Origin of the sequence: Streptomyces sp. NPDC048481, assembly GCF_043200075.1 — a bacterium.
Lineage (GTDB): Bacteria > Actinomycetota > Actinomycetes > Streptomycetales > Streptomycetaceae > Streptomyces.
In genome coordinates this window covers 795426-851347 of record NZ_JBICXC010000002.1, presented here as the reverse complement: position 1 = coordinate 851347, position 55922 = coordinate 795426, and the positions used below count along the sequence as shown (strand labels likewise).

Here is a 55922-nt window from a genome sequence, read left to right as displayed (position 1 = left end):
CGCGAAGGTCACCGAGGGCGCGGCCGGCGAGGGCCACGACGGCAGCGGCAAGGGCGGCCGGGGAGCCGAACCCGCTCCCGGGCACGACGGGTTCGACGGGTTCGGCGGGTTCGGCCAGGGCCTCGGCGGTGGAGCCGGTGACGAGGGCATGAAGGTCATCGGTGAGGGCTGGACGTCCGTCGCGGCCTTCGACACGGGCGGCGAGGGCGTGCCCTCGGGCTCCACCGCGGGCGGCGACCTCGGTGGCTTCCTGGGCTCCCTCGGCGACAAGGTGAGCGGCGACTTCGGCTCCGGCACGGTCTTCTCCACCCGCCTGGTCAACGCCCTGATCACGGACGACGGCAAGGTCTACGCCGGCGCGGTCACCAAGGACGCGCTCGTGAAGGCGGCCGACGCCGGGAAGTGACCCGGGCCGGGGCGTCGCCGGGGATCGCAAGGGCCGATGGAGTCGGTGCGGGAGGAGAGGGGCGAGGGTGACGGAGCCGGCGCGGGAGCCGACGGGCGAGGGCGCGCGGGAGCCCGCCGGGGAGCCGGCGGACGACGGCGCCGTCATCCGCACCCGCGCCCTCACCAAGCGCTACCGCGGCGGCCAGCTCGCCGTCGACGGCCTCGACCTGACCGTCCCGGCGGGCAGCGTCTTCGGCTTCCTCGGCCCCAACGGCTCCGGCAAGACCACCACCATCCGCATGCTGATGGGGCTCATCGAGCCCACGGCCGGCTCGGCCCGCGTCCTGGGACACCCCATGCCGCGGGCCGCGCGCGCCGTCCTGCCGCACGTCGGCGCGCTCATCGAGGGTCCCGCCCTGTACGGCTTCCTCTCCGGCCGCGACAACCTGCTCCGTTACGACGCGGCCGACCCGACCGCCGACCCGCGCACCCGACGGGCGAGGGTCACGACCGCGCTGGAGCGGGTGGGCCTGACGGCCGCCGCCGGGAAGAAGGCGAAGGCGTACTCGCTCGGCATGAAACAGCGGCTGGGCCTCGCCGCCGCCCTGCTCCGGCCCCGCCGCCTGCTCGTCCTCGACGAGCCGACCAACGGCCTGGACCCGCAGGGCATGCGGGAGATCCGCTCCCTGGTGAGAGAGCTGGCCGCCGAGGGCACGACCGTCTTCCTCTCCTCGCACCTGCTCGACGAGATCGAGCAGGTGTGCACGCACGCGGCCGTGATGGCCCAGGGCCGGCTGATCGTGCAGGGCCCGGTGGCGGACCTCGCGGCGGGCGCGAGAGGCCGGCTGGTCGTGACGACGCCGGATCCCGCGGACGCGGCCCGTGTGCTGAAGGAACAGGGCGTCGTCGACGTCGTCGCCGCGGAGGACGGCGTCAGCGCCGAGGCGCCGCCCGCCGGCCGCGATCTCGCGGATCTGAACGGTGCGCTGGTGACGGCGGGCGTGCGCGTGCGTGGCTTCGCCGTCGAACGCGCCTCCCTGGAGGACGCGTTCGTGGCGCTCACGGGGGAGGGGTTCGATGTCGCGGGCTGAAGCGGGAACGGCGGACGGCCGGGACCCGGTCCCGCCGCCGCCCGGGGCCACGGGGAGCGGCGCTCCGACCTCGTCGGCTTCCTCGCCTTCCCTGCCGTCCTCGTCCTCCTCGTCCTCCTCGTCCGTCGCGCCGTCCCCGTCCGCCCGGACGGCCCGGAGTCCCTGGGCCTGGGCATGGACCTTCGGGATCGTGCGCAGCGAACTGCTGACGACCTTCCGGCGCTGGCGCACGCTCGCCCTGCTGGGCGTGCTGGCGGCCGTGCCGATCCTGGTCGGGATCGCCGTGAAGATCGAGACGGACGACGGGTCGTCCGCCGGGCGCGGCGGCGGCGCGGGCCCCGCGTTCATCTCGCAGGTCACCAACAACGGCCTGTTCCTGGTCTTCACCGCGCTGGCCGTGACCCTGCCGTTCTTCCTCCCGATGGCCGTCGGCGTCGTCGCGGGCGACGCGATCGCCGGTGAGGCGAACGCCGGCACCCTGCGCTACCTCCTGGTCGCCCCCTCCGGCCGCACCCGCCTGCTGCTGGCCAAGTTCGCGACCGTCATGACCTTCTGCGTGGCGGCCACCCTCGTGGTCGCGCTCTCGGCGCTCACCGTGGGGGCGCTGCTCTTCCCGCTGGGCGACCTGACGACGATCTCCGGCACCCGGATCGGCTTCGCGGACGGTCTGCTGCGGGCACTGCTGATCGCCCTGGTCGTCGCCGCCTCGCTGACCGGCGTCGCCGCGCTCGGACTGTTCGTCTCCACGCTCACCGGCAGCGGCATCGCGGCGATGGCGACGACCGTCGGCCTGCTGATCACGGTCCAGATCCTCGACCAGATCCCCCAGCTCCACGCCCTCCAGCCGTACTTCTTCTCGCACTACTGGCTGTCCTTCGCCGACCTCATGCGCGAGCCCGTCTACTGGGACGACCTGCAGAAGAACCTCGGTCTCCAGGCCCTGTACGCGGCCGTCTTCGGCTCGGCGGCCTGGGCGCGCTTCACGGCGAAGGACGTCACGACGTAGCGGGCGCCGCCTCGTGCGGGAAGCGGGCCGGGAGGGCCTCGCGGGCGAAGAACGTCTTCGCGTTGGCCAGGGCCTCCGTGTCCGACCGGACGTCCCCGGGCTTGCTGCCGTTGCCGAGCAGCACGCCGCCGAAGCGCATCCCCATGTAGGCGGCGGAGTTGCGGAGCGTCCCGACCAGCGGGTCGGCGACCTGGGGCTGGTCGTCGGCGAGCACGGTGACGCCCCACAGGGTGCGCCCGGCCATGGTCGCCTTGAAGTCCAGGCCGGGGGTGCGCAGCCAGCCCGCCCAGTGGTCGAGGTAGCGCTTGGTCTGGGTGGACACCGAGTACCAGTACAGCGGGGACGCGATCACGAGGTCGGTCGCGGCCAGGGTGGCGTCGAGCAGGAGCGCCGTGTTGCCCTCCGTGGGGCGGACCCGGTCACTGTCGTGCCGCGAATCCACGAAGTCGGGCACGGGGTGCTCCGCCAGGCTGATCCACCGCTGTCCGACGTCGGAGGGCAGCTGCTCGGCGGCCTCCCGGGCCAGTGCCTCGGTGTTGCCGTCCGAACGGCTGCTGCCCAGGACGAACAGGAAACTGCGACGCGTCATCTTCGATCCCCCAAGTGGTGAGCGTACGAAGTTACTATGCACCTGCATTATATGTGCACGCAAGCAGTTTCGGGCCCCGGCCCGGAGTGGGCGGCCGGGCAGGCCCGGATCGGGCCGTCTCCGCGGCTCGGGCGACGGCCAGCAGCGACGTCTCCGCGTTCCGGGCGGCGACGATCTGCAGGCCCAGGGGGCAGCCGTCCGTGCCGAATCCCGCAGGGACACTGATCGCCGGATGCCCGCTCAGGTTGAACGCCCAGGTGAGCGCCGTCGAGAACCGGTCGCCCGGTCCCTCGTGGCCGTGCGCCGCGTTCGGGGTCGTGGGCGTCAGCAGCAGATCCGCGCCGGCGAAGAACTCGGCCAGCAGGCGGTCGTTCGCCTCCCGGACCCGGTCGGCCGCACGGAGGTCCGCGCCCGGCGTGCGCAGCGCCAGCCAGGCCGGGGCCGGGTCCTCCAGTCGCAGGGGAGCCCGCGAGGCCGGGAGCAGCCTGACCGCCCCGGCGGCGGCGAGCCGCACGGCGGCGGCACGGGCGAGGGCGAGCGGCTCGGGATCGGGGTCGGTGAAGCCGAGGCCGGGGGAGAAGACGGCGGTGGGCGGCCCCGCGCGACCGCGGTCCGACCGGTCCGACCGGTCCGGAAGGCCCGGCGGATCGCTCGGAGCCACGGCCTGCCAGTACGCCTGGGCGTCCACCGCGTGGCGCACCAGCACACCGGCCGCGGCCAGTCCCGTACGGTCCGCGGACGTCGCCGGGCCGGGGCCCGGCCGATCCCGGGGCGACGGCGGGTCGTTCGGGCGCGGGGGCGCCGGCCGTCCGTTGCCGTCCGGGGACATCGGCCGTCGGTGGTGGTCCAGGGGCGACGGTCGTCCGTTCGTGGTCTTCAGGCCGAGCACGCCGCACCAGGCGGCCGGGATGCGCACGGACCCGGCCCCGTCGGTTCCGGTCGCCATGGGAACCAGGCCGGCGGCCACTGCCGCAGCCGAGCCGGCCGAGGAGCCGCCCGGAGTGCGGTCGGCGCGCCAGGGGTTCACCGTACGGCCGTGCGCGCCGAGTCCCCAGGTCTGCCAGGGGGTGCCGGGTCCCGGCACCGAGGTCGCCCCCACGGGTACACAGCCGGCGGCCGTCAACAGCCGCGCCGCGCGCAGGCCGTGACGCCCTTTCACGCCGATCGGCACACCGGCCAGCGGCATCCGTTCGCCCGCGGCGACCCGCAGGTCGACCTCGCGCGCCCACGTCCGCGCCCGCTCCTGCCACACCTGCGTGAAGGCGCACAGGAAGGGGTCCGTTCGGGTGATCCGCGCGAGTGCCTCGTCGACGACGTCCACCGCCCGCAGGCGCCCGGCACGCACCTCCGCCGCGATCTCCACGGCCGGTGGCCACGCCCGCGGCCCGGTTCCGGCATCGCCCCGCCCGTTCCCGCCCCGGGGTCCGGTCCGGTCCCGGCCCGGGGTTCCGGCCGTCAGCGCGGGCTCCCGCCCGGGGCTCCGGTGAGCCGGGCCAGCGGGGCCGTCTCCCGCGGCGGGTTTCCGCCCAGGTCACCGAGGCGCCACTCGGTCACCCAAGGGACCCGGTACACGTCGATGACGTCCTCGATCGCGCGCACCCGCTGCGCGAGCGGCCTGGGCAGCCGTCCCGGCGCGTCCGCCACGAGCACGACGGAGTCCAGGTCGAGCCCCGCCGGTGCCTCGCCGCGCCGGAAGACCTCAAGGGTCCGCAGGACGGACTCCAGCCCGGCCGCATGGGTGCGGGCGACCAGCAGCACGGACGGCGGATCGCCGGCGCCGGGCCACCCGCGGCCGCTGTCGTGGCCGCCGTAGACGGCGGCGAGCGTGGACGTGCCGGCCCCGCCGTGCGTGGCGACCCAGGAGAAGCGCCGGGGCGTCACCGACGAGCCGGACGGCATCGGCGCCGGTGCCGCCGCCGACGTCGGATCCGGTACGGTGACCGGTCCGCGGATCCAGATCTCCGGTCCGCGCAACCCGTCCGTCGTCCCCATCCCGGTGCCCCTCCCAGTCGTCGCCGTCCCTCCGGGACGCCCCTGATCCCGGCGGTCCACGGAGAGTCCCGGGCGGCGGGACGCGGGTTCCTGGAACGAGGCTGTGACGTCGCGGTGACGTGAGTACCGGGGGCGCTCGGAGAAACTCAACAGTACGTGTACGCGTGCACGAAACTGGACGACCGGATCGTGACGACGCATCCGAGTGAGGAACCGATGTCTCGACTCAGCCGTGAGAAGAAGCGCGAGCAGAAGCACGCCGGCCCCGCGGCCGCCGTGATCGCGCCGCTCGACGTCCATGTCCGCGGGGGCGGGACGGCGACCATAGGCGGTGTACCCGTCGTGGCCGTCGACGGCGAGGAGATCCAGCGCGCCGTTCTGGGCCACCTCCACCGCATCGCCCTCGCCACGGGACATCCGGTCCTCGCCTCCGTCCGCGACGAACGCATCGGCTACGTCGTCCCCCTGCGCGTGGAATGCGACGGATCCAGCCACTTCACCGCGGAACCCCTGCGCACCCCGGCCGCACCCTCACCCGCCCCCTCCGTCGCGGTCCCCGACGAGCACCGGCGGCCGTCCCAGGAGTCGCAGGAGCCTCCGCACAGCCAGCAGGCGCAGCAGCATCAGCCGTCCGGGCCGGCGCAGCCGTCCGGGCCGGCCTCGCCGCCCTTGTCGTCCCAGGCGTCCCCGTCGTCGCCGTCGTCCCCGTTCCGTAGCGACGAGCCGACGCACCTCCTGCGTCAGGTGCCCGAGCCGGTGCGGGACGCGACGCCGACGTTCCCCCTGCGCACGGTGTCCGAGCCGGAGGCGGTCCCCGGGCCGGTCGGCTCGCCCGCGCCGGAACCGGACGTGGAGGACGCCGTCCCGTCGCTCGGCACGGTGGCCGCGCCCACCGGAGTGTTCGGCCCGCCCCCGGCCATGGACGCGCTGCCGCACCCCGACACGACCCCCGAAGCCCCCCTCGCCCCGGCCCCGGCCCCGGTCTCGGCACAGGTCACGCCTCCGGCGCCCCCCGTCTGCGCCCCGACGCCGCTCCCGCTGCCCGTGCCGGACGCCGCGCCCGCGACGCCCTCCGCTTCCGCCGCCGCCCGCGCGGCCGCTCCCACCCCGTTCCTCCCCGACGGACTGGTCTCCGAGCCCGAGCCGGACTTCAAGCCCACGCCCGCGCGCGGTTTCGACGCCGTCGCGGAGGCGGTGCTCGGGGACGACCCCCGCACCCTGCACGGCGTCGGCGCGGCCCCCGCCCTCCTCGGGGAGCCGATGGCGCAGATCAACGAGGCCGTCCGGGCGGGCCGGACGGACGTCGCGGCCGTGCTCGCGGAGCGCACCGTGACGGAGGCGTCCGGGACGCTGGGCCCGGAGCACCCCGAAGTGCTCCGGCTGCGCGAACTCACGGCGTACATCGCCTATCTGGCGGGCGATCCGCTGCGCGCCTTCCACGTCTCCCTCGACCTGGCCCGCATCGGCCGGCGGTCCGGGGACGCGGAGGCGGCGTACGGCAACGTCCAGAGCGCGGCGACGGCCTGGCGGGCGGTCCGCGACCCGCTGCAAGGGCTGAACCTGGGGAACGAACTCCTCGGCCTGTGGACGGAACTCGCCGCCGAGGAGGGCCCCGCGGCCGACGACGCCGAGGAACTGGAGTCGGCCCGCGCGCGCATGCTCCGGCTGACCGAACGCGCCCGCAGGGCGGGCGCGTGACGGCCGACGTGCCGCAGGGCCGGAGCACGGCGCACTGCACGGCGCACTCGGAACGCCGCGCCGGTCAGGAGGACGGCACGGCCCTCCGGACGGCGGCGCCGGTCAGGAGGACAGCGCCCACAGGGCGTAGGCCACGGCGTCCGCGTTGCGGTTCAGGGCGGTGTCGTCGATGTTGGCGGTGGTGTCGCAGGAGGAGTGGTAGCAGCGGTCGAACGCCCGCCCCGCCGTGCCGCCCCACTTGGCCGCCTGCGCCGCCGTCTTGATGTAGTCGGCGCCGCTGAACAGACCGCCCACCGGGACGCCCGCGTTCTTGAACGGGGCGTGGTCGGAACGGCCGTCGCCCTCGGTCTCGATCTCGGTCGGGACGCCGATGCCGGCGAAGTAGTCCTTGAAGGTCTTCTCGATGGCCGGGTCGTCGTCGTAGACGAAGTAGCCGGGGTTCGGCGAGCCGATCATGTCGAAGTTGAGGTAGCCGCTGATGCGGGCGCGGTTCGCGGAGGAGAGGCTGTTGACGTAGTAACGCGATCCGACCATGCCCAGTTCCTCCGCTCCCCACCAGGCGAACCGCAGGTGCTTGGCCGGGTGGTAGCCGGCCCGGGACACGGCGAGGGCCGTCTCCAGGACGGCCGCCGAGCCCGAGCCGTTGTCGTTGATGCCGGCCCCGGCCGTGACGCTGTCGAGGTGGGAGCCGGCCATGACGACATGGGCGGTGTCCCCGCCCGGCCAGTCGGCGACCAGGTTGTAGCCGGTGCGGCCGGACGACGTGAACTGCTGGACGGCGGTGGTGAAGCCGGCGGCGTCGAGCTTGGCCTTCACGTAGTCGAGCGAGGCCTTGTAGCCGGTGCGGCCGTGGGCGCGGTTGCCGCCGTTGGCGGTGGCGATGGACTGCAACTGGGCCAGGTGGGCCTTGACGTTGGCCACGGGGATGTCGGGAGCGGCGGCGAGCGCGGTGGAGCCGGGCGCGGGAGCCGCCCCCGCTATGGATCCGCCAGTCAGGAGCATGACAATCGAGACGCCGCCGGCGACCGCCGTACGCCGGGAAACGGGGAGCTTCATGTGGGGTGCTCCGAATTCCTCGGGAACCACCGGGTCGCGGTGATTCCACGGTGAGTGGGGTCCCAGGATGGTGAACGCGCAACTGACTTCCCGTCAAGAGTGCCGACCGGACATCGGACACAGGACTCCGGATTCCTGACACCCTGGGCACGCACCCGACACCGAGGGCGCGAGAAACCCTGACACCACCCGGGACCGAAGCACCCGCGCCCCAGAGCCCGTCGTTCGGATCACCGCGCAGACGCACGCACCGGCCCCCGCTCACCGGCATCGACAAGCCCCGCCGGCACCCTGCACGCCGATCCGAACGGCAGGTCCTAGTGGACGCAGAACTCGTTCCCCTCCGGGTCCGCCATCACCGTCCATGACCCGGACGGCTCCTTCACCTCCCGCAGCACGCTCGCACCCAGTCCGCGCAGCCGCTCGACCTCGTCGGCCCGCCGTTCCGCACCGGGATGCAGATCGATGTGCAGGCGGTTCTTCACCGTCTTGGCCTCCGGCACCCGCTGGAACAGCAGCCGCCGTCCCAGTCCGGTCCCGCTGTCGGGGTCGTACGGGTCGTCGGGGTGGCGCACGGCGATCAGGTCCCGGAAGGCCGGACGGCCGTGGAACTCCAGCGTCGCCGCGCCGGGCAGCGCGCCGAGCTCCAGCAGCCGCTCGATCAGCGCGCTGTTGTCCTCGGTCTCGTAGTGCAGCGCGGAAGCCCAGAAGTCGGCTTGTGCGTGCGGGTCGGCGGCGTCGACGACGAGCTTCCAGTGCACGGGCGCGGGCGTGTCCCCTGATCCTGCGGTCGAGTCGGTCATGCAGCCACTAGTAGCAGCCCCGCACCGCGCCTGCCTCCCGGATGCCGTGATTCGGCGTCGGTCAGGATTGATCGGTTCAGGGGCGGGCCCGGCCCGGCTGGGTCTCCGGAGCGGCGGCCGAGGCAGCCGAGGCGGTGGTGGCTGCGGTGGGGGAGGAGGGAGCCGAGGGGGCGGCGGAAGAGGCGGCGACGGGCGCCGGTGCCGGCGCCGCCGTTCCGTCCGGCGTCGGTGCGGAGGCCTCGGGGGCCGGGACCTGGGGGGCGCCGGACGCGGCCGAGGCCACCTCTTCGGCGTGGATCCTCGCGCGCTCGGCCGCGAGGGTCCGGGACGTCCGGCGCGAGGTGCGCAGCGCGTCGCCGGTGAGCAGCGCCAGGGCCAGCCACACCAGGGCGAACCCGGCCCACCGCTCGGGCGGCATGGCCTCGCCGAAGTACAGGACGCCGAGCAGGAACTGGAAGACCGGGGCCAGGTACTGCAACAGGCCCAGCGTGGACAGCGGCACGCGGATGGCAGCTGCACCGAAGCAGACCAGGGGCAGCGCGGTCACCACGCCGGTGGAGGCGAGCAGCGCCGCGTGCCCGGGGCCCTCGGCCGTGAACGTGGCGTCGCCGTGGGCGGACAGCCACAGCAGGTAGCCGAGCGCGGGCAGGAACTGCACGGCGGTCTCGGCGGCCAGCGACTCGACCCCGCCCAGGTTGACCTTCTTCTTCACCAGGCCGTACGTGGCGAAGGAGAAGGCGAGGCACAGGGAGATCCACGGCGGCCTGCCGAAGCCGACGGTCAGGACCACCACCGCCAGGGCGCCGACGCCGACCGCCGCCCACTGCACGGGCCGCAGCCGCTCCTTCAGAAGCAGCACCCCCATGGCTATCGTGACCAGCGGGTTGATGAAGTAGCCGAGCGAGGCCTCGACCACGTGCCCGCTGTTCACCGCCCAGATGTAGACGCCCCAGTTCACGGTGATGACGGCGGCGGCGACCACCACGAGGGCCAGTCGGCGCGGCTGGCGCAGCAGCTCGCCGGCCCACGCCCAGCGTCGTACGAAGAGCAGCGCGGCGGCGACGAAGGCGAGCGACCAGACCATGCGGTGGGCGAGGATCTCCGTCGCCCCGGCCGGCTTGAGCAGCGGCCAGAAGAGGGGCACCAGGCCCCACATCCCGTAGGCCGCGAAGCCGTTCAGCAGGCCTGTGCGGCTCTCACTCCTCGACGTCCCGGCCACGGGCACCTCCTTCTCACGTCACGCATGCGAGGACGAAGGTAACGCCGGGCGCCCCGGTCTGTCATGCCCGTATCGCCATACGGTCATGACAGCCGGGGCGTCCGGCGGACTGCCGCCCCGAGGCGCCGGGGCGCCCGGAGGGCGGTGGGGGGCGCGAGCGGCCCGGCGGGCGTGTCAGCCCTTGAGCGCGGCCGTGATCGCCTCCGCCAGCGGCGTGGTGGGGCGGCCGATCAGCCGGGAGAGGTCGCCGCCGGAGACGACCAGCTCGCCCTTCTCGATGGACTCGTCCACGCCGGCCAGGATCGCCGCGAGCGGCGCGGGCAGCCCCGCGCCGGTCAGGATGCCGGTGAGCACCTCGGTGGGCACGGCGTTGTAGACGATCTCCCTGCCGGTCTGCCGGCTCAGCTCGGCCGCGTACTCGGCGAAGCTCCACGCCTCGTCGCCGCCCAGCTCGTACGTCGTGTTCTCGTGGCCCTCTCCGGTCAGCACGGCGACGGCCGCCGCCGCGTAGTCGGCGCGCGCGGCGGAGGAGACGCGGCCCTGGCCGGCGGCCGCGACGACGGCGTCGTGCTCCAGCACCGGGGCGAGGTTCTCGGTGTAGTTCTCGTGGTACCAGCCGTTGCGCAGCAGCGTGTACGGAACGCTGGAGGCGAGCAGCGCCTGCTCGGTGGCGCGGTGGTCGTCCGCGAGCGCCGCGCTCAGCGTGCCCGGCGCGCTGGTGTAGGCGAGGAGCGCGACCCCGGCCGCCTTCGCGGCGTCGATCACGACCTGGTGCTGGGCCGGGCGGCCCTTGTCGAACTCGTTGCCCGAGATGAGCAGGACCTTGTCGCCGGCGGCGAGGAGGCCGTCGAAGGTCTCGGGGGCGTTGTAGTCGGCGACGGCGAGCTTCACGCCGCGCGCCGCGAGGTCGGCGGCTCTGGCCTCGTCCCGTACGACGGCCGTGACGTGGTCCGCGGGGACCTTGTCCAGCAGCTGCTCGATGACGTGGCGGCCGAGGTGTCCGGTGGCTCCGGTGACGACGATGCTCATGGCTGGGGAACTCCTACGGTGGTCGGCTGGTCTGTCTCCGACCCTAGGAGAGACACTAACCAAAAGAAAGTACCCACTTTGAAGTAAGGTACTGGTATGACAGTAAGCAACCAGGTCGGCAACGTGACACCCGCCGAGGCGGAGGGGATATGCCCCTACCGGCTCGTCCTGGAACACCTCACCAGCCGCTGGGGCGTCCTGGTCCTGATCGAGCTGCTCGACCGCTCGCACCGGTTCAGCGAACTGCGCCGGGCCGTGAGCCAGGTGGGCCGGCCGGTCAGCGAGAAGATGCTCACCCAGACCCTCCAGAACCTCGAACGCGACGGCCTGGTGCACCGCGACGCCAAGCCCGTCATCCCGCCCCGCGTCGACTACTCCCTCACCGAGCTGGGCCGTGAGGCCGCCGAACAGGTGCGCGCGCTGGCCGGGTGGACGCACACCCGGATGGCGGAGGTCGAGAAGGCCCGCCGGGCATACGACGAGGCCCGGGAACGACGCTCCCGGGCCTCGTGAACCGCCGCGCGCCTCAGCCGGCGACCGGCCGGGCGTCTCAGCCGACGACCGTCCAGGTGTCCCCGCCCGCGAGCAGCGCGCCCAGGTCGCCCTTCCCGTGCTGCTCGATGGCGGAGTCCAGCTGGTCCGCCAGCTGCGTGTCGTAGACCGGCCGCTCGACCGAGCGCAGCACACCGATCGGCGTGTGGTGCAGGGTGTCCGGATCGGCGAGGCGCGAGAGCGCGAACGCCGTGGTGGGCGACGCGGCGTGCGCGTCGTGCACCAGGACGTCCGCCTCGTTCTGCGGGGTCACCGTGACGACCCGCAGATCGCCGCTCTGCCGGTCGCGCACGACCCCCCGCGCCCCCTCCGCGCCGAACCGGATCGGCCTGCCGTGCTCCAGACGGATCACGGCGTCCTCAGCCGACTGCCGGTCCTTCAGCACCTCGAACGCGCCGTCGTTGAAGATGTTGCAGTTCTGGTAGATCTCCACCAGCGCCGTCCCCGGATGGGCGGCCGCCTGCCGCAGCACCTCCGTGAGGTGCTTGCGGTCCGAGTCCACGGTGCGCGCCACGAACGACGCCTCCGCCCCCAGCGCCAGCGACACCGGGTTGAACGGCGCGTCCAGAGACCCCATCGGCGTCGACTTGGTGATCTTGCCGACCTCGGACGTGGGCGAGTACTGGCCCTTGGTGAGCCCGTAGATGCGGTTGTTGAACAGCAGGATCTTCAGGTTGACGTTGCGCCGCAGGGCGTGGATCAGATGGTTGCCGCCGATGGACAGCGCGTCGCCGTCGCCCGTCACCACCCACACGCTCAGATCGCGGCGGCTCGCCGCCAGCCCCGTCGCGATAGCCGGGGCACGCCCGTGGATGGAGTGCATCCCGTAGGTGTTCATGTAGTAGGGGAAGCGCGACGAACAGCCGATGCCGGAGACGAAGACGATGTTCTCCCTGGCCAGCCCCAGTTCCGGCATGAAGCCCTGGACCGCCGCCAGGATCGCGTAGTCACCGCAGCCGGGGCACCAGCGCACCTCCTGATCGGACTTGAAGTCCTTCATGGACTGCCTGGCCTCGGCCTTGGGGACGAGCGAGAGCGCCTCGACCGTGCCCGTGCCTTCCGCTGCGGTCTCAGCCATCGATGGCCTCCTTGAGCGCCGTGGCGAGCTGCTCCGCCTTGAACGGCATACCGTTGACCTGGTTGTAGGAGTGCGCGTCGACCAGGTACTTCGCCCGGATCAGGGTGGCGAGCTGGCCGAGGTTCATCTCCGGCACGACGACCTTGTCGTACCGCTTCAGCACCGCGCCGAGATTGCGCGGGAACGGGTTCAGGTGCCGCAGATGGGCCTGCGCGATGGCGTCCCCGGCCGTCCGCAGCCGCCGCACCGCCGCCGTGATCGGCCCGTAGGTGGAACCCCAGCCCAGCACCAGGGTGCTCGCTCCGTGCGGATCGTCCACCTCCAGGTCCGCGACCTCGATGCCGTCGATCTTGGCCTGCCGGGTGCGCACCATGAAATCGTGGTTGGCGGGCGAGTACGAGATGTTCCCCGTCCCGTCCTCCTTCTCGATCCCGCCGATACGGTGCTCCAGACCGGGCGTGCCCGGGACCGCCCACGGCCGCGCCAGCGTCTGCGGATCACGCTTGTACGGCCAGAACACCTCGCTGCCGTCCTCCAGCGTGTGATTGGGGCCCTGCGCGAACTGCACCCGCAGATCCGGCAGCTCCTCCAGCTCCGGGATCCGCCAGGGCTCGGAGCCGTTGGCCAGATAACCGTCGGACAGCAGCATCACCGGCGTGCGGTAGGCCAGCGCGATCCGGGCCGCCTCCAGCGCCGCGTCGAAACAGTCCGCCGGCGTGCACGGCGCGACGATCGGCACCGGCGCCTCCCCGTTGCGGCCGTACATCGCCTGGAGCAGATCCGCCTGCTCGGTCTTGGTGGGCAGGCCCGTGGAGGGCCCGCCGCGCTGGATGTCGATCACCAGCAGCGGCAGTTCGAGGGAGACCGCGAGCCCGATGGTCTCCGACTTCAGCGCCACCCCCGGACCGGAGGTGGTCGTCACGGCCAGCGAACCGCCGAACGCGGCCCCCAGCGCCGCACCGATGCCGGCGATCTCGTCCTCCGCCTGGAAGGTCCGCACGCCGAAGTTCTTGTGCCGGCTCAGCTCGTGCAGGATGTCCGAGGCCGGGGTGATCGGGTACGAGCCCAGGAACAACGGCAGATCGGCCTGGCGCGAGGCCGCGACCAGCCCGTACGACAGGGCGAGGTTTCCCGAGATGTTGCGGTACGTGCCCACCGGGAAGGCCTTCGCCGCCGGCGCCACCTCGTAGCTGACGGCGAAGTCCTCCGTCGTCTCTCCGAAGTTCCACCCGGCGCGGAACGCGGCGATGTTCGCGGCCGCGATCGCGGGCTTCCTGGCGAACTTCGATCTCAGGAACTTCTCGGTGCCTTCGGTCGGCCGGTGGTACATCCACGACAGAAGGCCGAGCGCGAACATGTTCTTGCTGCGCTCGGCCTCCTTGCGGGTGAGGTCGAATTCCTTGAGAGCCTCGACGGTCAGGGTGGTCAGCGGGACCGGATGGAGCTGGTAGCCGTCGAGGGACCCGTCCTCCAGCGGCGAGGCCGCGTACCCCACCTTCTGCATCGCCCGTTTGGTGAACTCGTCCGTGTTGACGATGATCTCCGCGCCGCGCGGCACGTCGGCGATGTTCGCCTTCAGCGCCGCCGGGTTCATGGCGACGAGCACGTTGGGCGCGTCACCCGGGGTGAGGATGTCGTGGTCGGCGAAGTGCAGCTGGAACGAGGAGACGCCGGGCAGGGTGCCGGCGGGCGCACGGATCTCGGCGGGGAAGTTGGGCAGGGTCGACAGGTCGTTGCCGAACGACGCCGTCTCCGAGGTGAAGCGGTCGCCGGTGAGCTGCATACCGTCGCCCGAGTCGCCCGCGAACCTGATGATCACCCGGTCGAGACGACGGACGTCCTTCGTCCCGCCCGGTTTGCGCTGCTCTCCCACGACGGCCGCGTCCGCTCCGTCGGTTCCGTCGGTCTGTTCCGCTGGGCTGACCTGACTGGTCACTGAACTGGACCTCCCTCGAGACGGCTGTCCCGGAGGACCTTCGCGAAGGCCCTCCACGGATCAACCCTACGTCGGTAAGGGTCGCCTTCCCTGAGCGTCTCGAATGACGGTTCCCTGTCCCGAGACGGCCCGGCGCCCCCGCTGGTCATGATTTCCCGCCTCACGGCGCCACCGCGTCAGACGCTCCGGATCCCGGCCCAGGTTCTCCGCCCGACGCAGGGCAGGGTGCCACCTCGCTACGTGTTGAGGTAGGTGAGAACGGCGAGTACCCGGCGGTGATCCCCGTCACTCGGGGACAGGCCGAGCTTCAGGAAGATGTTGCTCACGTGCTTCTCCACCGCCCCGTCGCTGACCACCAGCTGCCGGGCGATCGCCGAGTTCGTCCGCCCCTCCGCCATCAGCCCCAGGACCTCCCGCTCCCGCGGCGTGAGCCCCGCCAGCACGTCCTGCTTCCGGCTGCGCCCCAGGAGCTGCGCGACGACCTCCGGGTCGAGGGCCGTCCCGCCCTGGGCGACCCGCACCACGGCGTCCACGAACTCCCGCACCTCGGCCACCCGGTCCTTCAGCAGGTACCCGACCCCGCGGCTGGAACCGGCCAGCAGTTCGGTGGCGTACCTCTCCTCCACGTACTGCGACAGCACCAGCACCCCGAGCCCGGGATGCGCCTTGCGCAGCTGAACGGCAGCCCGGACCCCTTCGTCCGTGTGGGTCGGCGGCATCCGCACGTCCGCGACGACGACGTCGGGCAGCGCGCCCTCGTCGTCGAGCTCGGTGATGGTCTTGACCAGCGCCTCGCCGTCCCCGACCCCCGCGACCACGTCGTGCCCCCGGTCCGTCAGCAACCGGGTGAGCCCCTCCCGCAACAGCACCGAATCCTCGGCGATGACCACCCGCACCCTGTCCTCCACGATCCTCGGCCCCCCAGCCGTCCACCCCGTTTGGTCGAACCAGTCAAGCATTCCAGCTTCCGCCTCGTCTGCACCCGGGATCCGGCAGGCGGACGGCCACCACGAATGTCGAGGCGGGGTCGAGGAGAGCACGAGGAGACACCGAGGAGACACCGAGGGGAGACCGAGCGGACGACGAGGGAGTGGGACGCGGACGCGGGTGCGGGCCCGTTGCGGAGGCGGACCCGGTGCGGAGGCGGGAGCTGGGGTGGAGTGGGGGCGGGCGCAGGTGCGCGCCCGCGGGGGGACTGGTGCGGCTCAGTTCAGGCCTGTGCGCCAGGGGAGTTCCGCGGTGATGCGGGTGGGGCCGCCGACGGGGGAGTCCACGACCAGGATGCCGTCGACCGCGTCCAGCCGTCCGGCGAGACCGGACAGCCCCGACCCGCCGGAGGCGTCCGCACCGCCCACCCCGTCGTCCATCACCTGAAGCAGCAGCCGGTCGTCCGCCCGCCACACGTCCACCGAGGCCGACCGGGCCCCGCTGTGCTTGCTGACGTTCTGCAGCAGCTCCGAGACGGTGAAGTAGGCGATGCCCTCGATCGCCGGCGCCGGCCGCTCCGCCAGATCCACGTCCACCTTCACCGGCACCGAGCAGCGCGAGGCCACCGAGGACAGCGCCGCGTCCAGCCCCCGGTCGGTCAGCACGGCCGGATGGATCCCGCGCGCCAGGTCCCGCAGCTCCTGCAACGCCGTCTTCACCTCGCCGTGCGCCTCGCCCACCATGCGCGCCGCCGCCTGCGGGTCCTCCCGCAGCTTCTCCTTCGCCAGCCCCAGGTCCATGGCCAGGCTGACCAGCCGGGCCTGCGCCCCGTCGTGCAGATCCCGCTCGATGCGCCGCAGGTCGGCCGAGGCCGTGTCCACCACGACGCCGCGGTCGGACTCCAGCTCCACGACCCGCGCCCCCAGCGACGACGGCCCGAGCAGCCCGCGGACCAGCAGTCCGTCCACCGTCGTCAGCGCCCGCACGATCCACGGCGCGGCCAGCGTGATCAGCAGCCCCACCAGCGCCGTCACGGTGATCTCGAACGGGTTGTCGAGATAGATCCGGTGCCCCTCGTCGCCGTACAGCTGAAGGCCGCCCTGGCCGCCGTACATCGGGAAGACCCAGAACCACAGCGGATACGTCAGCATCGTCCAGCCGAGGGAGCACACCGTCACCGTGACGGAGAACGACAACACCGCCCACGGGAACTGAAGCACCGCGTACAGCATGTTCCGCCACGACGTTCCGCTCTTGAGGACGGCGCCCATCCAGCTCATCGCACCGCTCCGGGGCGCCCTGAGCGGCTCGGGCTCGCCCACCTCCAGGCCGAGCAGCCCGCGCGCCCGGGCCCGCTCCACACGTCCGAGCCCGCGGGCCGCGGCCAGGCCCGCCGCCAGCACCGGGACGCCGAGGAACGTCACCAGCAGCCCCGCCCCCAGCGACAGCATCGTGACCGCGAACGTGAACAGCGCGATGCCGATCGGCAGCCCCAGCAGCACATAGAGGAGCTCACGCCAGTGACGCGCCGTGAACGGCTCGCGCAGCCCGGCCGGCAGCAGATGCCCGCGCCCGCCGTCGCGGCGCGCGAACCCGCCCCCGACTCGCCCGTCCCGCCCGTAGCGGTCGTCCTCCCGGTCCGCCCGGTAGCGGTCGCGCTCCCCGTGCAGGTCGCCCTGCCGGTACCGGTCGTACTGGTCGTACTGCCCGTACTGCGTGGCCATCGGCGTCTTCCGTTCTCGTCGTCTGCTCGTCGCGCACCTGTCGATCCGTAGCTCCCAGCCTCCTCGTCCGAGGGCGCGCGGACCATGGAGTCCGTCGGCGTCTCGGGAGGGGGGTTTTCCCTACCTCCCGCGGCCGCCCTCGCCCCGGTCCCGCCAGGGCAGCTCCGCCGTCACCGTCGTCGGTCCCCCCACCGGCGAGTCCACGACGAACAGCCCGTCCACGGCGTCCAGCCGCTCCGCGAGCCCCCGCATCCCCGACCCGCCGTCCAGCGACGCCCCGCCCCGGCCGTCGTCCCACACCTGGACGAGCAGCCGGTCGTCCGTCCGCCACACGTCCACCGAGGCCGACCGGGCCCCGCTGTGCTTGCTGACGTTCTGCAGCAGCTCCGAGACGGTGAAGTACGCGATGCCCTCGATCGCCTGCGCCGGCCTCGACGGCAGGTCGGCGGTCACCTTCACCGGCACCGTGCACCGCGAAGCCACCGAGGACAGGGCCGCGTCCAGCCCCCGGTCCGTCAGCACGGCCGGATGGATCCCGCGCGCCAGGTCCCGCAGCTCCTGCAACGCCAGCTTGACCTCGCCGTGCGCCTCCTCCACCATCGCCGCGACCACGTCGTCGGCCTGCCCCTCCAGCAACTTCTCCTTGGCCAGCCCCAGCCCCATCGCCAGATTGACCAGCCGGGCCTGCGCCCCGTCGTGCAGATCCCGCTCGATGCGCCGCAGATCGGCGGCCGCCGTGTCGACGACGACCCCCCGGTCCGACTCCAGCTCCGCGATCCGCCGCTCCAGGTCGTCGGAGGGGGACAGCAGCCCGCGCACCATCGCCCGGTCCACGTTCGTCAGCCCCCGCGCCAGGTACGGCAGCACCGGCCACAGCATGAAGAGCGACGGGACGACCACCGTGAACGTCAGCACCCCCCACGGCAGCCGTATCAGGTCGTACAGCACCGTGCGCCATCCCACCGGGTCCTTCAGCGCCAGCCACATCTGCTGAAGGGGACCGCCCGCCCTGCGCCACGGCAGCGGGCTCGGCTCCTCGACGCGCAGCCCCAGCAGCCGACGGGCCCGCTGCCGTTCGAACCGGCCCAACAGCCGCGACCCGGTCAGCCCCAGCATGAGCAACGGAAAACCGATCACGGTGACGGTCATCGCCGCCCCCGTCAGGATCACCGTCATCACATAGGTGAAACCGATCAACGCCATCGGCAGATTCATCAGAAGGTGCGCGATCTCCTTCCAGGTCTGCGGGTCGTAGGCGAAGCGGACCGGGGGAAGACGATCGTCGTCGTACCCCGTGCCCCCCGGACCGGACGTTGCCGGGCGGACGGCGGAATGGCTGGCGGAAGCGGTCATAGGGCTCAGCCTGCCGTTCCGCCCGGCGCGGCGCCATGAGGTCTGCTGCCTTCCTCGGCCGGGGGAAAACCCCCGCCCCGCCACCGCCACCGCAACACCGGCCCTGCCTTCCTTCCTCCCTCACGCCCGACGCCAGGCGCAGCTCACATCGGAGCCCGCGCCCGGTCGCGCCCGCCGCGTCGCATCCGGTCCCGCGCCCGGCCGCACCTCCCGCCCCACACCCGGCCGATGCGCGGTCGCACGGCCGGTCCCACGTCCCGTCCCACGCGTGGTCCCGTGCCGGTCCCACCGCCGGTCCCGCATCCCGACCGGTGACGGGCTGCTTACTGTCCCTTTATCAGGGCCTAGACTCCCGTGCGTACAGATCGTCGAACGGGCCGGCCGTCGCGGAGACCACCGCGAGGACCGCCCCGACGGCCACTGTGGCCGAGGTCAGGGAGCGAGGGGACGGACGTGCGGGAACCGACCGTCGATGTCGCGGCGGAGGCCGCGGCGGACTACTTCCAGTCCTACTCCGTCGTCGGGCTGCTCGCCGTCGTCGGCGTGCTGTTCGTGGCCGTCGCCTTCGGCGCGGGACGTCTCCTGCGCCCGGTGGTCCCCACGCCGGAGAAACTCCTGACCTACGAGTGCGGCGTCGACCCCGTCGGCGAGGGCTGGGCCCACACCCAGGTCCGCTACTACGTCTACGCCTTCCTGTACGTGATCTTCGCGGTCGACTCGATCTTCCTCTTCCCCTGGGCGACCGTCTTCGCGGCCCCCGGCTACGGAGCGGCCACCCTCGTGGAGATGTTCGTGTTCCTCGGCTTCCTGGCCGTGGGCCTGCTGTACGCCTACAAGAAGGGCGTCCTGACATGGACGTGACGCCGGAAGCCAACCCGTCGCCCGCCGGCCTGCCGGAGCAGCCGCCCGCGACCCCCGTGCTCCTGCCCGAGCCGAAGCGACTCGGCGCCCTGGCCCGCCTCGCCCCCGAACCGATGAAGGTGGTCCTCAACTGGGGCCGCCGCTACTCGCTGTGGGTCTTCAACTTCGGCCTGGCCTGCTGCGCGATCGAGTTCATCGCCGCGTCGATGGCCCGCCACGACTTCATCCGCCTCGGCGTCATCCCCTTCGCTCCTGGCCCGCGCCAGGCGGACCTGATGGTGGTCTCCGGCACCGTCACCGACAAGATGGCCCCGGCGGTGAAGCGCCTCTACGAGCAGATGCCCGAACCGAAGTACGTCATCTCCTTCGGCGCGTGCAGCAACTGCGGCGGCCCCTACTGGGACTCCTACTCCGTCACCAAGGGCGTCGACCAGATCATCCCGGTGGACGTCTACGTGCCGGGCTGCCCGCCGCGCCCCGAGGCGCTGCTCCAGGGCATCCTCAAGCTCCAGGAGAAGATCGCACGCGAGTCGCTCGACGAGCGCTACGGCGCCTCGGCGCCGCGCCCGACCCCGGCGGCCCTGCAGAGCGGCCTGCTGAGCCCCCCGCCTCCGCCGACCGGCACAGCCACACCAGCCGCGACGGCCCCGACTGCCACGCCTTCCGCGCCGGCTACGACTGCCACGACCTCCGAGTCCGCGAACCTTGCCGAGCCGACGGCTCCCGACTCTGCTCCGGGCACCTCCGAGGAGGACCGATGAGCACGGTCGGCTGGCTGCCCGCCCCCGTCGAGGAACTCTTCGGTTCCCAGGCCACAGCCGAGCAGTCGTACGACGTCCTCACCGTCGACGTCCCTGCCGCGTCCTGGACCGACGCCCTGCGCGTGGCCCGCGACCGCCTGTCCTGCACCTACTTCGACTGGCTGAGCGCGGTCGACGAACCCGGCACCGGCTTCCGCGTCTCCGCCCACGTCGTGGCCCTGGCCCCCGTCCGCCGTCTCCTCGTGCGCACGACGATCCCGCACGAGACGCCGGCCCTCGCCACCGCCGTCGACGTCTACGCCGGCGCCGCCTGGCACGAACGCGAGACGCACGAAATGTTCGGCGTCACCTTCGAGGGCCACCCCGCCCTCGACCACCTCCTCCTCCCGGAAACCTTCGAAGGCCACCCCCTGCGCAAGGACTTCGTCCTGGCGGCCCGCGTCGCCAAGGCCTGGCCCGGCGCGAAGGAACCCGGCGAGTCCGAGCACGGCGGCCCCAAGCGACGCCAGATGCTCCCTCCGGGCGTCCCCGACCCCAACGAATGGGGCCCCCTGAAGGGCCAGCTCCCACCGGCCCCGAGCCGCCCGGCCCGCACCGCGGCGGCAGGCCGCACGGCCGGCGAGCGCCCGGCCCGCCCCGCGGCCGACCGCCCGGCCCGGCGCGCCCGCACGGCGGCCGAAGGCTCCGCGAGCCAGCCCGCGACGGCCCCCGAGGCGCCCTCGACACCGACCATGCCGCAGACCCCCCCGTCCACGGCCACGCCCTCCGGCACCCCCCGCCGCACCCGGAGCGCCGGAGCGGGCTCCGCCTCCCAGCGGGCCGTGGGAGCCACCGAGACCACGGCAACGCCTGACGCCACCGGTGGCACGGAGACGGGAGCAGCAGGAGCGGCCGAGGCCAAGGCCGCCGATGCAGTGGTCGGGAGCGAGCCGACCGCGAAGCCTTCTGCGGGCCCGCGCCGTGCCCGGTCCGCCTCCCAGGGTTCGGCCTCACAGCGAAGCAGGCCGCAGGCCTCGTCTCCCGCCGCCCCTGCGCGCCCCGCGACGGCCCCCCGCAGCTCCGACGCCCCGTGGCACCACGCCCGCCCGGCCTTCGACGACCCGCCCGAGCGGGAGCAGAAGCCGACACAGGAGCAGGATCACGAGCAGCAGGAACCTGCACAGGACCAGGCACAGGATCAGGCACAGGACCAGAAGCAGGCACAGGCACAGGCACAGGCACAGGCACCGGAGCCGCAACAGGCGCCGGAGGGTCAGGCACCGGAGCCCGAGCCGGACCAGGTCCCGGAGCTGGACCAGGCGCCGGAGCCGGCACCGGAGCAGGAGCTGCCGCCTGCGCAGCAGCCGGGTTCGGGCCGCGAGTCGAGCGACAGTGAGCCGGCACCGGCGGCTCCCGCCGTGATGCCCCCCACCGGGAAGCCCACGGTCGAGAAGCCTTCGGCCGCCGACAGCCGGACGGCTCCCGCCGACAGTCAGCCGAATCGCGCCGACGCCGAACCTTCCGCCCCCGAGGACCCCGCAGGAGGTCAGCAGTGAACGACGCTCTCGACGTCACCCTGCGACTCCTCGTCGTGTTCGTCGTCTTCCTCACCCTCCCTCTGATCGTCGGTCAGACCGAGCACAAGGTCATGGCCCATATGCAGGGCCGTCTGGGACCGATGTACGCGGGCGGCTTCCACGGCTGGGCCCAGCTCGTCGCGGACGGCGTGAAGTTCGCGCAGAAGGAGGACATCGTCCCCGCGGGTGCGGACCGCCGTATCTTCCAGCTCGCACCGGCCGTCGCCCTCCTGCCGTATCTCCTCGTGTTGCTCGCCATCCCCATCGGCCCCGGCGAGGGGGCCGTCGGGCAGGTCCTCGACGCGGGCATCTTCTTCGTGCTCGCCGTGATGGGCGTCGGTGTGCTCGGCTCTCTCATGGCCGGCTGGGCCAGCGCCAACAAGTTCTCCCTTCTGGGCGGTCTGCGCACCGCCGCTCAACTCCTGGCCTACGAGCTGCCGATGCTGCTCACCGCCGCCTCGGTGGCGATGGCGGCCGGCACGGTCTCCCTGCCCGGCATCGTCGACGCCTTCGAGTGGTGGTGGCTGCCCTGGCAGATCGTCGGCGGGATCGTCTTCTTCGTCGCCGGCCTCGCCGAACTCCAGCGGCCCCCCTTCGACATGCCCGTCGCGGACTCGGAGATCATCTTCGGTGCGTACACCGAGTACACCGGCCTGCGCTTCGCGCTGTTCCTGCTCGCCGAGTACGCCGGGATCGTCGTCCTGTGCGGACTGACCACGGTCCTCTTCCTGGGCGGCTGGCACGGTCCCTGGGGCGCCGACGGTCTCGGCTGGGTGTGGACCCTGCTGAAGGCCGCCGTCCTCGCCTTCGTCGTGATCTGGTTGCGCGTCACCTACCCGCGGCTGCGCGAGGACCAGCTCCAGAAGCTCTCATGGACCCTCCTCGTCCCCCTTTCCCTCGCCCAGATCGCCCTCACCGGCGTCGTCAAGGTGGTGATCCGGTAACCATGGCCCCCTTTCCTGGCAGTGGCCTCGCCAAGGGCCTGGCCGTCACCCTCCGCACGATGACGCGCAAGACCGTCACCGAGCAGTACCCGGACGCCCAGCCCGAACTCGCGCCCCGCACGCGCGGCGTGATCGGCCTGTTCGAGGAGAACTGCACGGTCTGCATGCTCTGCGCCCGTGAGTGCCCCGACTGGTGCATCTACATCGACTCCCACAAGGAGACGGTCCCGCCCGCGGCCCCCGGCGGCCGCGAGCGCAGCCGTAACGTGCTCGACCGCTTCGCCATCGACTTCTCGCTCTGCATGTACTGCGGTATCTGCATCGAGGTCTGTCCTTTCGACGCGTTGTTCTGGTCTCCGGAGTTCGAGTACGCGGAGACGGACATTCACGAACTCACCCACGAGCGGGACAAGCTCCGCGAGTGGATGTGGACCGTGCCGGCCCCACCCGCTCTGGACCCCGCCGCCGAGGAGCCGAAGGAGATCACCGCCGCCCGCAAGTCGGCCGAGAAGCTCGCCGCGGCCGCCCGCGCCGAGTCCGCCGAACCCCCGGCCGCCGGGCCCACGTCCGCCGAGCCCCCGGCTTCCGGACCGGGTGGTGCCGGCGGTCCCGGCACGACCGCATCCGGTCCTTCCGGAAGCGGAAGCGAAGGAGGGGACGCGTGAGCCTCGCCGAGGCCCCGCAGGGCTTCCTCTCCCCGACCGGCGTCGAGATCGCCTTCCTGCTCGTCGGCCTTCTCACCTTCGGTGCCGCCCTCGTCACCGTGACCACCAGGCAGCTGGTGCACGCGGCCCTGTGGCTCGTGGTCGCCCTCGGCGGCCTCGCCGTCGAGTACCTCCTTCTCACCGCCGAGTTCATCGCCTGGGTGCAGGTCCTCATCTATGTCGGTTCCGTCGTGGTGCTCCTCCTCTTCGGTCTGATGCTCACCAAGGCCCCCATCGGCCGCTCCCCGGACGCGGACTCCGGGAATCGGTGGGCGGCTCTCACGGTCGGCGCGGCAGCGGCAGCCGCGCTGGTCTGGGTGGTCGTCGACGCCTTCCGCGCCACCTGGATCGACCTGGACGGCCCCGCCGCCGGCTCGACCGAGGTCACCGGTGCGAGCCTCTTCCAGAACTGGGTCCTCCCCTTCGAGGCCCTCTCCGTGCTTCTTCTCGCGGCCCTGGTCGGGGCGATCGTCCTGTCCCGCAAGGCGAAGGCGGATTCGAGCTCTCCCCCCATGAACGCACGGCCCGCCACCAGGAGTTCCCGCACGATTACAGAAAGTCACGGAATTTCGAAGAGTGCCTCACTGGCCCGGGACCGCCACCCCGGCCAGGAGAACCGGGACCGCCACCCCGACCAGGGCGGTCGAGGCGGTCGCGACGACCGTGACGGCCCTGCCGATCAGGAAGGCGCCCGCTGATGCACCTCGTCTATCCCGCCGTGCTTTCGGCGCTCCTCTTCTGCACCGGCCTGTACGGCGTCCTCGCCCGCCGCAACGCGATCCTGATCCTGATGTCGGTCGAGCTGATGCTCAACGCCGTGAACCTCAACCTCGTCGCCTTCGACGTCTGGCTCAGCAGGACCGCCCACGAGACCCTTCATTCCGGCCAGGCCCTGACCCTGTTCACCATCGCCATCGCCGCCGCCGAGATCGGCATCGGCCTGGCGATCGTCCTCGCCGTCCACCGCAATCGCGGCACTGCGGACATCGACCGGCTCCGCGACACCGCCGAGGGCCACGAGAGCCACGAGGACTCCGCGGCGGGCGGCCCCGACACCGACGTCCCCGCGACCGGAACCGGCGCCGAGAAGGCTGAGGCCACCGCGTGACCACGACCACCCTCGCCGTCCTCGTCCCCCTCCTGCCTTTCCTGGGCGCGGTCGCCGGCCTGCTCCTGGGCCGCACCGCCCCCGGTTTCGTACGGCCGCTGGCCGTCCTGCCGACCGTCGCCGCCCTCGCACTCGCCGTCGTCGTCGCCCTGCGCCAGGGCGGAGACGGCGCGGTCGACGCAGTCACCGAACTGACCCCCACCGGCTCGGTCCCGATCGAACTCGCCCTGCACATCGACGGCTTCGCCGCCCTCGTGGCGGTGGTCGTCGGTCTCGTGGCCGCCTGTGTGCAGATCTACTCCACCGGCTATCTGCGCGATGACCCGCGCTACCCCTCGTACGCTGCGCTCGTCTCCCTCTTCACCGCCGCGATGTTCCTGGTCGTCTACTCCGGCGATCTGATCGTGCTGCTGGTCGGCTGGGAGGTCATGGGCATCTGCTCCTACTTCCTCGTAGGCCACTACTGGGAGACCCCGGAGGCCCGCGCCGCCTCCATCAAGGCCTTCCTGGTCACCAAACTCGGCGACGTCCCCTTCCTGATCGGTCTGTTCGCCCTCGCCACCGACGCCGGCTCCTTCGAGATCACGAAGATCCTCGGCACGGTCGCCCACGGCGGACTCGACCACCCGACCGTCGTCGCCCTGCTGCTACTCGCGGGCGTGGCCGGCAAGTCCGCCCAGTTCCCGCTGCACACCTGGCTTCCGGACGCGATGGCGGGCCCCACGCCCGTCTCCGCGCTGATCCACGCCGCGACGATGGTCGCCGCCGGCGTCTACTTCGTCGCACGCCTCCTGCCGGTGTTCGAGGCCTCCGCAGCCGCGATGACGGTCCTCGCCGTGATGGCCGCCGTCACGATGGTCGGCTCGGGCCTGGCCGCCCTGGCCCAGGACGACATCAAGCGCGTCCTCGCCTACTCGACGATGGGACAGCTCGGCTACATGACCGGCGCGCTCGCCGTCGGCGACCGAGGCGCCGCCGTCTTCCACCTCCTGTCGCACGGCGCGTTCAAGGCGCTGCTGTTCCTCGCGGCAGGCGTGATCATCCACGCCGCCGGCACCAACTCGCTGGCCGCCATGTCCCGCATGCGCAACCTGAGCGCCCGTGTCCCCGACGCCTACTGGACGATGACCGTGGCGCTCCTCGCGCTCGCCGCGATCCCGCCGTTCAGCGGCTTCTTCTCGAAGGAGTCGGTCCTCGGCGCGGCCGAGCACGTCACCTCCGGCCACCCCGGACCCGCCCCCGTCGCCGCGGGCTGGACCGTCCTCGTCGCCGGTGTGCTGACCGCTCTCCTCACCGCCGCCTACGCGGCCCGGCTGTGGCTGCTCGCGTTCCGCGGCCGCGGCGAGGAAGCCCCCGACCACGGACGCCAGCCCCTGACCATGAACGTGGTGCTGTGGATTCTGGCCGTCCCCTCCCTCGCCCTCGGCGGGCTCGCCTACCGCACGCTCCCCGACTGGTTCGACGGCGACGATCTCGCGCCGACCCTCACCACCTCCGTCCTCGGCACCGGAGCGGCCCTGACCGGCGGGCTCGTCGCCTACGCCGCCTGGCGCCGGCTCACCGCGCTCACCGCACGCGTCCCCCTGGGCGCGGTCGCCGCCCATCCCGAACGCGACGCCGCCCACGTCGAGGCCGAGGCCATCGCGACGCACGAGCCCGCCTACGGAGACGTGGCCTCCGCGCCCGACCCGGCGGACCCCGGACGGCTGCTGCTCGGCCCGCTGCACCGCCACGCGGCTGCCGGCTTCCATGTCGACGCCGTCTATCGGGCGTCGTTCGTTCGCCCCGTCCTGGCGGCCGCGAGCCTCGTGCGGTTCCTCGACCGCGAGGTCGTGGACACCTACGTTCGCGGCGCGGGTGCACTGCCGCGCTGGCTGGGGGCCGCCGTACGGCGCGCCCAGACCGGCAACGTCCAGACCTATGTGAGCGCGCTGCTCGCCGGCACCGTGGTCCTCGCGGTCGCCGCCCTTCTCGTCGCCTCGGGAGCGTGAGCAGGCGTGATCGATATCAACGAGTCCGTGATGCAGGTCCTTCTGGCGTTCATCGTCGTCGGCCCGCTTATCGGGGCCGTCGCCGCCCTGCTGCCCGCCCCGCCCGGCCTGAGGGGGAAGTCTCCCGAGCAGGCCGTGCTACGGCACGGCGTGACGGTCACCGGCGTCGTCCTCGTCGCGGCGATCGTCCTGGCCCTGGGCTTCGACCACGACCATCCGTCGAAAATGCAGGCCACCACGGACATCAGCTGGATCCCCGCACTGAACGTGCGCATCCACCTCGGCATCGACGGCATCTCGCTCCCCCTGCTGGTCCTGACCGCGCTCCTGACCTTCCTGTGCGCGCTCTACTCCTACTTCAAGCAACCCCAGGGACCGTCCCCCAAGGCCTTCGTCGCGCTCGTCCTCGTGCTCGAGTCCGGCACCCTGGCGACCTTCGCCGTCCTCGACCTGCTGCTGTTCTTTCTCGCCTTCGAGACGGTGCTCATCCCGATGTACTTCCTCATCGCCCGCTGGGGCGGCGAAGGCCGGACCCGGGCGGCCTGGAAGTTCATCCTCTTCACGCTGCTCGGATCCGTGGTCATGCTGCTCGGCCTGCTCCTGATCGGATTCAAGGCGGGCACATTCGACATGGTGGCACTCGCCACTGACAACGGCCGGTCGCTGAGCACATCCGTGCAGGTCATCGCCGTACTGGCGATCGGGATCGGGCTCGCGGTCAAGACCCCGATGTGGCCCCTGCACAGCTGGCTGCCCGACGCCCACACCGCCGCCCCGACCGTCGGCTCCGTCCTGCTGGCCGGTGTGCTGCTGAAGATGGGAACGTACGGGTTCGTCCGGATCCTGCTCCCGGTCGCCCCCGACGGCTTCCGGACCTTCGCGCCGTACCTGGCCGCCCTCGCCGTCGTCGGGATCATCTACGGTTCCCTGGCCTGCCTGGCCCTCGCCAAGCCGGGCGCCAAGGGCGACCTCAAGCGCCTGATCGCCTACTCCTCCGTCGGCCACATGGGCTTCGTCCTGCTCGGAATCGCCACCATGACCCCCACCGGCGTGAACGGCGCGCTGTTCGCCAACATCGCCCACGGTCTCATCACCGGCCTCCTCTTCTTCCTGGTCGGAGCGCTGAAGGACCGGACCGGCAGCACCGACCTGGACACCCTCGCCGAACAGACCGGCGCCGCGCTGTACGGCAGGACACCCCGCCTCGGCGCCCTCCTCGCCTTCGCCGCCGTCGCGTCACTCGGCCTGCCCGGGCTCGCAGGCTTCTGGGGCGAGATGCTGGCCCTGTTCGGAGCCTTCGACCCGGCCGCCGGCCTCAGCCGTCCCGCCTACCTCGCCTTCACGGCGATCGCCGCGTTCGGCACCCTGCTGACGGCCGCCTACCTGCTCGCCGTGGTCCGCCGCGTCTGCATGGGCGCCGTCGCACAGGACGCCCCGCGCCTCGCCGACGTGCAGACCTACGAGTTCGCGGCCTGGACCCCGCTCGTCGCCCTCACCGTCGTCGCCGGCCTGTGGCCCAAGGTCCTCCTCGGCCTCACCGACCCGGCCGTGCAGCAGCTCCTCGCAGGAGGCACCCGATGAGCTCCCTGGTCCCCTCCACGGTCCAGCCGCTGGCCGAGTCGGCGGTCCAGTCCGTCGACTGGCAGGCCATCGCGCCACCCACCCTCACCGCGGTCGTGGCCCTCGTCGTCCTCGTCGCCGACCTGTTCGTCGGCGACGGCCGCAAACCGCTCCTCGGGTGGCTCTCGGTCGCGGGCCTCGCGGCCTCCGCGGCACTCCTCCTGCCCCTCCTGGACGGAGACCGCTCCACCTTCTGCCTGACCAGCCAGCCGAGCACCTGCAGCTACACCGTCGACCGCTTCACCCTCGTCATCCAGTTCCTGGTGCTCGGAGGAGCGCTGCTGGCAGCCCTGCTGTCGGTCACCGCCCTGAAGGACGCGCGCGGGAGGCTCCCCGAGGGGGAGTTCTGGTTCCTGCTGCTGTCCTCCGCCGCAGGCGCCGCCCTGCTCCCGGCCTCCCGCGACCTCGCCACCCTCGTGGTCGCCCTGGAGGTCGCCTCCCTGCCCGCGTTCGCCCTCGTCGGCATCCGGCACGGCGACCGCAGGTCCTCCGAAGCGGCTCTGAAGTTCTTCCTGTCCTCCGTCACCGCGACCACCGTCAGCCTCCTCGGCATCAGCTTCGTGTACGCGACGACCGGCACCCTCTACCTCACCCAGGTCGCCGACCGGATCCAGCACGTCGACGGCCGGCTGCACACGCTCGCCCAGACCGGCGTGGTCCTCACCCTCATCGGCTTCGCCTTCAAGACGGCCGCCGTCCCCTTCCACTTCTGGGTGCCCGACACCTACGTCGGCGCCCCCCTGCCCATCGCCGCGTACCTGTCGGTCGTCGGCAAGGCGGTCGGCTTCTCCGGCCTCATCCTCGTCACCGTCGTCGCGTTCCCCTCGTACGCCGACGTCTGGGGCCCCGCCCTGGCCGCCCTGGCCGCCCTGACCATGACCGTCGGCAACGTCGGCGCCCTCCGGCAGCAGACCACGCGCGCGTACAGCGCCGTACGCCTCCTCGCCTGGTCCTCCGTCGGACAGGCCGGCTACCTCCTCGTCCCGATCGCCGCCGCCGCGTACTCCGACGACGCCGAGCACGCCGTCGGCTCGACCGTCGCCTACGCCCTCATGTACGCCGCCGTGAACCTGGGCGCCTTCGCCGTGGCCGCCCTGGTCGGCCGGGCCGCCGCCGCGAACCGCATCGAGGACTACCGGGGCCTGTACGCGAGGAACCCCCTCACGGCGCTGCTGCTGGCGTTCTTCCTGCTCTGCCTGGCCGGACTCCCGCCCGGCGTCATCGGCCTCTTCGCGAAGGTCACCGTCTTCTCGGCGGCCGTCGACGCGGGCCTCGGCTGGCTCGCGGTCGTCATGGCCGTCAACGTCGTGATCGCCCTGTACTACTACCTCCAGTGGACGGCCCTGCTCTTCAGGAGCCCCGAAGGCCAGGCCGAGGGGCACCGCCTCCCCGCCCCCCTGACCGCCGCGATCGCCCTCGCCGGGGCCGTCGGCGTCGCCCTCTCGGGAGCTCCCCAGCTGGTCCTGCGCTTCGCCGACACCGGCCTTTTCTGAGGCTTCGCACGCCCGTACCGCCCCGTCCTCACCCGGACGGCCCACACCCCTGCCCACGGGCACAAGGGAACTCGTGCCTCCCGCCTGGCGTTGACCATTACGGGAAGGTGCACTGGAAGTGACACCACAGCACCGGTGACACCGCAGACAAGCGAGATCCGCAAGCAAAGGGTTCCCCTGCTGCACGACTTGGAGGGCGTACCGTGCACCGCCGGCACAACGGGCTCAGGACCGCAGTACTCCTCGGGGGGCTGTCGGCACTCATCATCGTCATCGGCAGCTTCTTCGGCCGCATGGGGCTCGTCGTCGCGGTCGTGATCGCGCTCGGCACCAACGCGTACGCGTACTGGAACAGCGACAAACTGGCGCTACGCGCGATGCGCGCCCGCCCGGTGAGCGAGTTCGAGGCCCCCGCCCTCTACCGGATGGTCCGCGACCTCTCCACCCAGGCCCGCCAGCCCATGCCACGCCTCTACATCTCCCCGACGGAGGCGCCCAACGCCTTCGCGACCGGCCGCAACCCGCGCAACGCCGCCGTGTGCTGCACGGAAGGCATCCTGCGCCTGCTCGACGAGCGTGAACTGCGCGGCGTCATCGGCCACGAGCTCAGCCACGTCTACAACCGCGACATCCTCATCTCCTCCGTCGCCGGCGCACTGGCCTCGGTGATCATGTTCCTGGTCAATTTCGCCTGGCTGATCCCGATCGGCCGCTCCGACGACGACGACGGCCCCGGCATCCTCGGAATGCTCCTGATCATGATCCTGGGCCCCCTCGCAGCGAGTCTCATCCAGCTCGCCATCAGCCGCTCACGGGAGTACGAGGCCGACGCCTCCGGCGCCCAGCTCACGGGCGATCCGCTGGCCCTCGCGAGCGCCCTGCGCAAGCTGGAGACGGGCACCAAACAGCTTCCGCTGCCTCCGGAGCCCCGCATCGAGACCGCGAGTCACATGATGATCGCGAACCCCTTCCGTCCTGGTCAGGGACTCTCCAAGATGTTCTCGACACATCCGCCGATGGCGGACCGCATCGCCCGGCTCGAGAAAATGGCAGGTCGCCCCCAGTGAAGACCATTCTGAACGTCATCTGGCTGATCCTGAGCGGATTCTGGCTGTTCCTCGGCTACGTGCTCGCGGGCGCGCTGCTCTGCATCACCATCATCGGGATTCCGTTCGGCGTCGCCGCGTTCCGTATCGGGATCTTCGCTCTCTGGCCCTTCGGCTACACGACCGTCGAGCGCCGCGAGGCGGGTGCGCCGTCCTGCCTCGGAAACGTGCTCTGGCTGATCCTGGCCGGCTGGTGGCTGGCCATCGGTCACATCGTCACGGGCTTCCTTCTCTGCGTCACCATCATCGGCATCCCGTTCGGCATCGCGAACTTCAAGCTGATCCCGGTCTCGCTGTTCCCGCTCGGCCGCGAAATCGTTCCCACCGACCAGCCGTTCGCCTCGCGCTGACGACGACCGCCACGGCGGCAGCGGCACCGGCCGGGAGGGCCACGGCTTCAGCGACGGGAGACGGGACCCCGCAGGCGAGGGAGTCGGTGATGTCCCGCCGCGTCCGGGGGGCTGGGTTGTCCACAACCGGCGGGTTGTCCACAGGCCGGCCCGGTTGTCAGTGGCGGCTTGCATCATGAACACATGACCGAGAACGCGCAGTTGCTGGAAAGGGTGGCGGCCAAGGCGGCCACCGTCCGCCCGTGGGGGCGGCCCTCGCTTCCCGAGCCCGTGGGCGAGGCCACCGTCGCCCAGGCCGAGGCCGCCCTCGGCTTCCCCCTGCCCGCACTGCTCGCCGATCTCTACCTGCACATAGGGGACGGAGGCTTCGGCCCCGAGTACGGCCTGCTGCCCCTGCTGGACAGCACGCCGTCCGGCGAACCCGCCGCCGTGAGCCAGTACCTCGCCAACCGCGAGAGCGGGCGACAGGATCCCGACTGGCCATGGCCCGAAGGCGTCCTGCCGATATCCCACTGGGGCTGCGCCATGTACGCCTGCGTGGACTGCCGCTCCCCGGAGGCGAGCGTCCTGCTCTTCGAGCCGAACCCCGGGGACCCCGATCAGGCGTGGTTCGTCGACGCTCCGAGCCTTACCCAGTGGTTGCATGCATGGCTCGATGGCACGGGCTGGTACGACGTCATGGACGAGGACATGAGCCTGACTCCGTGGACCCAGTTCCGCATACGCGCGGCGACGGGACCGTCGCCGACCGCGTGAGCCGCGTCGACCACACCGGACCCGCCTGACCGCCTGACCGCCTGACCGCCTGACCCAGGTCGCCCTCTTTCCCGCTTACCTGCTCGGTTGGTCAGACGGTCAGCCGTCGACGCACTCCGTACGCGACCACACCCACCGCGAGCACCCCCGCCCCCGCTGCCACCGACACCGCAGGCAGCGCGAAGGCGAGGATCAGGCAGCCCAGAAGCCCGAGGGTGGGCAGAACTCGCTTCACAGGAGCCGAATCGAGCGTCCAGGCCGATGCGTTGGCCACGGCGTAGTAGGCCAGCACACCGAAGGAGGAGAACCCGATCGCGCCTCGCACGTCCACCGTGGCGGCCAGCACCGCGACCGTCGCGCCCACGGCCAGCTCGGCCCGGTGGGGCACCTGGAAGCGCGGGTGAACGACGGCCAGGACGTGGGGCAGATGGCGGTCCCTGGCCATGGCCAGGGTGGTCCGCGAGACGCCCAGGATGAGGGCGAGCAGTGAGCCCAGCGCGGCCACGGCGGCGCCGACGCGCACCACGGGCACCAGGCCGGGCGCCCCCGCCGCCCGGACCGCGTCGGCCAGCGGCGCGCTCGCCTGCCCCAGTGCGGTGGCGCCTGAGACGGAGAGGACGGCCACCGCCACACACGCGTACACGAGCAGGGCGATGCCCAGGGCCATGGGAATCGCACGGGGAATGGTGCGCTCCGGGTACCGCACCTCCTCACCCAGTGTCGCGATGCGCGCGTACCCGGCGAACGCGAAGAAGAGCAGACCGGCGGCCTGCAACACCCCGCCGAAACCACCGGAGAGGCCGACCTCCAGCCGCCCGGCCTCGGACGCGCCCGATCCCAGGCACACCACCACAACGGAAGCGAGGACCGCCAGGACCACCGCCACGATCACTCTTGTCAAGCAGGCCGACTTCTGGATGCCGCCGTAGTTCACGGCCGTCAACGCCACCACGGCCGCCACGGCGACCGCGTGCTCCCGCCCCGGCCAGACGTACGCCCCGACCGTCAGCGCCATCGCCGCACAGGAGGCCGTCTTCCCGACCACGAACGACCAGCCGGCCAGGTAACCCCAAAAGGCTCCGAGCCGCTCACGTCCGTACACATACGTGCCGCCGGAGGCCGGATACAGGGCGGCCAGGCGGGCGGACGACATGGCGTTGCAGTAGGCGACCAGCGCGGCGAGGGCAAGCCCGATCAGCAGCCCGGAGCCCGCCGCGTGCGCCGCGGGGGCGAGGGCGGCGAACACCCCGGCGCCGATCATCGAGCCCAGGCCCAGGACGACGGCGTCGCCGACGCCCAGCGTCCGCCGCAGCTCGGGGGCCGGTCCTGGCTGTGTCATGCGCCGCACCCTACTGATCCACGAAACCGCTGGACGCCGTCATGACGTCGTCCCGACGAACACGGCGCGAACCCGCGCGACGCCGACACTGCCCACAGCCGCCGACGCAGATACCGCTACCGGCACCGGCACGGGTGGGATATCGATGTCGACACCGCGATGCGGTCGGCGGGCGAGGCAGGCGGCCTTGCTGCCGTTGACGAACGTGGCGGCTGCCAGGCGCAGCCCGCCTCGCAGCGAGCGAGATCACACTGCCCGGACAGCGCGGGCACAGCACGGAAGGGCAGGTTCAGGGCATGAGCATCGTCAGCTGGATCATCCTGGGGCTGTTGGCCGGAATCATCGCCAAGGTGCTGCTGCCGGGGCGGGACCCGGGCGGCTTGATCGGCACCACCCTCATCGGCGTCGCCGGCGCGTTCATCGGCGGCTGGATATCGGCCCGCTGGCTGGACCACCCCGTCAGCAAGGACTTCTACGACGGCGCGACCTGGGCCGCGGCCATCGGGGGTTCGCTCGTGCTGCTGATCGTCTACCGCCTGCTGTTCGGCAACTCGCGCGACTGAGCGCGGCCGGAGGCGCCGTCGACGGGCGGGCATCGAGCAGGCGCCCACCCGTCGGACGGCCGGCAGCGCACGTCGGGTTTCCGGTGGTTCTCCGCGCCGGGCTACCGGTAGGTCCGCCGTTCCGCCGTACCGCCGGTACTTCAGGTCGGACTACCGGTAGTTCACGAACTGCAGGGCGAAGTCGAAGTCCTGCCCCTTGAGCAGCGCGATGACGGTCTGCAGGTCGTCGCGGCTCTTGGAGCTGACCCGCAGTTCCTCGCCCTGGACCTGGGCCTTCACGCCCTTGGGGCCCTCGTCGCGGATGAGCTTCGCGACCTTCTTCGCGTTGTCCTGGGAGATGCCCTCCTTGATCTCCGCGAAGAGCTTGTACTCCTTGCCGGAGAGCTGGGGCTCGCCCGCGTCCAGCGCCTTCAGCGAGATGCCGCGCTTGATGAGCTTGGACTGGAAGACGTCGAGGACGGCGTTCACCCGGTCCTCGGAGTTCGCCTCCATGAGGATCTTCTCACCGGACCACGAGATCGAGGCGCCCACGCCCTTGAAGTCGTAGCGCTGCGAGATCTCCTTGGCGGCCTGGTTGAGGGCGTTGTCGACCTCCTGCCGCTCGACCTTCGAGACGATGTCGAAACTGGAGTCGGCCATGTCCTGTGGCTCCTTGTATCAGGGTGCGTATCGGGTGCGAATCGGCGCACGCGGGGCGACCGCCGAGCCCGGCATGGTCCCGGGCCGCATCCGCACAAGCCTAGCCACCTCGCTCCCTCCGGGCGGCGAGGAATCAGGTGGCGAAGCACCCCTGCGCATCGGGTATCGTTTACGTCGTTGCCAGGGAGCACCGCCGAAAAGCGGTTCGAATGGGCAGCAACCCCGGCGGTGTGCCCGAGCGGCCAAAGGGAGCAGACTGTAAATCTGCCGGCTCAGCCTTCCCAGGTTCGAATCCTGGCGCCGCCACGCTGAGAGAAGGAACCCCTCCGAACTGCGGAAACGCAGCGCGGAGGGGTTTTTTCGTTCGGTCTTCTCGTGTGTGCCGGATGACGGATGACGGATGCCTGATGACGGGCGCGCGGGGAGACGGTGGGGCGGGAAAGGGAACGCGGGCCTCATCCCTCCTCGGAGGGGGTCTTCGCCGCCCTCTTCACCTCCGCCTCGACGTCGTTGCGCGGTCTGTTCTCGTCCTTGGCGTACTCGGTCACCGTGGCCTGGACGTCGCGGGCCAGGTCCCGCCAGGCGCGCCATGCGGTCTCGTAGGTGTCGGTCTGGATCTCCGACCAGGGAGTGGCCGTGGGCGCGCCGTACGCGTCCCGCAGCTCTTCGACTCTCGCGTGTGCCTGGTCGGCCGCGCGTTGCTTCTGCACGAGTTCCTCGAAGGTATGTGCCACGTGTACGGATGCTAGGGAGGCCGGCGCGGTTCCGCGCGGTGAGCGGGGCGCGTCCCGCCAGGGGTACCCGCGTGGCCCACTGGGGCAGACTGGCCCCATGCCCAGCGCGTCCAGCCGTCGCCGTACCTGTCCGGAGTGCCGTCGCGAGATCGCCGTCGTCGCCGGACGGTTCGCCCGGCACGACCCGCCGGGGGCGCGGGAGAGCCGGGGCCTGGTCTCCTGCCCGGGCTCGCGCGGCACGGCGCAACTGGGCGCCGCGCAGCCGTCCTTGGACGGCTACGTGGTGCCGGAGTTCCCGGGCCAGCTGCCCCTCTTCTAGCGCTTTTCTCGTACCGGCAGTATCTGCCGCGCGCCGCCGCCTCAGTTCCCCGCCACGGCCTTCACCGCCACCGCCACCGGGGCGGAGCCGCTGATCAGTTCGAGGACGAGACCGGACGTCGCCGGGGTGTCGAGGAGTTCCGCCAGGACGGCGGCCACGTCGTCGCGGGGGACGGGCCCGCGACCCGTACGGGCCTCCAGACGGACCAGGCCGGTGCCGGCGTCGTCCGTGAGGGCGCCGGGGCGCAGGATCGTCCAGTCGAGGGACGGCAGGCTCTGCACGTACGCGTCCGCCTCGCCCTTGGCGCGCAGGTAGACGTCGAAGATCCCGTCGCCCTTGTGGCCGGCGTCCGCGCCCATGGACGACACGACCAGGAAGCGGTGCACGCCCGCCCGCACCGCGGCGTCGGCGAACAGCACCGCGGCGCCCTTGTCGACGGTGCCCTTGCGGTCCACCCCGCTGCCCGGGCCGGCGCCCGCCGCGAACACGGCCGCGTCCGCGCCCCGCAGCTGCTCGGCGACCTCCTCGACGGACGCCGACTCCAGGTCCAGGACGACGGGTTCGGCGCCGGCCGCCCTCAGATCGTCACTCTGTTCCGCCTTGCGGATGATCCCCGCGACCTCGTCCCCACGCGCGGCGAGCAGACGCTCCAGCCGCAGCGCGATCTGACCATGACCACCAGCGATGACAATGCGCATGCTTTCGACCGTACGCCCGGCGAGCCGCGTCCGCCGCATGGCCCGGCCGGGAATGGATCAGCGCCCCCGCCCCACGAGCCACCCGCGAGCCACCACCCGCGCGACCCGCGACCCGCGGCCCGCGATCCGCCCCACGGACCAGTACCCGTACCGGTATCGGCGAGGATCCCCGCGACGCCCGGTCAGCAGGCTTTGCGGCGCGGGCGGTTCGGTCATGAGAGGTGTCCGCGCCCCTGTCTCGGCAGGCCCGATTCCGAGGCGGCCGAGGAGGCCGCGGAGTCGCAGTACTCGCGGACCGCGCTCGTGCGGGCGACCACGCGGCCCTGGTGGATGACGATCCTGCTGTACGCCAGCGACAGGGCGCCCGCGAGGCGGTCGCCGCGGACGGCCAGGAGGTCGGCCGGGAAGCCCGCCTCGACGCGTACCTCGGGCAGGCCCAGAGCGGCGCGCGCGGACCCGCTCACGGCGTCGTAGGCGTCCTCGGGGCGCAGGCCGTGACAGGAGGACAGGAGGTAGGCCGCCTCCAGGGGATCGCCGCGGCCGACCGGGTTGCCGACGTCGCGCAGCGCCCCGCTGCCGGCCGCCACGCGCACCCCGGCCGCGCGCAACAGCCGTACGGGCGCCGTGCCCCGCTCGTCGACGCCCGCGCAGCCGCCCTGGGGGAGGCAGACCACCGTCACACCGGCGGCGGCGAGTTGGTCGGCGGTGCGGCCGGCCGCGTCGGCGGGGAGGCGGTCGAGGCCGCCGCAGGGGCTGAGGGCGACGCCCGGGCGCAGACCGCCGGCCATCGCGGCGAGGCGGGCCAGACGGGCGGGGTCGGCGGCGTCGGTGTGCAGGTCGACGGGGCAGCCGTGCTCGGCGGCGACTTCGAGCACCGCCTCCACGTAGCCGATGGGGTCGGGGTCCAGGTCCGGGCAGCCGCCCACCGCCGAGGCGCCCATCTTCACCGCGTCGCGCAGCATGGCGAGTCCGTCGGCTCCCGCCACGCCGGTCAGCACGCGGGGCATCGCCACGGTCGTCAGTTCCGCGAGTCCGCGCAGCGAGCGCCGGGCGCGCAGTACGGCGGCCAGCGCACCGAGTCCCTGGACGTCGCCGACGTGGACGTGGGCGCGCAGGGCCGTCGCGCCGTGGCCCAGCTGCACCAGCACCGCTTCCGTGGCGCGGCGCTGGACGTCCGGCGGGGCGTGGGAGACGGGGCCGTCGGAGTCGGCCGTGAGCGCGGTGTCGGCGTGCGCGTGCGGTTCGGCCGGGGCCGGGAGCAACAGGTAGCCGCCGAGGTCCACGCGGGCGCCGGCGGGTGTGCCGGAGCGGCCCTGGCCGGCCGTCAGGCTGCCCGCCGTGCCGACCGCCTCGATGCGTCCGCGGCCCAGCCGGACGTCCACGGTCCTGCCGTCCGTCAGACGGGCCCCGCACAGCAGCAGGGCCGTCGGGTCGGTCGAGCCGTCGGAGTCGCCGGAGGGGCCGAAGGAACCGTAGGAGCCGGAGGAGGACGACCACGAGTGGGGCGGCTGCGGCTGGCTGTCGGGCATCGCGCTCCAGGGGCTCGGGACTGCGCCGGTGGCGCAGCGCACGCTGAGGACGCAGGCGTCGCCGGGGACGCGTGATCACGCAGAGTGAGTCGAGCCTAGGACGGCGGTTCGGCGCGCACGGGGAGGAGCGCAATAGTCGTACCGGTGTGGCCCGCTGGGCGGGAGGGGCCCGGGAGGCCGCCGGGACCTCGGCAGACGGGCCTGCGAGCGGTCCCGGAGGGGCCCGAAGAACGGATTTGGGCGAACGGCGGCGGACCGTGTAATGTCTTCATCGCTCGCCCCAATAGCTCAGTCGGTAGAGCGTCTCCATGGTAAGGAGAAGGTCTACGGTTCGATTCCGTATTGGGGCTCTGGTGGGTGAGGTTCCCGTCGCGAGGCGGGGCCCGATCCCATCAAAGCGGTGTAGCTCAGTCGGTAGAGCAAGCGGCTCATAATCGCTGTGTCACCGGTTCAAGTCCGGTCACCGCTACTGACAGTAGCCGATTGTGGGGTCGGTCCTTCGATCGGCTACTCTTTTATGCGTTAATCGTCCCATCCGTTCGTCAAGGAGCACTCCTGTGGCTGCCACCGACGTCCGCCCGAAGATCACGCTGGCCTGCGTGGAGTGCAAGGAGCGGAACTACATCACCAAGAAGAACCGGCGTAACAACCCGGACCGACTGGAGATGAAGAAGCACTGCCCGCGTTGCAACGCGCACACCGCGCACCGCGAAACGCGATAAATCAGGCTCGTATGCGAGGCCGTCCCCGAGTGATCGGGGGCGGCCTCGTGTCGTTGAGCGACTCGTACCGGTCAGTAGAGCGACGCAGTTACCCAGTACCTGGCGGCGCGGAGCAAATCAGGAGGTGCCGAGGCCCATGGCACTCGACCAGTCCTTCGTCGGGCGGACCTACCCGCCCACCGATCCCTATGAGGTCGGCCGGGAGAAGATCCGCGAGTTCGCCGAAGCCGTGGGGGACGCCCACCCGGCGTACACCGACCCGGACGCCGCCAAGGCCCTCGGGCACCCGGATGTGATCGCGCCGCCGACGTTCGTGTTCTCGATCACGTTCAAGGCGGCGGGGCAGGTCGTCCAGGACCCCCAGCTGGGCCTCGACTACAGCCGCGTGGTGCACGGGGACCAGAAGTTCGCCTACAAGCGCCCGGTGCGCGCCGGTGACCGGCTCACGGTCACCTCGACCATCGAGGCCGTCAAGTCCATGGCGGGCAACGACATCCTGGACATCCGCGGCGAGGTGCACGACGAGGCCGGCGAGCACGTCGTGACCGCCTGGACCAAGCTCGTCGCCCGCGCGGCCGAGCCCGCGGAATCCGCACAAACCCCGACGCGCACCGACGGGAAGGCGTGAGGAAACGATGACGGCGAAGATCGCTTACGACGACGTCGAGGTCGGCACCGAGCTGCCCGCCCGGTCCTTCCCTGTGAACCGCGCCACGCTCGTGCAGTACGCGGGGGCCTCCGGGGACTTCAACCCGATCCACTGGAACGAGAAGTTCGCCAAGGAGGTGGGCCTGCCGGACGTCATCGCGCACGGCATGTTCACCATGGCCGAGGCGATCCGCGTCGTCACCGACTGGACCGGCGACCCGGGCGCACTCGTGGACTACGGCGTCCGCTTCACCAAGCCCGTCGTCGTCCCGAACGACGACCAGGGCGCGGTCATCGAGGTGAGCGGCAAGGTCGCCGCCAAGCTCGACGACCACACCGTGCGGGTCGACCTGACGGTGACCAGCGGCGGCCTCAAGGTCCTCGGGATGTCCCGCGCCGTCGTACGACTGGCCTGAGACTGCCGGTAGCCGTGGCGAGACGTACGCGGTAGGCGGCAGGGCGCGTTGGATGCAGGCCGTCGGCAGTGCGGAGCGGGCGGCGGGTATGCGCGGCGACGGTAAGGGGCGTTCTCCAATGGAGGACGCCCCTTACGCGTCCCCGGTGGCCGGTCCGGCGGGCGGACGCCTGGCCGGACCGGTGTCGGTCCCGTCTCGTAGGCTGGGCGCGTGCAGGAACTCCGTGACGCCCCCCTCGCCCCGCTGACCACCTTCCGGCTGGGCGGTCCCGCCGCCAGGCTGGTGACCGCGACGACCGACGCCGAGGTGATCGCCGCCGTGCGCGAGGCCGACGCCGACGGCACCCCGCTGCTGATCGTCGGCGGCGGCTCCAACCTCGTCATCGGCGACAAGGGCTTCGCGGGCACTGTGCTGCGCATCGCCACGCGCGGGTACGAGCTCGTCGGGACGCGGCTCGAACTGGCCGCCGGGGAGGTGTGGACCGACGCCGTCGCCCGCACCGTGGAGGCCGGGCTCGCCGGCGTCGAGTGCCTGGCCGGCATCCCCGGTTCGGCGGGAGCCACCCCGATCCAGAACGTCGGGGCGTACGGCCAGGAAGTCTCCTCGACGATCACCGAGGTCGTCGCCTACGACCGCCGCGCGGGCGAGACGGTCGCGCTCACCGGTGAGGAGTGCGCCTTCTCCTACCGGCACAGCCGCTTCAAGTCCGACCCCGAGCGGTACGTCGTGCTGCGCGTCCGGTTCGAGCTGGAGGACGCGGGCGGACTGTCGGCGCCCCTGAAGTACGCCGAGACGGCACGGGCGCTGGGCGTCGAGCCCGGGGACCGCGTTCCGCTGGCCGACGCCCGCGAGACCGTGCTGAAGCTGCGCGCCGGGAAGGGCATGGTCCTGGACGCGGAGGACCACGACACCTGGTCGGCCGGTTCGTTCTTCACCAACCCGATCCTCACCGACGCCGACTTCGCCGCGTTCCACGCGCGCGTGCGGGAGCGGCTCGGCGAGGCCGTGGAACCGCCCGCCTACCCGGCCGGACCGGGACTGACCAAGACGTCCGCGGCCTGGCTGATCGACAAGGCGGGCTTCACCAAGGGGTACGGCGACGGGCCCGCCCGCATCTCCACCAAGCACACCCTCGCCCTCACCAACCGGGGCACGGCCACCGCGGACGACCTGCTGGAACTGGCCCGCGAGGTGGTCGCCGGGGTGCGTGAGGCGTTCGGCGTCACACTGGTCAACGAGCCGGTGATGGTGGGCGTCGAGCTGTAGGGCCCGGCCCCGCCCCGGCCCTGCGTCACCGCCGTCCTGCGTCACCGCCGGCCTGGATCCCCGGCCGTCCGCCGCCCGGTCGGCCCCCGGTCTAGTAGGCCACCCCCACCCCCTGCTTCACGGTTCCCGTGTCCGTCACCATCGTCAGCATCGCGTGGGCCACGTCGGCGCGGCCGATGAAGCGGCCCCTGGGCGGGAAGCCGCCCACGGACGTCCGGTAGGAGCAGGTGAGCGGCTTGTTCTGAAGCCGCGGCGGGCGCACGGCCGTCCAGTCCGTGGCGCTGCGCGCCAGCTCGGCCTCCATCTCCCGCAGGTCGGCGTACACGTCCTTCAGGGCCGCCGAGACGAGCGAGCGCATCGTGCGGTCCAGGGCGCCGTCGCCCTCGGCGGGCGGGCCGACCGGGGCGGCGCTCACCACGAGCAGCCGGCGCACGCCCTCCGCCTCCAGGGCCGTCAGCACGGTGCGGGTGAGTCGTGCGGCGACGCCGGCGTCCTTGCGACGGCGTGCGCCGAGGCCGGACAGGACCGCGTCGCGGCCGGCCACCGCGGCACGCAGCGGGCCCGCGGCGGTCAGGTCGGCGCGGACCACCTCCAGCCGCTCGCCGGTGACGCCCAGCCCCGCGGGATCCCGCACCACGGCGGTGACCTCGTGGCCCGCGTCCAGGGCCTGACGGACCACTTCCCGGCCGATGCCCCCGGTAGCGCCGAAAACGGTGAACCTCATGGCGTGCCCCCTGCTCCACATCCGGTGGGTGAGTGTTCACTCACCCCTGTCTCCCCTAGAGTGGGTAAGCATTCACTCACCCGTCAAGAGGGGGAACCGATGGAGCGACGACCGGCTCGTGTCCGCATCCTCGACGCCGCGCACGAGCTGATGCTCACCGTCGGGCTGGCCCGCGCCACCACCAAGGAGATCGCCAAGGCGGCCGGCTGCTCCGAGGCCGCGCTCTACAAGTACTTCGCGAGCAAGGAGGAGCTGTTCACCCGGGTCCTCGCGGAACGGCTGCCCCGGCTGACCCCGCTGCTCAGCAGCCTGATCGACGAGCCGGGACGCGGCACGCTGGAAGGCAACCTCACCGAGATCGCCCGTCAGGCCGCCCTGTTCTACGAGGAGAGCTTCCCGATCGCGGCGTCGCTGTACGCCGAGACGCAGCTCAAGCGACGGCACGACGAGGCCCTGCGGAAGCTGGGCGCGGGGCCGCACGTGCCGATCGAACAGCTCGCGGCCTACCTGCGCGCCGAGCAGACCGCGGGTCGGGTACGGAAGGACGCGGACACGTTCGCCGCCGCCTCGCTGCTGCTGGGCGCGTGCGCGCAGCGCGCGTTCGCCTACGACGCGACGGGGGAGCGCCCGGATGCGGAGGGCTTCGCCGCCCGCCTCGCCCGCACCCTCCTGGCCGCCGTCGCCGCCTGACGGCCCGGCACCCGGCCGATCGCGCAGGCGCAGGAACGCAGGACGGGACCAGGGCGCAGGTCGATCCGGCTGAGCCGGCCGCCGCTCAGGTCGCCGTCAGCCAGTCGTCGACGCCTGCCAGGAGCTTCTGCCGGACGTCCTCCGGGGCCGCCGAACCCCGTACCGACTGGCGGGCCAGTTCGGCCAGCTCCTCGTCCGTGAAGGCGTGGTGCTCACGGGCGATGTCGTACTGGGCCGCGAGCCGCGAGCCGAACAGCAGGGGGTCGTCGGCGCCGAGGGCCATCGGGACCCCGGCGTCGAACAGGGTGCGCAGCGGTACGTCCTCGGGCTTCTCGTACACGCCGAGGGCCACGTTCGACGCGGGGCAGACCTCGCAGGTCACGCCCCGTTCGGCCAGCCTCTTCAGCAGCCGGGGGTCCTCGGCCGCGCGCACGCCGTGTCCCAGGCGGTCGGCGTGCAGGTCGTCGAGACAGTCGCGGACGGACATCGGCCCGGTCAGCTCGCCGCCGTGCGGGGCGGACAGCAGCCCGCCTTCGCGCGCGATCGCGAAGGCCCGGTCGAAGTCCCGTGCCAGGCCCCGGCGTTCGTCGTTCGACAGTCCGAAGCCGATCACCCCGCGGTCGGCGTAGCGCACGGCCAGACGGGCCAGGGTGCGGGCGTCCAGCGGATGCTTCATGCGGTTCGCCGCGACCAGCACCCGCATCCCGAGCCCGGTCTCGCGCGAGGTCGTCTCCACCGCGTCGAGGATGATCTCCAGCGCCGGGATCAGCCCGCCCAGCCGGGGCGCGTACGACGTCGGGTCGACCTGGATCTCCAGCCAGCCCGAGCCGTCCCTGAGGTCCTCCTCCGCGGCCTCGCGCACCAGACGCTGTATGTCCTCGGGCTCGCGCAGGCAGGAACGGGCGGCGTCGTACAGGCGCTGGAAGCGGAACCAGCCGCGCTCGTCGGTGGCGCGCAGCTTCGGCGGCTCCCCGCTCGTCAGCGCCTCGGTCAGCGCCTCCGGCAGGCGCACGCCGTGCTTGTCGGCCAGTTCCAGCACGGTGGCGGGCCGCATCGAGCCGGTGAAGTGCAGGTGCAGGTGGGCCTTGGGCAGTTCAGAGACATCACGTACGCGCTCCATTCAGGAATCCTGCCGCACGTGGGTGTCGTCCGGGTAGCCGATTCCCCGAACGTGGTCTTGCTCGCACACAGCAGCGGGCCGCCTCCCGGAGAAGACGGCCCGTGACTGCTTGCGTGAGCAGGCTGGGAAGAGGTCAGTCCCTGGCCTCCGCCAGCAGCTTCTGGACGCGGCTCACGCCCTCGACGAGGTCCTCGTCGCCCAGCGCGTACGACAGGCGCAGGTACCCCGGGGTGCCGAACGCCTCGCCGGGCACCACCGCGACCTCGGCCTCCTCCAGGATGAGCGCGGCCAGCTCGACCGTGTCCTGCGGGCGCCTGCCGCGGATCTCCTTGCCGATCAGCGCCTTCACCGACGGGTAGGCGTAGAACGCGCCCTCGGGCTCCGGGCAGAGCACGCCGTCGATCTCGTTGAGCATGCGCACGATCGTCTTGCGGCGCCGGTCGAACGCCTCACGCATCTTCTCCACGGCCGACAGGTCGCCCGAGACGGCGGCCAGCGCGGCGATCTGCGCCACGTTGGAGACGTTCGAGGTGGCGTGCGACTGCAGGTTCGTCGCGGCCTTGACGACGTCCTTCGGGCCGATGATCCAGCCCACCCGCCAGCCGGTCATCGCGTACGTCTTGGCGACGCCGTTGACGACGATGCACTTGTCGCGCAGCTCCGGGACGACCACCGGGAGCGAGGTGAACGTGGCGTCGCCGTAGACGAGGTGCTCGTAGATCTCGTCCGTCATCACCCACAGGCCGTGCTCGACGGCCCAGCGGCCGATGGCCTCGGCGTCCTCGGCGCTGTAGACGGCGCCGGTCGGGTTCGACGGGGAGACGAACAGGACGACCTTCGTCCGCTCGGTGCGCGCCGCCTCCAGCTGCTCGACCGAGACCCGGTAGCCGGTCGTCTCGTCGGCCACGACCTCCACGGGGACGCCGCCGGCCAGCCGGATCGACTCCGGGTACGTCGTCCAGTAGGGCGCCGGGACGATGACCTCGTCGCCCGGGTCGAGGATCGCGGCGAAGGCCTCGTAGATGGCCTGCTTGCCGCCGTTGGTGACGAGGATCTGCGCGGGGTCGACCTCGTAGCCGGAGTCGCGCAGCGTCTTGGCGGCGATGGCGGCCTTCAGCTCGGGCAGACCGCCGGCCGGCGTGTACCGGTGGTACTTCGGGTTCTTGCAGGCCTCGACGGCCGCGTCGACGATGTAGTCCGGGGTCGGGAAGTCGGGTTCACCGGCGCCGAAGCCGATCACCGGCCGCCCGGCGGCCTTCAGGGCCTTGGCCTTGGCGTCCACGGCGAGGGTGGCGGACTCGGAGATCGCGCCGACTCGGGCGGAGACCCGGCGCTCGGTGGGAGGGGTTGCAGCGCTCATGGCCCCATGGTTTCAGACCGGAAACCCCCCGGGCACACGGGTTTCACGTACTGAGCATGTACGGGCACAGGCCTGAACATCCGTCCGGATCCGGTTCCCCTGCTGGGCGATCTTCCGCCGGGGAGGCCGCCGGGGGCCCTTTACGTTCGACGAGGCGCTCAAGACCACGTACACTCACACGTCGTTGGCCTTCGACAGCCGCGCCTGCCAGGTGCACACCGAGCACCCGGTCGGATGCGGTACGTTGGGGGACACACAAAGGGTCGTAGCTCAATTGGTAGAGCACTGGTCTCCAAAACCAGCGGTTGGGGGTTCAAGTCCCTCCGGCCCTGCTACACACTCCGTCACCAGGATGTGTGCGCAGCGCATGTACGTACAGCAATGCACTCGCCGTGCGGCTCACACCGGGCGCGGCACGGCCACGACCCGGGAACAGGTGAGGACGAATGGCGGACGCCGTGGGCTCCATCGACACGCCTGATGCCCAGGACGAGGCGCCTGAGGCGAAGAAGAAGGCGCGCAAGGGCGGCAAGCGGGCCAAGAAGGGCCCTCTGAAGCGCCTCGCGACCTTCTACCGCCAGATCATCGCGGAGCTGCGCAAGGTCGTATGGCCGACGCGCAACCAGCTGACGACGTACACGACCGTGGTGATCGTCTTCGTCGTCATCATGATCGGCCTGGTGACCGTGATTGACTATGGACTCAGCCACGCCGCCAAGTACGTCTTCGGCTGATCCAAGAGCGAAGGGCGCCGAGGTATCCGGCGCCCCTTTCGCATGTTCCACCCCTATGTATCCAGGAAGAAGCAGCCACCGTGTCTGACCAGAACCTGAACGAGGACGTCGAGTCCGTGGACGACGAGCTCGACATCGTCGAGGGCGCGGACGAGGGCCTGGACGAGTTCGAGGCTGCCGAAGCCGAAGCGGGCGAGCCCGCCGAGGAAGCCGCACTCCACGTCGAGGACGAGGACGCCGAGAGCGCCGACGCCACCGAGACCGCCGAGGACGAGGACGCCGACGAGGCCCCTCTCGACGAGGCGGCCGAGGAGGAGGAGCCGGCCGAGCCCGTCGACCCCGTCGTCGCCCTGCGCGAGGAGCTGCGCACCCTCCCCGGCGAGTGGTACGTCATCCACACCTACGCCGGCTACGAGAACCGCGTGAAGACCAACCTGGAGCAGCGCGCCGTTTCCTTGAACGTCGAGGACTACATCTTCCAGGCCGAGGTGCCGCAGGAAGAGGTCGTCCAGATCAAGAACGGCGACCGCAAGACGATCCGTCAGAACAAGCTCCCCGGCTACGTGCTGGTGCGCATGGACCTGACGAACGAGTCCTGGGGCGTCGTCCGCAACACCCCCGGCGTGACCGGCTTCGTGGGCAACGCCTACGACCCGTACCCGCTGACCCTGGACGAGATCGTCAAGATGCTCGCCCCGGAGGCCGAGGAGAAGGCCGCCCGTGAGGCCGCCGAGGCCGAGGGCAAGCCGGCTCCCTCCCGCAAGGTCGAGGTCCAGGTGCTGGACTTCGAGGTGGGCGACTCGGTCACCGTCACCGACGGTCCGTTCGCCACGCTTCAGGCGACGATCAACGAGATCAACGCGGACTCGAAGAAGGTCAAGGGTCTCGTCGAGATCTTCGGCCGCGAGACCCCGGTCGAGCTGAGCTTCGACCAGATCCAGAAGAACTAGCTCCTTCTGGAACCCACGCCTCCGAACAGGTCAGGCGGGCTGTCACAGCTCGCCTGACCTGCTCGGTTTTTGGCCGCGCATGGATACCCGTTATCGTTGTGCGGTATGCCTCCATCCGGATCATCCGGACCGGACGGCTGAAAAACTCTCACTAGGACCCGGAGAGAGCAATGCCTCCCAAGAAGAAGAAGGTCACGGGGCTCATCAAGCTCCAGATCAACGCCGGTGCGGCCAACCCCGCGCCGCCGGTCGGCCCCGCGCTCGGCCAGCACGGCGTCAACATCATGGAGTTCTGCAAGGCCTACAACGCCGCGACCGAGTCGCAGCGTGGCTGGGTGATCCCGGTGGAGATCACGGTCTACGAGGACCGCTCCTTCACCTTCATCACCAAGACGCCGCCGGCCGCGAAGATGATCCTCAAGGCCGCGGGTGTCGAGAAGGGCTCGGGCGAGCCGCACAAGACCAAGGTCGCCAAGATCACCGAGGCGCAGGTCCGTGAGATCGCCACGACCAAGCTCCCCGACCTGAACGCCAACGACCTGGACGCCGCGTCGAAGATCATCGCCGGCACCGCCCGTTCCATGGGCATCACCGTCGAGGGCTGACCTCACCCACCCGTACCAAGCAGAAGTGTGGAAGGGCCTGCTCGGCCCGGACCACGACTCCTCAGAATCACCAGGAGCAGTAGTGAGCAAGCGCAGCAAGTCTCTCCGCGCTGCGGACGCCAAGATCGACCGGGACAAGCTCTACGCCCCGCTCGAGGCCGTCCGTCTCGCCAAGGAGACCTCCACGAGCAAGTTCGACGGCACCGTCGAGGTCGCCTTCCGCCTGGGTGTCGACCCGCGCAAGGCCGACCAGATGGTCCGTGGCACCGTGAACCTGCCGCACGGCACCGGCAAGACCGCCCGGGTCCTGGTCTTCGCGACCGGTGACCGTGCTGCGGCCGCAGAGGCCGCGGGCGCCGACATCGTCGGCTCCGACGAACTGATCGACGAGGTCGCGAAGGGCCGTCTGGACTTCGACGCCGTCGTCGCCACCCCGGACCTCATGGGCAAGGTCGGCCGCCTCGGCCGCGTGCTCGGTCCGCGTGGTCTGATGCCGAACCCGAAGACCGGCACCGTCACCCCCGACGTGGCCAAGGCCGTCACCGAGATCAAGGGCGGCAAGATCGAGTTCCGCGTCGACAAGCACTCGAACCTGCACTTCATCATCGGCAAGTCGTCCTTCGACGACGAGAAGCTGGTGGAGAACTACGGCGCGGCGCTGGAGGAGATCCTCCGTCTGAAGCCGTCCGCCGCCAAGGGTCGCTACATCAAGAAGGCCGCGATCAGCACCACGATCGGCCCCGGCATCCAGGTCGACCCGAACCGCACCCGCAACCTCCTCGTCGAGGAGGACCCGGCCGCGGTCTGAGCCTGACAGCTCACCCCAGTCGGTGACGAGCCCCGCAACCTTCCGAGGTGCGGGGCTCGTCCCTTTTCCCGTACGGCGCCTTCTGCCGTACGGCGCTTTCCCGGACGGCTGTCAGTGCCGTGGGTTAGCGTGCAGTGACGGAATCGGGGGGTGGGCGAATGAAGCGGACGACCGTGCGCCGGGCGGGGCTGTCGATCGTTGCCGTGACGCTGCTCGCGGGAGTGACGGCCTGCGGCTCGGGGGGATCGGGCGGCTCAGAGGGTTCCGGAGCGGCCACGGGGAGCAGGGGAGCGACGGCGGGGGGCTCCGCGGGCTCCGGCGAGGGCGGGGAGGGCAGCCCGCGGCTGAGCCCCGTCGCGGCCCTGCGCACCGCCGAGAAGTCCACCGACGGCGCCGACTCGGCGAAGGTCGAGTCCAGCACGACCATCGGCTCGCTGATGTCGATGACGGCCGACGGAGCCCTCGGCTGGGGCCACGGTCTGACCGGCGCCCTCACCATCACGTACACCGGCGGCACCGTCGCCGACACGATGCGCCAGCTCGGCAGCACGTCGACGCAGGCCCGCTACCTCCCCGACGCCTACTACGCGCGGATGAGCGACGCCTTCGCCCGGCAGACCGGCGGCAGACACTGGATCCGGTACGCCTACGACGACCTGGAGCGCCTCGGCGGCAGCTCCGGCGCGTATCTGAAGGACCAGATGACCCACACCACCCCCAACCAGTCGGTCAAGCTGCTGCTGGCCTCGGGGGACGTGCGCCAGGTCGGCACGGACACGGTGCGGGGCCGGCACACCAGGCACTACGCGGGGACGGTCGAGGTGGCCGACCTCGCCCGGCAGAACTCCGGCCTCACCCGCGCCCAGGTCGACGACCTGAAGAAGACCCTGGAACAGGCCGGCGTCACCACCGAGACCGTCGATATCTGGATCGACGACCACGACCTGCTGGTCAAGAAGGTGGAGCGGGGCCAGACCGCGCAGGGCGGCTACACCCAGACCGCCTACTACAGCGACTACGGCACCGAGGTCTCGGCGAAGGAACCCCCGGCGGACGACACCGCGGACTTCACCGAGCTGGTCCGCAAGCAGGGAGCGGGAACCGGCTCGTAATTCACCGGCCCCCCACCGTCCCCCTGGGATATCTTCACGGTCTTGCGCGATGCGACCGTGCGTTCCCCGCACGGGAGTTCGCCTGTACTGGGGGGAAGTTGCATGAGGTTTTCCGTGGGTGCCCTCGGGCTGTCCGCGTTGCTCGTGACCGGATGCGCTGCGGTCGGCGGTTCCGACGGCGGCGGGGGCGACACGGCGGCCTCGGCGGCCGTCGCCCGGGTGGCCCGCAAGGCGGAGGAACCGGTCTCCCTGCGCTACCGGATGGCCGGCCGGACGCCGGAGGAGGGCCGGATCAAGGGCGAGGCGGCGATCGGCGTCAAGCCGCCGGTCGTGAGGCTGAAGTCCACCGTGCTCAGCGGGCCCGACCGCGGCACCGGAGAGTTCCGGCTGGTCGGCGGGGTGCTCTACGTGGGCAGCGACGAAGCCGGCCAGGGAGGCAGGCACTGGATCAGGTTCGGCGCGCCGGGCCGCTCCGGCGCCTCGGGCGGCGCCGCGGCCGGCATGGGCACGATGGGGGCCCTGGCGCGCGACAACCCCTCCCACGAGAGCGGGTTCCTCGCCGCGGCCGACGACCTGAAGAAGGCCGGCGTCGAGACGGTCGGGGGTGTCAACACCACCCACTACACGGGCACCGCCACCCTCGACGCCATCCGCGCCTCCTACAAGGACGACGCGACGCGCGTACGGCAGCGCACCGAGAAGAGCCTCGCCCAGTACGAGAAGCTGGGCGTCGACGAACTCACCATGGACCTGTGGGCCGACGCCCAGGACCGGACCCGGCAGCTGCGCATGCAGGGCTTCGGACGGCACGGACAGCTCGACCTGACCCTCACGTTCAGCGACTTCGGCAAGCCCGTGACCGTGCAGGCCCCGCCCGCCTCGGACACCGTCGACCTGGCCGGGGAGCTGAGGAAGGCCGGCCGCTGAGGTGGTCCGTACGGGCGGATTTGCTTGACGGCGACCGGTTCACGTACTCTCCACGAGAAGCCAAAGACCGCTGGTCGTTGCCGTGCTCTCGCAAGAGGGGGCGGTGGCCGAAGGATCCGCTGCAATGCGGACGACCCGCGCAGGTGTCAGTGGATGTGCTCCCGAGAGAAATCCTCCCACGGAATTCTTGCGGTCGAGCTACGCCCCGTGCGCCTGCGCCGGGGCGTTTCGTCTGTCACAGCCCCTTCTGAGCGGTCCTCATCACCCGGAAGGAGGCCGACGCTCATGGCAAGGCCCGACAAGGCTGCCGCGGTGGCCGAGCTGACGGAGTCGTTCCGCAGCTCGAACGCCGCCGTGCTGACCGAGTACCGGGGTCTCACCGTGGCGCAGCTCAAGACGCTGCGTCGTTCGCTCGGTGAGAACGCCCAGTACGCCGTGGTGAAGAACACGCTGACCAAGATTGCGGCCAACGAGGCCGGGATCAACACGCTCGACGACCTGTTCAACGGTCCGACGGCGGTCGCCTTCATCACCGGTGACCCGGTGGAGTCGGCGAAGGGTCTTCGTGACTTCGCCAAGGACAACCCGAACCTCGTCATCAAGGGCGGTGTCCTTGACGGCAAGGCGCTGTCCGCCGACGAGATCAAGAAGCTTGCGGACCTCGAGTCCCGCGAGGTTCTGCTCAGCAAGCTGGCGGGTGCCTTCAAGGGCAAGCAGTCTCAGGCTGCTCAGCTCTTCCAGGCGCTTCCCTCGAAGCTCGTCCGCACCGTGGACGCTCTTCGCGCCAAGCAGGCCGAGCAGGGCGGTGCCGAGTAATTCGGCTCCCGAAATGACCGCCGCCTGAGGCAGCCCGCCTGAAGCAGCGGTCGTTAGCGGGCCGAACGTACGCCCGCCAGACATGTACATACCGGCACCAGCCGAATTAGTGGAAGGAAAGCCGTCATGGCTCTCACCCAGGACGAACTGCTCGCCGAGTTCGAGGGCATGACCCTCATCCAGCTCTCCGAGTTCGTGAAGGCGTTCGAGGAGAAGTTCGACGTCACCGCCGCCGCCGCGGTCGCCGTCGCCGGTCCGGCCGGTCCGGCCGCCGCCGCCGAGGCCGTCGAGGAGCAGGACGAGTTCGACGTCATCCTCACGGGTGCCGGCGAGAAGAAGATCCAGGTCATCAAGGTCGTGCGTGAGCTGACCTCCCTGGGCCTGAAGGAGGCCAAGGACCTCGTGGACGGCGCTCCCAAGCCCGTTCTCGAGAAGGTCGCCAAGGACGCCGCCGAGAAGGCCGCCGAGTCCCTCAAGGGCGCCGGCGCCTCCGTCGAGGTCAAGTAACACCCCGCGGTCGGCGACGACCGCGAGCGGAGGCTGAAACTGCCCCCACGGGGGCTGTAACGCCCACGCACCGAAGAGCGATCATCCATCTGGGTGGTCGCTCTTCGTCGTTCCCTGGGGTGCGTCCACGGTTGCCTTGCACCCCTCTGAGCGGGGGGTATGGTGATCTTCGTCGTGTTTCCGAGCACCCCGGTTCACGCAGGGGGGCCTTGACGAACCGCACGCAGCGCGCAATTCTCAGGACGCGTCGTCACAACGATCCGAATCCGAGGCATGGATCGGCGACGAAGAGGGCAGTATCACCGTGCGTTGAGGGCTACCGGACCGAGGGCGTTGAGAACCACGAGGGTCGCGAACAACCCGCACTGGACATCAGTGTGCCAACTGGCTACACTGACCCTTTGCGCTGCCTGTTAGCTGTCCCCTGCCCGTCACCAGGGGCATGCCCTCCCTTGAACCCGGACGATCAGACGTCTCCCACCTGGCCATCAGCCGGATCGGGAACTGTCCGTCTCCGTGCGCGAGAGAGGGGCCGGTACGCGCGTAGTGAGTCCGAGCCCTCGGAAGGACCCCCTCTTGGCCGCCTCGCGCAACGCCTCGACCGCGAATACGAACAACGCCGCCAGCACCGCCCCGCTGCGCATCTCCTTTGCAAAGATCAAGGAGCCCCTCGAGGTTCCCAACCTGCTCGCGCTGCAGACCGAGAGCTTTGACTGGCTGCTCGGAAACACCGCCTGGCAGAGTCGGGTCGAGGCGGCTCTCGAGTCCGGTCAGGACGTCCCCACGAAGTCCGGTCTGGAGGAGATCTTCGAGGAGATCTCCCCGATCGAGGACTTCTCCGGGTCGATGTCGCTGACCTTCCGCGACCACCGTTTCGAGCCGCCGAAGAACAGCATCGACGAGTGCAAGGACCGTGACTTCACGTACGCGGCCCCGCTCTTCGTGACGGCCGAGTTCACGAACAACGAGACCGGCGAGATCAAGTCCCAGACGGTCTTCATGGGCGACTTCCCGCTCATGACGAACAAGGGCACCTTCGTCATCAACGGCACCGAGCGTGTCGTGGTGTCGCAGCTGGTCCGTTCGCCGGGTGTCTACTTCGACTCCTCCATCGACAAGACGTCCGACAAGGACATCTTCTCCGCCAAGATCATCCCCTCCCGGGGCGCCTGGCTGGAGATGGAGATCGACAAGCGCGACATGGTCGGTGTCCGCATCGACCGCAAGCGCAAGCAGTCCGTCACCGTGCTCCTGAAGGCTCTCGGCTGGACCACCGAGCAGATCCTCGAGGAGTTCGGCGAGTACGAGTCCATGCGCGCCACCCTGGAGAAGGACCACACCCAGGGCCAGGACGACGCGCTGCTCGACATCTACCGCAAGCTGCGTCCGGGCGAGCCCCCCACGCGTGAGGCCGCGCAGACGCTGCTCGAGAACCTCTACTTCAACCCCAAGCGCTACGACCTGGCCAAGGTCGGCCGCTACAAGGTCAACAAGAAGCTGGGTGCGGACGCGCCGCTCGACGCGGGCGTCCTGACCGTCGAGGACGTCATCTCGACGATCAAGTACCTGGTCAAGCTGCACGCCGGCGAGACCGAGACGGGTGCGGACAACGGCACCACGATCGTCGTCGAGACCGACGACATCGACCACTTCGGCAACCGTCGTCTGCGCAGCGTGGGCGAGCTCATCCAGAACCAGGTCCGCACGGGTCTGGCGCGTATGGAGCGAGTCGTCCGCGAGCGGATGACGACCCAGGACGTCGAGGCGATCACGCCGCAGACCCTGATCAACATCCGGCCGGTCGTCGCCTCCATCAAGGAGTTCTTCGGCACCAGCCAGCTGTCGCAGTTCATGGACCAGAACAACCCGCTGTCGGGTCTCACCCACAAGCGGCGCCTGTCGGCGCTCGGCCCGGGTGGTCTCTCCCGTGAGCGGGCCGGCTTCGAGGTCCGTGACGTGCACCCGTCGCACTACGGCCGCATGTGCCCGATCGAGACGCCCGAAGGCCCGAACATCGGTCTGATCGGCTCGCTCGCCTCGTACGGCCGCGTCAACGCGTTCGGTTTCGTGGAGACGCCCTACCGCCGGGTCACCGACGGTGTCGTCACCGACGAGGTCGACTACCTGACGGCCGACGAGGAGGACCGCTTCGTCATCGCGCAGGCCAACGCCACGCTCGACGACGACCTGCGCTTCACCGAGAACCGCGTCCTGGTCCGCCGCCGTGGCGGCGAGGTCGACTACGTCCCCGGTGACGACGTGGACTACATGGACGTCTCGCCGCGCCAGATGGTGTCGGTCGCGACCGCCATGATCCCGTTCCTCGAGCACGACGACGCCAACCGCGCCCTCATGGGCGCGAACATGATGCGCCAGGCCGTGCCGCTCATCAAGAGCGAGGCCCCGCTCGTCGGCACCGGCATGGAGTACCGCTCCGCCGTCGACGCCGGCGACGTCGTCAAGGCCGAGAAGGACGGTGTGGTCCAGGAGGTCTCCGCGGACTACATCACCACGACCAACGACGACGGCACGTACATCACGTACCGCCTGGCCAAGTTCTCGCGCTCCAACCAGGGCACCTCGGTCAACCAGAAGGTCATCGTCAACGAGGGCGACCGGATCATCACCGGTCAGGTCCTCGCCGACGGCCCGGCCACCGAGAACGGCGAGATGGCGCTCGGCAAGAACCTGCTCGTGGCGTTCATGCCGTGGGAGGGTCACAACTACGAGGACGCGATCATCCTGTCGCAGCGCCTCGTGCAGGACGACGTCCTCTCCTCGATCCACATCGAGGAGCACGAGGTCGACGCCCGTGACACCAAGCTCGGCCCCGAGGAGATCACCCGGGACATCCCGAACGTCTCCGAGGAGGTCCTCGCCGACCTCGACGAGCGCGGCATCATCCGCATCGGCGCCGAGGTCGTCGCCGGCGACATCCTGGTCGGCAAGGTCACGCCCAAGGGCGAGACCGAGCTGACCCCGGAGGAGCGCCTGCTGCGCGCGATCTTCGGCGAGAAGGCCCGTGAGGTCCGTGACACCTCGCTGAAGGTGCCGCACGGCGAGATCGGCAAGGTCATCGGCGTCCGCGTCTTCGACCGTGAAGAAGGCGACGAGCTGCCGCCGGGCGTGAACCAGCTGGTCCGCGTCTACGTGGCGCAGAAGCGCAAGATCACGGACGGTGACAAGCTCGCCGGCCGTCACGGCAACAAGGGCGTCATCTCCAAGATCCTGCCCATCGAGGACATGCCCTTCCTCGAGGACGGGACCCCGGTCGACATCATCCTCAACCCGCTGGGTGTGCCGTCCCGAATGAACCCGGGACAGGTGCTGGAGATCCACCTCGGCTGGCTCGCCAGCCGCGGCTGGGACGTCTCCGGACTCGCCGAGGACTGGGCCCAGCGGCTTCAGGTCATCGGCGCCGACCAGGTCGCCCCGGGCACCAACGTCGCCACCCCGGTGTTCGACGGCGCCCGCGAGGACGAGCTGGCGGGTCTGCTGCAGCACACCATCCCGAACCGCGACGGCGAGCGCATGGTGCAGCCGACCGGCAAGGCGAGGCTGTTCGACGGCCGCTCCGGCGAGCCGTTCCCGGACCCGATCTCCATCGGGTACATGTACATCCTCAAGCTCCACCACCTGGTCGACGACAAGCTGCACGCCCGTTCGACCGGCCCGTACTCGATGATCACCCAGCAGCCGCTGGGCGGTAAGGCGCAGTTCGGCGGTCAGCGCTTCGGTGAGATGGAGGTGTGGGCGCTGGAGGCATACGGCGCCGCGTACGCCCTCCAGGAGCTCCTGACCATCAAGTCCGACGACGTCACCGGCCGCGTGAAGGTCTACGAGGCCATCGTCAAGGGCGAGAACATCCCCGAGCCCGGCATCCCCGAGTCCTTCAAGGTGCTCATCAAGGAGATGCAGTCTCTCTGCCTGAACGTGGAGGTGCTGTCCAGCGACGGTATGTCCATCGAGATGCGTGACACCGACGAGGACGTCTTCCGCGCGGCGGAGGAGCTCGGCATCGACCTGTCCCGGCGCGAGCCGAGCAGCGTCGAAGAGGTCTGACGGGAGTCCGGTCCGGAGGTTCGGCGATGAAGATCCCTGAACCTCCGGCCGGCCCCGGGACCCCCGTTTCAGACCCCAAGACTTACAACCCTGAGAGGGATTGACGCATAGTGCTCGACGTCAACTTCTTCGACGAGCTCCGGATCGGTCTGGCTACCGCTGACGACATCCGTCAGTGGAGCCACGGCGAGGTCAAGAAGCCCGAGACGATCAACTACCGCACGCTCAAGCCGGAAAAGGACGGACTCTTCTGCGAGAAGATCTTCGGTCCGACCCGGGACTGGGAGTGCTACTGCGGCAAGTACAAGCGTGTCCGCTTCAAGGGCATCATCTGTGAGCGCTGCGGCGTCGAGGTGACCCGCGCCAAGGTGCGCCGTGAGCGGATGGGCCACATCGAACTGGCCGCTCCCGTCACCCACATCTGGTACTTCAAGGGCGTCCCGAGCCGTCTGGGCTACCTGCTCGACCTGGCTCCCAAGGACCTCGAGAAGGTCATCTACTTCGCGGCGTACATGATCACGTTCGTCGACGACGAGCGCCGCACGCGTGACCTGCCCTCGCTGGAGGCGCACGTCTCCGTCGAGCGTCAGCAGATCGAGAACCGCCGTGACTCCGACCTGGAGGCCCGCGCCAAGAAGCTCGAGACCGACCTGGCCGAGCTGGAGGCCGAGGGCGCCAAGGCCGACGTGCGCCGCAAGGTGCGCGAAGGCGCCGAGCGCGAGATGAAGCAGCTGCGCGACCGTGCGCAGCGCGAGATCGACCGTCTCGACGAGGTGTGGACCCGGTTCAAGAACCTCAAGGTCCAGGACCTGGAGGGCGACGAGCTCCTCTACCGCGAGCTGCGTGACCGCTTCGGCACGTACTTCGACGGTTCGATGGGCGCCGCGGCGCTGCAGAAGCGCCTGGAGTCCTTCGACCTCGACGAGGAGGCCGAGAAGCTCCGC

At 71.2% G+C, this 55922-nt stretch carries 55 protein-coding genes and 4 tRNA genes (2 of these 59 cut by a window edge); 39 read left to right on the top strand and 20 right to left on the bottom strand.

Translation table 11 applies throughout. The annotated features are described in order from the left end of the window. The 3 genes from ACGFSH_RS10025 to ACGFSH_RS10015 all read left to right on the top strand — a co-directional run. On the top strand, window positions 1-406 hold the 3' end of the coding sequence (locus tag ACGFSH_RS10025) for an outer membrane lipoprotein carrier protein LolA (protein WP_393346707.1). The gene continues 878 nt to the left of window position 1, outside the view; only the last 406 of its 1284 coding nucleotides appear in the window; its start codon lies beyond the left edge, outside the window; its stop codon occupies window positions 404-406. 67 nt (window positions 407-473) lie between these two features. After that, window positions 474-1478, top strand: a complete 1005-nt coding sequence (locus tag ACGFSH_RS10020; protein WP_393346705.1) for an ABC transporter ATP-binding protein — start codon at window positions 474-476, stop codon at window positions 1476-1478. Next, window positions 1465-2484, top strand: a complete 1020-nt coding sequence (locus tag ACGFSH_RS10015; RefSeq protein ID WP_393346703.1) for an ABC transporter permease — start codon at window positions 1465-1467, stop codon at window positions 2482-2484. The genes ACGFSH_RS10020 and ACGFSH_RS10015 overlap by 14 nt, the downstream gene beginning before the upstream one ends. Here the strand turns inward: ACGFSH_RS10015 and ACGFSH_RS10010 are convergent. The 3 genes from ACGFSH_RS10010 to ACGFSH_RS10000 form a co-directional block, all read right to left on the bottom strand. Further along, window positions 2474-3073, bottom strand: coding sequence for a flavodoxin family protein (locus ACGFSH_RS10010; RefSeq protein ID WP_393346701.1), 600 nt, complete (start codon window positions 3071-3073; stop codon window positions 2474-2476). The genes ACGFSH_RS10015 and ACGFSH_RS10010 overlap by 11 nt on opposite strands. A 34-nt stretch (window positions 3074-3107) precedes the next feature. Next, window positions 3108-4436, bottom strand: a complete 1329-nt coding sequence (locus ACGFSH_RS10005) for an amidase family protein (protein WP_393346699.1) — start codon at window positions 4434-4436, stop codon at window positions 3108-3110. A 92-nt stretch (window positions 4437-4528) separates the two neighbouring features. Next, window positions 4529-5065, bottom strand: a complete 537-nt coding sequence (locus tag ACGFSH_RS10000; RefSeq protein ID WP_393346697.1) for a hypothetical protein — start codon at window positions 5063-5065, stop codon at window positions 4529-4531. A gap of 216 nt (window positions 5066-5281) precedes the next feature. Between ACGFSH_RS10000 and ACGFSH_RS09995 the strand changes: the two genes are divergently transcribed. Continuing rightward, entirely contained in the window at window positions 5282-6763 is a 1482-nt protein-coding gene (locus ACGFSH_RS09995) for a tetratricopeptide repeat protein (RefSeq protein ID WP_393346695.1), read from the top strand. Window positions 6764-6865: 102 nt separating this feature from the next. Here the strand turns inward: ACGFSH_RS09995 and ACGFSH_RS09990 are convergent, their stop codons facing one another. From ACGFSH_RS09990 to ACGFSH_RS09975, 4 genes are all read right to left on the bottom strand, one after another. After that, window positions 6866-7819: a M28 family metallopeptidase gene (locus ACGFSH_RS09990; protein WP_393346694.1), complete on the bottom strand. Its 954-nt coding sequence runs from the start codon at window positions 7817-7819 to the stop codon at window positions 6866-6868. Window positions 7820-8136: 317 nt separating this feature from the next. Continuing rightward, window positions 8137-8622 carry a VOC family protein gene (locus ACGFSH_RS09985; RefSeq protein WP_393346692.1) on the bottom strand — a complete coding sequence of 162 codons (486 nt, stop codon included), beginning with the start codon at window positions 8620-8622 and terminating at the stop codon, window positions 8137-8139. A 76-nt stretch (window positions 8623-8698) separates the two neighbouring features. After that, a complete protein-coding gene (gene rarD / locus ACGFSH_RS09980) occupies window positions 8699-9841 on the bottom strand; it encodes an EamA family transporter RarD (protein ID WP_393346690.1) in 1143 nt (380 codons plus the stop codon). A 174-nt stretch (window positions 9842-10015) separates the two neighbouring features. Further along, window positions 10016-10870 (bottom strand): SDR family oxidoreductase, encoded by an 855-nt coding sequence (locus ACGFSH_RS09975; RefSeq protein ID WP_393346688.1) that lies wholly within the window; start codon window positions 10868-10870, stop codon window positions 10016-10018. 96 nt (window positions 10871-10966) lie between these two features. Here ACGFSH_RS09975 and ACGFSH_RS09970 point away from each other — a divergent pair, with 96 nt between their 5' ends. Next, a complete protein-coding gene (locus tag ACGFSH_RS09970) occupies window positions 10967-11383 on the top strand; it encodes a winged helix-turn-helix transcriptional regulator (protein WP_393346686.1) in 417 nt (138 codons plus the stop codon). 37 nt (window positions 11384-11420) lie between these two features. Here ACGFSH_RS09970 and ACGFSH_RS09965 read toward each other — a convergent pair whose 3' ends face one another. The 5 genes from ACGFSH_RS09965 to ACGFSH_RS09945 form a co-directional block, all read right to left on the bottom strand. Further along, window positions 11421-12500, bottom strand: coding sequence for a 2-oxoacid:ferredoxin oxidoreductase subunit beta (locus ACGFSH_RS09965; RefSeq protein ID WP_393346684.1), 1080 nt, complete (start codon window positions 12498-12500; stop codon window positions 11421-11423). Beyond that, the gene (locus ACGFSH_RS09960; RefSeq protein ID WP_393346682.1) at window positions 12493-14436 is read right to left on the bottom strand and encodes a 2-oxoacid:acceptor oxidoreductase subunit alpha; all 1944 of its coding nucleotides are present in this window, start codon (window positions 14434-14436) and stop codon (window positions 12493-12495) included. Before ACGFSH_RS09960 ends, ACGFSH_RS09965 begins: the two co-directional genes overlap by 8 nt. 236 nt (window positions 14437-14672) lie before the next feature. After that, on the bottom strand, window positions 14673-15344 hold the full coding sequence (locus tag ACGFSH_RS09955; protein ID WP_393346680.1) for a LuxR C-terminal-related transcriptional regulator: 672 nt from the start codon (window positions 15342-15344) through the stop codon (window positions 14673-14675). A gap of 297 nt (window positions 15345-15641) precedes the next feature. Continuing rightward, window positions 15642-17087 carry a sensor histidine kinase gene (locus tag ACGFSH_RS09950; RefSeq protein WP_393346678.1) on the bottom strand — a complete coding sequence of 482 codons (1446 nt, stop codon included), beginning with the start codon at window positions 17085-17087 and terminating at the stop codon, window positions 15642-15644. 120 nt (window positions 17088-17207) lie between these two features. Further along, complete coding sequence (locus tag ACGFSH_RS09945; RefSeq protein WP_393346676.1) at window positions 17208-18440, bottom strand: sensor histidine kinase; 1233 nt, start codon at window positions 18438-18440, stop codon at window positions 17208-17210. A gap of 453 nt (window positions 18441-18893) precedes the next feature. Between ACGFSH_RS09945 and ACGFSH_RS09940 the strand changes: the two genes are divergently transcribed. The 13 genes from ACGFSH_RS09940 (at window position 18894) to ACGFSH_RS09880 (ending at window position 31690) form a co-directional block, all read left to right on the top strand. Then, on the top strand, window positions 18894-19301 hold the full coding sequence (locus ACGFSH_RS09940) for an NADH-quinone oxidoreductase subunit A (RefSeq protein WP_351351519.1): 408 nt from the start codon (window positions 18894-18896) through the stop codon (window positions 19299-19301). After that, window positions 19292-20062, top strand: a complete 771-nt coding sequence (locus ACGFSH_RS09935; RefSeq protein ID WP_393346674.1) for an NADH-quinone oxidoreductase subunit B — start codon at window positions 19292-19294, stop codon at window positions 20060-20062. Before ACGFSH_RS09940 ends, ACGFSH_RS09935 begins: the two co-directional genes overlap by 10 nt. Next, the gene (locus tag ACGFSH_RS09930; protein WP_393346672.1) at window positions 20059-21597 is read left to right on the top strand and encodes an NADH-quinone oxidoreductase subunit C; all 1539 of its coding nucleotides are present in this window, start codon (window positions 20059-20061) and stop codon (window positions 21595-21597) included. Before ACGFSH_RS09935 ends, ACGFSH_RS09930 begins: the two co-directional genes overlap by 4 nt. Further along, entirely contained in the window at window positions 21594-22562 is a 969-nt protein-coding gene (locus ACGFSH_RS09925; protein WP_393346670.1) for an NADH-quinone oxidoreductase subunit H, read from the top strand. The genes ACGFSH_RS09930 and ACGFSH_RS09925 overlap by 4 nt, the downstream gene beginning before the upstream one ends. A 2-nt stretch (window positions 22563-22564) precedes the next feature. After that, window positions 22565-23227, top strand: coding sequence for a NuoI/complex I 23 kDa subunit family protein (locus ACGFSH_RS09920; protein WP_393346668.1), 663 nt, complete (start codon window positions 22565-22567; stop codon window positions 23225-23227). Further along, a complete protein-coding gene (locus tag ACGFSH_RS09915; RefSeq protein ID WP_393346666.1) occupies window positions 23224-23964 on the top strand; it encodes an NADH-quinone oxidoreductase subunit J in 741 nt (246 codons plus the stop codon). Before ACGFSH_RS09920 ends, ACGFSH_RS09915 begins: the two co-directional genes overlap by 4 nt. Further along, on the top strand, window positions 23964-24374 hold the full coding sequence (gene nuoK, locus ACGFSH_RS09910; RefSeq protein ID WP_393346664.1) for an NADH-quinone oxidoreductase subunit NuoK: 411 nt from the start codon (window positions 23964-23966) through the stop codon (window positions 24372-24374). Before ACGFSH_RS09915 ends, nuoK begins: the two co-directional genes overlap by 1 nt. Beyond that, a complete protein-coding gene (locus tag ACGFSH_RS09905) occupies window positions 24371-26365 on the top strand; it encodes an NADH-quinone oxidoreductase subunit L (RefSeq protein ID WP_393346663.1) in 1995 nt (664 codons plus the stop codon). The genes nuoK and ACGFSH_RS09905 overlap by 4 nt, the downstream gene beginning before the upstream one ends. A 6-nt stretch (window positions 26366-26371) precedes the next feature. Beyond that, window positions 26372-27946, top strand: coding sequence for a NuoM family protein (locus tag ACGFSH_RS09900; protein WP_393346661.1), 1575 nt, complete (start codon window positions 26372-26374; stop codon window positions 27944-27946). Continuing rightward, window positions 27943-29478 carry an NADH-quinone oxidoreductase subunit N gene (locus tag ACGFSH_RS09895; RefSeq protein ID WP_393346659.1) on the top strand — a complete coding sequence of 512 codons (1536 nt, stop codon included), beginning with the start codon at window positions 27943-27945 and terminating at the stop codon, window positions 29476-29478. Before ACGFSH_RS09900 ends, ACGFSH_RS09895 begins: the two co-directional genes overlap by 4 nt. Window positions 29479-29681: 203 nt before the next feature. After that, a complete protein-coding gene (htpX, locus tag ACGFSH_RS09890; RefSeq protein ID WP_393346657.1) occupies window positions 29682-30545 on the top strand; it encodes a zinc metalloprotease HtpX in 864 nt (287 codons plus the stop codon). Beyond that, the gene (locus tag ACGFSH_RS09885) at window positions 30542-30934 is read left to right on the top strand and encodes a YccF domain-containing protein (RefSeq protein WP_393346655.1); all 393 of its coding nucleotides are present in this window, start codon (window positions 30542-30544) and stop codon (window positions 30932-30934) included. The genes htpX and ACGFSH_RS09885 overlap by 4 nt, the downstream gene beginning before the upstream one ends. A 183-nt stretch (window positions 30935-31117) precedes the next feature. Beyond that, complete coding sequence (locus tag ACGFSH_RS09880; protein ID WP_393346653.1) at window positions 31118-31690, top strand: SMI1/KNR4 family protein; 573 nt, start codon at window positions 31118-31120, stop codon at window positions 31688-31690. A gap of 91 nt (window positions 31691-31781) precedes the next feature. Here the strand turns inward: ACGFSH_RS09880 and ACGFSH_RS09875 are convergent, their stop codons facing one another. Continuing rightward, a complete protein-coding gene (locus tag ACGFSH_RS09875) occupies window positions 31782-33029 on the bottom strand; it encodes an APC family permease (RefSeq protein ID WP_393346651.1) in 1248 nt (415 codons plus the stop codon). A 296-nt stretch (window positions 33030-33325) separates the two neighbouring features. Between ACGFSH_RS09875 and ACGFSH_RS09870 the strand changes: the two genes are divergently transcribed. Continuing rightward, window positions 33326-33592 carry a GlsB/YeaQ/YmgE family stress response membrane protein gene (locus tag ACGFSH_RS09870; protein WP_329412652.1) on the top strand — a complete coding sequence of 89 codons (267 nt, stop codon included), beginning with the start codon at window positions 33326-33328 and terminating at the stop codon, window positions 33590-33592. Between the two features lie 150 nt (window positions 33593-33742). On the opposite strand, the gene ACGFSH_RS09865 is transcribed toward ACGFSH_RS09870, so the two are convergent. Continuing rightward, window positions 33743-34231, bottom strand: coding sequence for a YajQ family cyclic di-GMP-binding protein (locus ACGFSH_RS09865; protein ID WP_069770430.1), 489 nt, complete (start codon window positions 34229-34231; stop codon window positions 33743-33745). A 224-nt stretch (window positions 34232-34455) separates the two neighbouring features. Between ACGFSH_RS09865 and ACGFSH_RS09860 the strand changes: the two genes are divergently transcribed. After that, window positions 34456-34537: transfer RNA gene (locus ACGFSH_RS09860), tRNA-Tyr, on the top strand. A 149-nt stretch (window positions 34538-34686) separates the two neighbouring features. Here ACGFSH_RS09860 and ACGFSH_RS09855 read toward each other — a convergent pair. Next, window positions 34687-34965 (bottom strand): hypothetical protein, encoded by a 279-nt coding sequence (locus tag ACGFSH_RS09855; RefSeq protein WP_393346649.1) that lies wholly within the window; start codon window positions 34963-34965, stop codon window positions 34687-34689. Between the two features lie 97 nt (window positions 34966-35062). Here ACGFSH_RS09855 and ACGFSH_RS09850 point away from each other — a divergent pair, with 97 nt between their 5' ends. Continuing rightward, the gene (locus ACGFSH_RS09850) at window positions 35063-35284 is read left to right on the top strand and encodes a hypothetical protein (protein ID WP_329412656.1); all 222 of its coding nucleotides are present in this window, start codon (window positions 35063-35065) and stop codon (window positions 35282-35284) included. A 41-nt stretch (window positions 35285-35325) separates the two neighbouring features. Here ACGFSH_RS09850 and ACGFSH_RS09845 read toward each other — a convergent pair whose 3' ends face one another. Further along, a complete protein-coding gene (locus ACGFSH_RS09845; protein ID WP_393346647.1) occupies window positions 35326-35982 on the bottom strand; it encodes an SDR family oxidoreductase in 657 nt (218 codons plus the stop codon). A gap of 212 nt (window positions 35983-36194) precedes the next feature. Next, a complete protein-coding gene (locus ACGFSH_RS09840; protein WP_393346645.1) occupies window positions 36195-37511 on the bottom strand; it encodes an amidohydrolase family protein in 1317 nt (438 codons plus the stop codon). Window positions 37512-37788: 277 nt separating this feature from the next. On the opposite strand from ACGFSH_RS09840, the gene ACGFSH_RS09835 reads away from it, so the two are divergent. The 6 genes from ACGFSH_RS09835 to ACGFSH_RS09810 all read left to right on the top strand — a co-directional run bounded on the left by ACGFSH_RS09835 (window position 37789) and on the right by ACGFSH_RS09810 (window position 40563). Beyond that, window positions 37789-37861 (top strand) — tRNA-Thr (locus tag ACGFSH_RS09835). Window positions 37862-37907: 46 nt separating this feature from the next. After that, window positions 37908-37980, top strand: a tRNA-Met gene (locus ACGFSH_RS09830). Window positions 37981-38068: 88 nt separating this feature from the next. After that, the gene (gene rpmG / locus ACGFSH_RS09825) at window positions 38069-38233 is read left to right on the top strand and encodes a 50S ribosomal protein L33 (RefSeq protein ID WP_003948671.1); all 165 of its coding nucleotides are present in this window, start codon (window positions 38069-38071) and stop codon (window positions 38231-38233) included. Window positions 38234-38369: 136 nt separating this feature from the next. Next, window positions 38370-38861, top strand: coding sequence for a MaoC family dehydratase N-terminal domain-containing protein (locus ACGFSH_RS09820; RefSeq protein WP_393346643.1), 492 nt, complete (start codon window positions 38370-38372; stop codon window positions 38859-38861). Between the two features lie 7 nt (window positions 38862-38868). Continuing rightward, entirely contained in the window at window positions 38869-39297 is a 429-nt protein-coding gene (locus ACGFSH_RS09815; RefSeq protein ID WP_329412664.1) for a MaoC family dehydratase, read from the top strand. Window positions 39298-39507: 210 nt separating this feature from the next. Next, complete coding sequence (locus ACGFSH_RS09810; RefSeq protein WP_393346641.1) at window positions 39508-40563, top strand: UDP-N-acetylmuramate dehydrogenase; 1056 nt, start codon at window positions 39508-39510, stop codon at window positions 40561-40563. 91 nt (window positions 40564-40654) lie between these two features. Here ACGFSH_RS09810 and ACGFSH_RS09805 read toward each other — a convergent pair whose 3' ends face one another. Next, window positions 40655-41287: an NAD(P)-dependent oxidoreductase gene (locus tag ACGFSH_RS09805; protein ID WP_393346639.1), complete on the bottom strand. Its 633-nt coding sequence runs from the start codon at window positions 41285-41287 to the stop codon at window positions 40655-40657. A gap of 99 nt (window positions 41288-41386) precedes the next feature. Between ACGFSH_RS09805 and ACGFSH_RS09800 the strand changes: the two genes are divergently transcribed. Further along, window positions 41387-41977, top strand: coding sequence for a TetR/AcrR family transcriptional regulator (locus tag ACGFSH_RS09800; protein ID WP_393346637.1), 591 nt, complete (start codon window positions 41387-41389; stop codon window positions 41975-41977). A gap of 85 nt (window positions 41978-42062) precedes the next feature. On the opposite strand, the gene ACGFSH_RS09795 is transcribed toward ACGFSH_RS09800, so the two are convergent. Beyond that, on the bottom strand, window positions 42063-43097 hold the full coding sequence (locus tag ACGFSH_RS09795) for an adenosine deaminase (protein ID WP_393346635.1): 1035 nt from the start codon (window positions 43095-43097) through the stop codon (window positions 42063-42065). Window positions 43098-43230: 133 nt separating this feature from the next. Beyond that, window positions 43231-44457, bottom strand: a complete 1227-nt coding sequence (locus tag ACGFSH_RS09790) for a pyridoxal phosphate-dependent aminotransferase (RefSeq protein WP_393346633.1) — start codon at window positions 44455-44457, stop codon at window positions 43231-43233. A gap of 259 nt (window positions 44458-44716) precedes the next feature. Here ACGFSH_RS09790 and ACGFSH_RS09785 point away from each other — a divergent pair. The 11 genes from ACGFSH_RS09785 to ACGFSH_RS09735 form a co-directional block, all read left to right on the top strand. Further along, a tRNA-Trp gene (locus ACGFSH_RS09785) sits at window positions 44717-44789 on the top strand. 114 nt (window positions 44790-44903) lie between these two features. Next, window positions 44904-45191, top strand: coding sequence for a preprotein translocase subunit SecE (gene secE, locus ACGFSH_RS09780; RefSeq protein ID WP_256918771.1), 288 nt, complete (start codon window positions 44904-44906; stop codon window positions 45189-45191). Between the two features lie 80 nt (window positions 45192-45271). Further along, window positions 45272-46141, top strand: coding sequence for a transcription termination/antitermination protein NusG (gene nusG / locus ACGFSH_RS09775; RefSeq protein ID WP_393346631.1), 870 nt, complete (start codon window positions 45272-45274; stop codon window positions 46139-46141). 170 nt (window positions 46142-46311) lie between these two features. Continuing rightward, on the top strand, window positions 46312-46746 hold the full coding sequence (gene rplK, locus ACGFSH_RS09770; protein WP_020132675.1) for a 50S ribosomal protein L11: 435 nt from the start codon (window positions 46312-46314) through the stop codon (window positions 46744-46746). An 82-nt stretch (window positions 46747-46828) separates the two neighbouring features. After that, window positions 46829-47554, top strand: coding sequence for a 50S ribosomal protein L1 (gene rplA / locus ACGFSH_RS09765; protein ID WP_329412680.1), 726 nt, complete (start codon window positions 46829-46831; stop codon window positions 47552-47554). A 158-nt stretch (window positions 47555-47712) separates the two neighbouring features. Beyond that, window positions 47713-48666: a hypothetical protein gene (locus ACGFSH_RS09760; protein WP_393346629.1), complete on the top strand. Its 954-nt coding sequence runs from the start codon at window positions 47713-47715 to the stop codon at window positions 48664-48666. Between the two features lie 114 nt (window positions 48667-48780). Further along, complete coding sequence (locus ACGFSH_RS09755; protein WP_393346627.1) at window positions 48781-49593, top strand: hypothetical protein; 813 nt, start codon at window positions 48781-48783, stop codon at window positions 49591-49593. A 285-nt stretch (window positions 49594-49878) separates the two neighbouring features. Further along, window positions 49879-50409 carry a 50S ribosomal protein L10 gene (rplJ, locus tag ACGFSH_RS09750; protein WP_079660430.1) on the top strand — a complete coding sequence of 177 codons (531 nt, stop codon included), beginning with the start codon at window positions 49879-49881 and terminating at the stop codon, window positions 50407-50409. A gap of 126 nt (window positions 50410-50535) precedes the next feature. Next, window positions 50536-50916, top strand: coding sequence for a 50S ribosomal protein L7/L12 (gene rplL, locus ACGFSH_RS09745; protein WP_393346625.1), 381 nt, complete (start codon window positions 50536-50538; stop codon window positions 50914-50916). Window positions 50917-51492: 576 nt separating this feature from the next. After that, window positions 51493-54978 (top strand): DNA-directed RNA polymerase subunit beta, encoded by a 3486-nt coding sequence (rpoB, locus tag ACGFSH_RS09740; RefSeq protein WP_393346623.1) that lies wholly within the window; start codon window positions 51493-51495, stop codon window positions 54976-54978. A gap of 110 nt (window positions 54979-55088) precedes the next feature. After that, a protein-coding gene (locus tag ACGFSH_RS09735) for a DNA-directed RNA polymerase subunit beta' (protein ID WP_393346621.1) crosses the window boundary here: on the top strand, window positions 55089-55922 show its beginning. It continues 3066 nt past the right edge of the window; the window shows 834 of its 3900 coding nt (coding positions 1-834); its start codon is at window positions 55089-55091; the stop codon falls past the right edge of the window.

Coding starts and splice junctions, on each gene's coding strand:
- ACGFSH_RS09935 (WP_393346674.1), top strand. CDS start 19,292: ATGGACGTGACGCCGGAAGCCAACCCGTCGCCCGCCGGCCTGCCGGAG.
- ACGFSH_RS09845 (WP_393346647.1), bottom strand. CDS start 35,982: ATGCGCATTGTCATCGCTGGTGGTCATGGTCAGATCGCGCTGCGGCTG.
- ACGFSH_RS09895 (WP_393346659.1), top strand. CDS start 27,943: ATGAGCTCCCTGGTCCCCTCCACGGTCCAGCCGCTGGCCGAGTCGGCG.
- ACGFSH_RS10000 (WP_393346697.1), bottom strand. CDS start 5,065: ATGGGGACGACGGACGGGTTGCGCGGACCGGAGATCTGGATCCGCGGA.
- ACGFSH_RS09985 (WP_393346692.1), bottom strand. CDS start 8,622: ATGACCGACTCGACCGCAGGATCAGGGGACACGCCCGCGCCCGTGCAC.
- ACGFSH_RS09875 (WP_393346651.1), bottom strand. CDS start 33,029: ATGACACAGCCAGGACCGGCCCCCGAGCTGCGGCGGACGCTGGGCGTC.
- ACGFSH_RS09850 (WP_329412656.1), top strand. CDS start 35,063: ATGCCCAGCGCGTCCAGCCGTCGCCGTACCTGTCCGGAGTGCCGTCGC.
- ACGFSH_RS09965 (WP_393346684.1), bottom strand. CDS start 12,500: ATGGCTGAGACCGCAGCGGAAGGCACGGGCACGGTCGAGGCGCTCTCG.
- ACGFSH_RS09870 (WP_329412652.1), top strand. CDS start 33,326: ATGAGCATCGTCAGCTGGATCATCCTGGGGCTGTTGGCCGGAATCATC.
- ACGFSH_RS09945 (WP_393346676.1), bottom strand. CDS start 18,440: ATGACCGCTTCCGCCAGCCATTCCGCCGTCCGCCCGGCAACGTCCGGT.
- rplL (WP_393346625.1), top strand. CDS start 50,536: ATGGCTCTCACCCAGGACGAACTGCTCGCCGAGTTCGAGGGCATGACC.
- ACGFSH_RS09920 (WP_393346668.1), top strand. CDS start 22,565: ATGGCCCCCTTTCCTGGCAGTGGCCTCGCCAAGGGCCTGGCCGTCACC.
- ACGFSH_RS10015 (WP_393346703.1), top strand. CDS start 1,465: ATGTCGCGGGCTGAAGCGGGAACGGCGGACGGCCGGGACCCGGTCCCG.
- ACGFSH_RS09800 (WP_393346637.1), top strand. CDS start 41,387: ATGGAGCGACGACCGGCTCGTGTCCGCATCCTCGACGCCGCGCACGAG.
- ACGFSH_RS09795 (WP_393346635.1), bottom strand. CDS start 43,097: ATGGAGCGCGTACGTGATGTCTCTGAACTGCCCAAGGCCCACCTGCAC.
- nuoK (WP_393346664.1), top strand. CDS start 23,964: ATGCACCTCGTCTATCCCGCCGTGCTTTCGGCGCTCCTCTTCTGCACC.
- ACGFSH_RS09880 (WP_393346653.1), top strand. CDS start 31,118: ATGACCGAGAACGCGCAGTTGCTGGAAAGGGTGGCGGCCAAGGCGGCC.
- rplK (WP_020132675.1), top strand. CDS start 46,312: ATGCCTCCCAAGAAGAAGAAGGTCACGGGGCTCATCAAGCTCCAGATC.
- ACGFSH_RS09805 (WP_393346639.1), bottom strand. CDS start 41,287: ATGAGGTTCACCGTTTTCGGCGCTACCGGGGGCATCGGCCGGGAAGTG.
- ACGFSH_RS09760 (WP_393346629.1), top strand. CDS start 47,713: ATGAAGCGGACGACCGTGCGCCGGGCGGGGCTGTCGATCGTTGCCGTG.
- ACGFSH_RS09790 (WP_393346633.1), bottom strand. CDS start 44,457: ATGAGCGCTGCAACCCCTCCCACCGAGCGCCGGGTCTCCGCCCGAGTC.
- ACGFSH_RS09950 (WP_393346678.1), bottom strand. CDS start 17,087: ATGGCCACGCAGTACGGGCAGTACGACCAGTACGACCGGTACCGGCAG.
- ACGFSH_RS09995 (WP_393346695.1), top strand. CDS start 5,282: ATGTCTCGACTCAGCCGTGAGAAGAAGCGCGAGCAGAAGCACGCCGGC.
- secE (WP_256918771.1), top strand. CDS start 44,904: ATGGCGGACGCCGTGGGCTCCATCGACACGCCTGATGCCCAGGACGAG.
- ACGFSH_RS09975 (WP_393346688.1), bottom strand. CDS start 10,870: ATGAGCATCGTCGTCACCGGAGCCACCGGACACCTCGGCCGCCACGTC.
- ACGFSH_RS09990 (WP_393346694.1), bottom strand. CDS start 7,819: ATGAAGCTCCCCGTTTCCCGGCGTACGGCGGTCGCCGGCGGCGTCTCG.
- ACGFSH_RS09820 (WP_393346643.1), top strand. CDS start 38,370: ATGGCACTCGACCAGTCCTTCGTCGGGCGGACCTACCCGCCCACCGAT.
- ACGFSH_RS09840 (WP_393346645.1), bottom strand. CDS start 37,511: ATGCCCGACAGCCAGCCGCAGCCGCCCCACTCGTGGTCGTCCTCCTCC.
- ACGFSH_RS09930 (WP_393346672.1), top strand. CDS start 20,059: ATGAGCACGGTCGGCTGGCTGCCCGCCCCCGTCGAGGAACTCTTCGGT.
- rplJ (WP_079660430.1), top strand. CDS start 49,879: ATGGCAAGGCCCGACAAGGCTGCCGCGGTGGCCGAGCTGACGGAGTCG.
- ACGFSH_RS10010 (WP_393346701.1), bottom strand. CDS start 3,073: ATGACGCGTCGCAGTTTCCTGTTCGTCCTGGGCAGCAGCCGTTCGGAC.
- ACGFSH_RS09865 (WP_069770430.1), bottom strand. CDS start 34,231: ATGGCCGACTCCAGTTTCGACATCGTCTCGAAGGTCGAGCGGCAGGAG.
- ACGFSH_RS09815 (WP_329412664.1), top strand. CDS start 38,869: ATGACGGCGAAGATCGCTTACGACGACGTCGAGGTCGGCACCGAGCTG.
- ACGFSH_RS09970 (WP_393346686.1), top strand. CDS start 10,967: ATGACAGTAAGCAACCAGGTCGGCAACGTGACACCCGCCGAGGCGGAG.